61 protein-coding genes and 2 pseudogenes (1 of these 63 running past the window's edge) are annotated in these 55,645 nt (G+C 57.4%); 16 read left to right on the forward strand and 47 right to left on the reverse strand.

The window, feature by feature from the left end; all coding sequences use genetic code 11:
* Nucleotides 1-228 precede the first annotated feature (228 nt).
* From fleQ to G1E_RS12710, 21 genes are all read right to left on the reverse strand, one after another.
* A complete protein-coding gene (fleQ, locus tag G1E_RS12610; protein ID WP_009684227.1) occupies nt 229-1,704 on the reverse strand; it encodes a transcriptional regulator FleQ in 1,476 nt (491 codons plus the stop codon).
* Nucleotides 1,705-1,873: 169 nt separating this feature from the next.
* Nucleotides 1,874-2,215 carry a flagellar protein FliT gene (locus tag G1E_RS12615; RefSeq protein ID WP_047149861.1) on the reverse strand — a complete coding sequence of 114 codons (342 nt, stop codon included), beginning with the start codon at nt 2,213-2,215 and terminating at the stop codon, nt 1,874-1,876.
* A complete protein-coding gene (gene fliS, locus G1E_RS12620) occupies nt 2,184-2,585 on the reverse strand; it encodes a flagellar export chaperone FliS (RefSeq protein WP_009684229.1) in 402 nt (133 codons plus the stop codon). The genes G1E_RS12615 and fliS overlap by 32 nt, the downstream gene beginning before the upstream one ends.
* A gap of 125 nt (nt 2,586-2,710) precedes the next feature.
* Nucleotides 2,711-4,099 carry a flagellar filament capping protein FliD gene (gene fliD, locus G1E_RS12625; protein WP_009684230.1) on the reverse strand — a complete coding sequence of 463 codons (1,389 nt, stop codon included), beginning with the start codon at nt 4,097-4,099 and terminating at the stop codon, nt 2,711-2,713.
* Between the two features lie 83 nt (nt 4,100-4,182).
* Entirely contained in the window at nt 4,183-4,533 is a 351-nt protein-coding gene (locus tag G1E_RS12630; RefSeq protein WP_009684231.1) for a flagellar protein FlaG, read from the reverse strand.
* 76 nt (nt 4,534-4,609) lie between these two features.
* Nucleotides 4,610-6,034: a flagellin gene (locus G1E_RS12635; RefSeq protein ID WP_009684232.1), complete on the reverse strand. Its 1,425-nt coding sequence runs from the start codon at nt 6,032-6,034 to the stop codon at nt 4,610-4,612.
* Nucleotides 6,035-6,442: 408 nt separating this feature from the next.
* Nucleotides 6,443-7,372, reverse strand: coding sequence for a ketoacyl-ACP synthase III (locus tag G1E_RS12640; protein WP_009684233.1), 930 nt, complete (start codon nt 7,370-7,372; stop codon nt 6,443-6,445).
* 351 nt (nt 7,373-7,723) lie between these two features.
* Complete coding sequence (locus G1E_RS12645; protein WP_029887008.1) at nt 7,724-9,286, reverse strand: flagellar hook-associated protein 3; 1,563 nt, start codon at nt 9,284-9,286, stop codon at nt 7,724-7,726.
* Nucleotides 9,287-9,299: 13 nt separating this feature from the next.
* On the reverse strand, nt 9,300-11,342 hold the full coding sequence (gene flgK / locus G1E_RS12650; RefSeq protein WP_009684236.1) for a flagellar hook-associated protein FlgK: 2,043 nt from the start codon (nt 11,340-11,342) through the stop codon (nt 9,300-9,302).
* A 12-nt stretch (nt 11,343-11,354) separates the two neighbouring features.
* Nucleotides 11,355-12,509, reverse strand: a complete 1,155-nt coding sequence (gene flgJ / locus G1E_RS12655) for a flagellar assembly peptidoglycan hydrolase FlgJ (RefSeq protein ID WP_009684237.1) — start codon at nt 12,507-12,509, stop codon at nt 11,355-11,357.
* A gap of 11 nt (nt 12,510-12,520) precedes the next feature.
* Entirely contained in the window at nt 12,521-13,630 is a 1,110-nt protein-coding gene (locus G1E_RS12660) for a flagellar basal body P-ring protein FlgI (RefSeq protein WP_009684238.1), read from the reverse strand.
* Nucleotides 13,631-13,642: 12 nt separating this feature from the next.
* On the reverse strand, nt 13,643-14,338 hold the full coding sequence (gene flgH / locus G1E_RS12665; RefSeq protein WP_029887007.1) for a flagellar basal body L-ring protein FlgH: 696 nt from the start codon (nt 14,336-14,338) through the stop codon (nt 13,643-13,645).
* A 45-nt stretch (nt 14,339-14,383) separates the two neighbouring features.
* Nucleotides 14,384-15,169 carry a flagellar basal-body rod protein FlgG gene (gene flgG, locus G1E_RS12670; RefSeq protein WP_009684240.1) on the reverse strand — a complete coding sequence of 262 codons (786 nt, stop codon included), beginning with the start codon at nt 15,167-15,169 and terminating at the stop codon, nt 14,384-14,386.
* Between the two features lie 47 nt (nt 15,170-15,216).
* Nucleotides 15,217-15,957: a flagellar basal body rod protein FlgF gene (locus G1E_RS12675; RefSeq protein WP_009684241.1), complete on the reverse strand. Its 741-nt coding sequence runs from the start codon at nt 15,955-15,957 to the stop codon at nt 15,217-15,219.
* 160 nt (nt 15,958-16,117) lie between these two features.
* Nucleotides 16,118-16,300 (reverse strand): hypothetical protein, encoded by a 183-nt coding sequence (locus G1E_RS12680; RefSeq protein WP_029887006.1) that lies wholly within the window; start codon nt 16,298-16,300, stop codon nt 16,118-16,120.
* A gap of 131 nt (nt 16,301-16,431) precedes the next feature.
* Nucleotides 16,432-17,754, reverse strand: coding sequence for a flagellar hook protein FlgE (gene flgE, locus G1E_RS12685; RefSeq protein WP_009684243.1), 1,323 nt, complete (start codon nt 17,752-17,754; stop codon nt 16,432-16,434).
* Between the two features lie 28 nt (nt 17,755-17,782).
* Complete coding sequence (gene flgD / locus G1E_RS12690) at nt 17,783-18,484, reverse strand: flagellar hook assembly protein FlgD (RefSeq protein ID WP_009684244.1); 702 nt, start codon at nt 18,482-18,484, stop codon at nt 17,783-17,785.
* A gap of 12 nt (nt 18,485-18,496) precedes the next feature.
* Nucleotides 18,497-18,940 carry a flagellar basal body rod protein FlgC gene (gene flgC, locus G1E_RS12695; RefSeq protein WP_025340101.1) on the reverse strand — a complete coding sequence of 148 codons (444 nt, stop codon included), beginning with the start codon at nt 18,938-18,940 and terminating at the stop codon, nt 18,497-18,499.
* A gap of 2 nt (nt 18,941-18,942) precedes the next feature.
* Complete coding sequence (gene flgB, locus G1E_RS12700; RefSeq protein WP_009684247.1) at nt 18,943-19,353, reverse strand: flagellar basal body rod protein FlgB; 411 nt, start codon at nt 19,351-19,353, stop codon at nt 18,943-18,945.
* Nucleotides 19,354-19,677: 324 nt separating this feature from the next.
* The gene (cheR, locus tag G1E_RS12705; protein ID WP_009684248.1) at nt 19,678-20,505 is read right to left on the reverse strand and encodes a protein-glutamate O-methyltransferase CheR; all 828 of its coding nucleotides are present in this window, start codon (nt 20,503-20,505) and stop codon (nt 19,678-19,680) included.
* A 49-nt stretch (nt 20,506-20,554) separates the two neighbouring features.
* Nucleotides 20,555-21,484 (reverse strand): chemotaxis protein CheV, encoded by a 930-nt coding sequence (locus G1E_RS12710; RefSeq protein WP_009684249.1) that lies wholly within the window; start codon nt 21,482-21,484, stop codon nt 20,555-20,557.
* Nucleotides 21,485-21,561: 77 nt separating this feature from the next.
* Between G1E_RS12710 and flgA the strand changes: the two genes are divergently transcribed.
* From flgA to G1E_RS12730, 4 genes are all read left to right on the forward strand, one after another.
* Complete coding sequence (gene flgA / locus G1E_RS12715) at nt 21,562-22,314, forward strand: flagellar basal body P-ring formation chaperone FlgA (RefSeq protein WP_029887005.1); 753 nt, start codon at nt 21,562-21,564, stop codon at nt 22,312-22,314.
* Nucleotides 22,315-22,477: 163 nt separating this feature from the next.
* The gene (gene flgM, locus G1E_RS12720; RefSeq protein ID WP_009684251.1) at nt 22,478-22,792 is read left to right on the forward strand and encodes a flagellar biosynthesis anti-sigma factor FlgM; all 315 of its coding nucleotides are present in this window, start codon (nt 22,478-22,480) and stop codon (nt 22,790-22,792) included.
* Nucleotides 22,793-22,841: 49 nt separating this feature from the next.
* A complete protein-coding gene (locus tag G1E_RS12725) occupies nt 22,842-23,309 on the forward strand; it encodes a flagella synthesis protein FlgN (protein ID WP_009684252.1) in 468 nt (155 codons plus the stop codon).
* Nucleotides 23,310-23,388: 79 nt separating this feature from the next.
* A complete protein-coding gene (locus G1E_RS12730) occupies nt 23,389-24,132 on the forward strand; it encodes a flagellar brake protein (protein WP_009684253.1) in 744 nt (247 codons plus the stop codon).
* A gap of 171 nt (nt 24,133-24,303) precedes the next feature.
* Here the strand turns inward: G1E_RS12730 and G1E_RS12735 are convergent, their stop codons facing one another.
* Both G1E_RS12735 and bkdR read right to left on the reverse strand, forming a co-directional pair.
* On the reverse strand, nt 24,304-25,644 hold the full coding sequence (locus G1E_RS12735) for an MFS transporter (RefSeq protein WP_009684254.1): 1,341 nt from the start codon (nt 25,642-25,644) through the stop codon (nt 24,304-24,306).
* 230 nt (nt 25,645-25,874) lie between these two features.
* Nucleotides 25,875-26,360, reverse strand: a complete 486-nt coding sequence (gene bkdR / locus G1E_RS12740) for a Bkd operon transcriptional regulator BkdR (protein ID WP_003254485.1) — start codon at nt 26,358-26,360, stop codon at nt 25,875-25,877.
* 198 nt (nt 26,361-26,558) lie between these two features.
* Between bkdR and G1E_RS12745 the strand changes: the two genes are divergently transcribed.
* The 4 genes and pseudogenes from G1E_RS12745 (at nt 26,559) to lpdA (ending at nt 31,515) form a co-directional block, all read left to right on the forward strand.
* Nucleotides 26,559-27,791: a 3-methyl-2-oxobutanoate dehydrogenase (2-methylpropanoyl-transferring) subunit alpha gene (locus G1E_RS12745; RefSeq protein WP_029887003.1), complete on the forward strand. Its 1,233-nt coding sequence runs from the start codon at nt 26,559-26,561 to the stop codon at nt 27,789-27,791.
* A gap of 1 nt (nt 27,792) precedes the next feature.
* Nucleotides 27,793-28,851, forward strand: coding sequence for an alpha-ketoacid dehydrogenase subunit beta (locus tag G1E_RS12750; protein WP_009684256.1), 1,059 nt, complete (start codon nt 27,793-27,795; stop codon nt 28,849-28,851).
* Nucleotides 28,852-30,111: a dihydrolipoamide acetyltransferase family protein gene (locus tag G1E_RS12755; protein WP_009684257.1), complete on the forward strand. Its 1,260-nt coding sequence runs from the start codon at nt 28,852-28,854 to the stop codon at nt 30,109-30,111.
* A 2-nt stretch (nt 30,112-30,113) separates the two neighbouring features.
* A pseudogene (gene lpdA, locus G1E_RS12760) lies at nt 30,114-31,515 on the forward strand (dihydrolipoyl dehydrogenase).
* An 82-nt stretch (nt 31,516-31,597) separates the two neighbouring features.
* On the opposite strand, the gene G1E_RS12765 reads toward lpdA, so the two are convergent.
* The 4 genes from G1E_RS12765 to G1E_RS27560 all read right to left on the reverse strand — a co-directional run bounded on the left by G1E_RS12765 (nt 31,598) and on the right by G1E_RS27560 (nt 38,581).
* Entirely contained in the window at nt 31,598-32,596 is a 999-nt protein-coding gene (locus G1E_RS12765; RefSeq protein WP_047149862.1) for a sensor domain-containing diguanylate cyclase, read from the reverse strand.
* 767 nt (nt 32,597-33,363) lie between these two features.
* Nucleotides 33,364-34,020 carry a hypothetical protein gene (locus G1E_RS12770; protein ID WP_009681396.1) on the reverse strand — a complete coding sequence of 219 codons (657 nt, stop codon included), beginning with the start codon at nt 34,018-34,020 and terminating at the stop codon, nt 33,364-33,366.
* The gene (locus tag G1E_RS28310; RefSeq protein WP_143133045.1) at nt 34,017-37,259 is read right to left on the reverse strand and encodes a hypothetical protein; all 3,243 of its coding nucleotides are present in this window, start codon (nt 37,257-37,259) and stop codon (nt 34,017-34,019) included. The genes G1E_RS12770 and G1E_RS28310 overlap by 4 nt, the downstream gene beginning before the upstream one ends.
* Nucleotides 37,256-38,581 carry a site-specific integrase gene (locus tag G1E_RS27560; protein WP_084728203.1) on the reverse strand — a complete coding sequence of 442 codons (1,326 nt, stop codon included), beginning with the start codon at nt 38,579-38,581 and terminating at the stop codon, nt 37,256-37,258. Before G1E_RS27560 ends, G1E_RS28310 begins: the two co-directional genes overlap by 4 nt.
* Nucleotides 38,582-39,293: 712 nt before the next feature.
* Between G1E_RS27560 and G1E_RS27565 the strand changes: the two genes are divergently transcribed.
* A complete protein-coding gene (locus G1E_RS27565; protein ID WP_009681399.1) occupies nt 39,294-39,428 on the forward strand; it encodes a type II toxin-antitoxin system Phd/YefM family antitoxin in 135 nt (44 codons plus the stop codon).
* Between the two features lie 271 nt (nt 39,429-39,699).
* Here G1E_RS27565 and G1E_RS12785 read toward each other — a convergent pair whose 3' ends face one another.
* Genes G1E_RS12785 through G1E_RS12795 form a run of 3 tightly spaced genes read right to left on the reverse strand, consistent with a single transcriptional unit; the run spans nt 39,700 to nt 40,700 of the window.
* Complete coding sequence (locus G1E_RS12785) at nt 39,700-39,909, reverse strand: hypothetical protein (protein ID WP_009681400.1); 210 nt, start codon at nt 39,907-39,909, stop codon at nt 39,700-39,702.
* Complete coding sequence (locus tag G1E_RS12790) at nt 39,906-40,307, reverse strand: hypothetical protein (protein WP_033690036.1); 402 nt, start codon at nt 40,305-40,307, stop codon at nt 39,906-39,908. Before G1E_RS12790 ends, G1E_RS12785 begins: the two co-directional genes overlap by 4 nt.
* Nucleotides 40,308-40,334: 27 nt before the next feature.
* Nucleotides 40,335-40,700 carry a hypothetical protein gene (locus tag G1E_RS12795; RefSeq protein ID WP_009681402.1) on the reverse strand — a complete coding sequence of 122 codons (366 nt, stop codon included), beginning with the start codon at nt 40,698-40,700 and terminating at the stop codon, nt 40,335-40,337.
* Nucleotides 40,701-40,717: 17 nt separating this feature from the next.
* Between G1E_RS12795 and G1E_RS12800 the strand changes: the two genes are divergently transcribed.
* Nucleotides 40,718-41,167 carry a 3'-5' exoribonuclease gene (locus G1E_RS12800; RefSeq protein ID WP_033690042.1) on the forward strand — a complete coding sequence of 150 codons (450 nt, stop codon included), beginning with the start codon at nt 40,718-40,720 and terminating at the stop codon, nt 41,165-41,167.
* Here the strand turns inward: G1E_RS12800 and G1E_RS12805 are convergent.
* The 9 genes from G1E_RS12805 to G1E_RS12845 all read right to left on the reverse strand — a co-directional run bounded on the left by G1E_RS12805 (nt 41,157) and on the right by G1E_RS12845 (nt 47,259).
* Nucleotides 41,157-41,459, reverse strand: coding sequence for a nucleotidyltransferase family protein (locus G1E_RS12805; protein ID WP_009681404.1), 303 nt, complete (start codon nt 41,457-41,459; stop codon nt 41,157-41,159). The two genes, G1E_RS12800 and G1E_RS12805, sit on opposite strands and share 11 nt — an antisense overlap.
* 86 nt (nt 41,460-41,545) lie before the next feature.
* Nucleotides 41,546-41,755, reverse strand: coding sequence for a hypothetical protein (locus tag G1E_RS12810; RefSeq protein ID WP_009681405.1), 210 nt, complete (start codon nt 41,753-41,755; stop codon nt 41,546-41,548).
* A 62-nt stretch (nt 41,756-41,817) separates the two neighbouring features.
* A complete protein-coding gene (locus G1E_RS12815; RefSeq protein ID WP_009681406.1) occupies nt 41,818-42,048 on the reverse strand; it encodes a hypothetical protein in 231 nt (76 codons plus the stop codon).
* 218 nt (nt 42,049-42,266) lie between these two features.
* A complete protein-coding gene (locus G1E_RS12820; protein ID WP_009681407.1) occupies nt 42,267-42,635 on the reverse strand; it encodes a histone-like nucleoid-structuring protein, MvaT/MvaU family in 369 nt (122 codons plus the stop codon).
* A 142-nt stretch (nt 42,636-42,777) separates the two neighbouring features.
* Nucleotides 42,778-43,419, reverse strand: a complete 642-nt coding sequence (locus tag G1E_RS12825; RefSeq protein ID WP_009681408.1) for a hypothetical protein — start codon at nt 43,417-43,419, stop codon at nt 42,778-42,780.
* Nucleotides 43,409-44,392, reverse strand: a complete 984-nt coding sequence (locus G1E_RS12830; RefSeq protein WP_009681409.1) for a hypothetical protein — start codon at nt 44,390-44,392, stop codon at nt 43,409-43,411. The genes G1E_RS12825 and G1E_RS12830 overlap by 11 nt, the downstream gene beginning before the upstream one ends.
* Before the next feature lie 169 nt (nt 44,393-44,561).
* Nucleotides 44,562-45,842, reverse strand: coding sequence for a translesion error-prone DNA polymerase V subunit UmuC (gene umuC, locus G1E_RS12835; protein WP_009681410.1), 1,281 nt, complete (start codon nt 45,840-45,842; stop codon nt 44,562-44,564).
* Complete coding sequence (locus tag G1E_RS27570; protein WP_009681411.1) at nt 45,829-46,257, reverse strand: LexA family transcriptional regulator; 429 nt, start codon at nt 46,255-46,257, stop codon at nt 45,829-45,831. The genes umuC and G1E_RS27570 overlap by 14 nt, the downstream gene beginning before the upstream one ends.
* An 84-nt stretch (nt 46,258-46,341) precedes the next feature.
* Nucleotides 46,342-47,259 (reverse strand): bifunctional helix-turn-helix transcriptional regulator/GNAT family N-acetyltransferase, encoded by a 918-nt coding sequence (locus tag G1E_RS12845; protein WP_009681412.1) that lies wholly within the window; start codon nt 47,257-47,259, stop codon nt 46,342-46,344.
* Between the two features lie 191 nt (nt 47,260-47,450).
* On the opposite strand from G1E_RS12845, the gene G1E_RS12850 reads away from it, so the two are divergent.
* A complete protein-coding gene (locus tag G1E_RS12850) occupies nt 47,451-48,143 on the forward strand; it encodes a DUF421 domain-containing protein (RefSeq protein ID WP_033690043.1) in 693 nt (230 codons plus the stop codon).
* Nucleotides 48,144-48,468: 325 nt separating this feature from the next.
* The gene (locus G1E_RS12855; RefSeq protein ID WP_009681414.1) at nt 48,469-49,179 is read left to right on the forward strand and encodes an OBAP family protein; all 711 of its coding nucleotides are present in this window, start codon (nt 48,469-48,471) and stop codon (nt 49,177-49,179) included.
* 178 nt (nt 49,180-49,357) lie between these two features.
* Here G1E_RS12855 and G1E_RS12860 read toward each other — a convergent pair whose 3' ends face one another.
* Both G1E_RS12860 and G1E_RS12865 read right to left on the reverse strand, forming a co-directional pair.
* Entirely contained in the window at nt 49,358-49,549 is a 192-nt protein-coding gene (locus G1E_RS12860) for a hypothetical protein (RefSeq protein ID WP_009681415.1), read from the reverse strand.
* Nucleotides 49,550-49,647: 98 nt separating this feature from the next.
* Entirely contained in the window at nt 49,648-50,556 is a 909-nt protein-coding gene (locus tag G1E_RS12865; protein WP_009681416.1) for an alpha/beta fold hydrolase, read from the reverse strand.
* A gap of 340 nt (nt 50,557-50,896) precedes the next feature.
* Between G1E_RS12865 and G1E_RS12870 the strand changes: the two genes are divergently transcribed.
* Nucleotides 50,897-51,460 (forward strand): isochorismatase family protein, encoded by a 564-nt coding sequence (locus G1E_RS12870; RefSeq protein WP_009681417.1) that lies wholly within the window; start codon nt 50,897-50,899, stop codon nt 51,458-51,460.
* Between the two features lie 43 nt (nt 51,461-51,503).
* Here the strand turns inward: G1E_RS12870 and G1E_RS27575 are convergent, their stop codons facing one another.
* The 4 genes from G1E_RS27575 to G1E_RS12885 all read right to left on the reverse strand — a co-directional run bounded on the left by G1E_RS27575 (nt 51,504) and on the right by G1E_RS12885 (nt 53,531).
* The gene (locus G1E_RS27575) at nt 51,504-51,698 is read right to left on the reverse strand and encodes a LysR family transcriptional regulator (protein WP_080709236.1); all 195 of its coding nucleotides are present in this window, start codon (nt 51,696-51,698) and stop codon (nt 51,504-51,506) included.
* 183 nt (nt 51,699-51,881) lie between these two features.
* A complete protein-coding gene (locus tag G1E_RS12875) occupies nt 51,882-52,382 on the reverse strand; it encodes a ferritin-like domain-containing protein (RefSeq protein ID WP_009681418.1) in 501 nt (166 codons plus the stop codon).
* Between the two features lie 24 nt (nt 52,383-52,406).
* Nucleotides 52,407-52,637, reverse strand: coding sequence for a hypothetical protein (locus G1E_RS12880; RefSeq protein ID WP_029886730.1), 231 nt, complete (start codon nt 52,635-52,637; stop codon nt 52,407-52,409).
* 15 nt (nt 52,638-52,652) lie between these two features.
* On the reverse strand, nt 52,653-53,531 hold the full coding sequence (locus tag G1E_RS12885) for a manganese catalase family protein (RefSeq protein WP_009681419.1): 879 nt from the start codon (nt 53,529-53,531) through the stop codon (nt 52,653-52,655).
* Nucleotides 53,532-53,793: 262 nt separating this feature from the next.
* Here G1E_RS12885 and G1E_RS12890 point away from each other — a divergent pair, with 262 nt between their 5' ends.
* Nucleotides 53,794-54,303, forward strand: a complete 510-nt coding sequence (locus tag G1E_RS12890) for a ferritin-like domain-containing protein (RefSeq protein ID WP_009681420.1) — start codon at nt 53,794-53,796, stop codon at nt 54,301-54,303.
* A gap of 61 nt (nt 54,304-54,364) precedes the next feature.
* Nucleotides 54,365-54,586: a DUF2061 domain-containing protein gene (locus G1E_RS27580; protein ID WP_009681421.1), complete on the forward strand. Its 222-nt coding sequence runs from the start codon at nt 54,365-54,367 to the stop codon at nt 54,584-54,586.
* Here the strand turns inward: G1E_RS27580 and G1E_RS29490 are convergent.
* Both G1E_RS29490 and G1E_RS29495 read right to left on the reverse strand, forming a co-directional pair.
* Nucleotides 54,583-54,870, reverse strand: a complete 288-nt coding sequence (locus G1E_RS29490) for a hypothetical protein (RefSeq protein ID WP_029886733.1) — start codon at nt 54,868-54,870, stop codon at nt 54,583-54,585. The two genes, G1E_RS27580 and G1E_RS29490, sit on opposite strands and share 4 nt — an antisense overlap.
* 103 nt (nt 54,871-54,973) lie before the next feature.
* A pseudogene (locus tag G1E_RS29495) lies at nt 54,974-55,414 on the reverse strand (DNA polymerase ligase N-terminal domain-containing protein); the annotation flags it as partial.
* Between the two features lie 206 nt (nt 55,415-55,620).
* On the opposite strand from G1E_RS29495, the gene G1E_RS12900 reads away from it, so the two are divergent.
* Nucleotides 55,621-55,645: the 5' end (the start) of a zinc-dependent alcohol dehydrogenase gene (locus G1E_RS12900; RefSeq protein WP_009681423.1), read on the forward strand. Its footprint extends 1,178 nt past the window's final position; the window shows 25 of its 1,203 coding nt (coding positions 1-25); its start codon is at nt 55,621-55,623; the stop codon falls past the right edge of the window.

The following is a 55,645-nucleotide window of genomic DNA, read 5'->3' on the forward strand; positions in this document are numbered from 1 at the left end:
CGCTCCTACGTTTGTTTCGGGCCAGTTATGCCTGGGGGATTTGCGCGCGCCCCCTTGGGGCATGGCACGATATCGCGCCGTACGAACAAGGCGGTCGCGCGCGCCTGTCACAGGCCTCACTGGCCCGAAACAAACGTAGGAGCGAGCGCCAGCTCGCGATGCGCCGCGCGGGCGGCGCTCGATCTAACAGGCACTAGAAAGGTCGAGGTGAACACCCCGACGCCCCCATCAATCCTCCGCCTGCTCCTCGCCCCCCTGGCGGCTCATGCCGTACTTGCGCATCTTCTCCACCAATGTGGTGCGACGAATACGCAAACGCTCAGCCGCGCGCGCAACGATACCGTTGGCATCGTCCAGCGCCTGCTGGATCAGGCCCTGCTCCAGGCTACCCAGGTAGTCCTTCAGGTCCAGGCCTTCAGGCGGCAGCATCGCATGACTGCCGAAATTCGGCGTATTGCCATTGATCGCCACGCGCTCTTCCAGGTCGCTGCGCAGGCTGTCGACCATCTGCTCGTCTTCGTCATCGACGTAACGAAACTTCTTCGGCAGCTCGGACACGCCAATCACCCCGTACGGGTGCATGATCGCCATGCGCTCGACCAGGTTGGCCAGCTCACGCACGTTGCCCGGCCAGCCATGGCGGCACAACGACATGATCGAAGCGGAATTGAAACGGATGGAACCGCGTTTCTCGTGCTCCATGCGCGAGATCAGCTCGTTCATCAGCAGCGGAATGTCTTCCACCCGCTCGCGCAGCGGTGCCATCTCGATGGGGAACACGTTCAGCCGGTAGTACAGGTCTTCGCGGAAGGTGCCGTCCTCGATCATGTTCTCGAGGTTCTTGTGCGTAGCGGCAATGATGCGCACATCAATGCTCTGGGTCTTGTTGCTGCCCACGCGCTCGAAGGTGCGCTCCTGCAGCACGCGCAGCAGCTTGACCTGCATCGGCAACGGCATGTCGCCGATTTCGTCGAGGAACAGGGTACCGCCGTTGGCCAGTTCGAAACGCCCGGCACGGCTGGTGATCGCCCCGGTGAAGGCACCCTTCTCGTGGCCGAACAGCTCGCTTTCCAGCAACTCGGCAGGGATCGCGCCGCAGTTGACCGGCACGAACGGCGCGTCGCGGCGCTTGGAGTGGTAGTGCAGGTTGCGCGCGACCACCTCTTTGCCGGTGCCTGACTCACCCAGGATCAGCACACTGGCGTCGGTATCGGCCACCTGCTGCATCATCTGCCGCACGTGCTGGATGGCACGACTGGTGCCGACCAAGCTGCGGAACAGGTTGGGTTCGCGCTGGCGACCGCGCTCGCGTGCCTGGTCGTACATCTCGCGATAGACCTGGGCACGGTGCAGCGAATCGAGCAGCTCGCTGTAGCTTGGCGGCATTTCCAGGTTGGAAAGGACGCGGCGGCGAAGCTCCTCCGGCAGGTCTGCAGAAGAAATTTCACCTAAAAGTAGAACAGGAAGGAACTCATCCCATGCAGCCACTGTCTTAAGCAACCCAAGCACATTGCCAGGGGCGTTTACAGCGCCGATAAGCACGCACAGCACTTCACGGCTCGAGGCCAAAGGCTCCACCGCCTGCTGCCAGTCGTGGCTGGCGCACGCGAGGTTTTCTTCGCCGAGAAAGTTCAGCACCACCGCGAGGTCGCGGCGGCGCGCGCTGTCGTCATCGATCAGCAGGATCTTGGTTTCACGCCACATGCAATAGCAACTTCCCTAGTCATATCGGCACCCTGCAAGGGGCATGCTCGACATCATTCCGACTGAATGGTCAGTGTTCGGACGTCTGGAATTCGAAAACAGCCACTAGTTAAGTCAAAAAGGGCCATACAGTCAAATTTATGGCGCCTTTTCTAATGTTGTGCGCATCTTACCTGAAGAGATGATATACCTTTGAAGCATTTTTTGCTTGGTTGATCTGCATCATCTCTTCGGCAATTGCCTGGCGTTCACCGGTTGTCACATCGATGAGGTTGCGGTAGACCTCCAAAACCCCTTCCAGCTTTTCGCGCAGCAACCCCTGGTCCATCGTGTGGTTTTCCAGTACCTCGTCGATGCAGGTGCGACATGCCACATCCAACTTGGCAATAGCGTCCCAGTCACGTTCACCAAGAGCGCCGATCAGGGCATCGCAGGTGTCATCGAGGCGTTGCAGTGCGTTCACGTTAATCTCCTTGCCGTCAGCTGGCGGGCTGGGCGTCGGCAATGCCATCCCAACCGCTTTTCACGGTAATTAGCAGTTGCGCAACTTCGTCGATGATGCTGGCATCGTTGTCGACATTCGCCTGCATGAGCCGGTTGGTCATGTATACATAGAGGGCGTCGAGGTTTTCCACATACTCGGGGTTTTCGCTTTTCTCCGGCTGCAGGCCGTCACGCAGGCCGATGATGATGTCGATCGCCTTGCCCAGCATCAGCCCCTTCTCGGCGATGTCACCGCGCGCCATAGCACCCTTGGCCTGGGCCATCCGATCGAGACCTCCCTCCATCAGCATCTGCACCAGGCGATGCGGCGTGGCTTCGGAAATCTGAGCATGGGAATTGACCTTCTGGTACTGACGAAGGGCTCTCATGGGATTCATCTTGCGACCTCGTGACGGGCAGGCTTAGGGGAGATATTCCTTGTATCGGGCGGATCGAGAAAAACTTTACCGGCCGATGACATGAAGCTGGGCACTGTGCCCAGGCTTCATGCAATACTCATGGATCAATCGTCGCTGTTCGACTTGTTCAACGCGTTGAGCGTGCTGAGTACCGAGTTCTGCTGCTGACGCAACTGCGTGACCAAGGTATCCATGTTGTTGTACTTGTCCTGCAGGCTTTTTTGCAGTGCTTCCATGCGGGCGTCCAGGGTGTCCTGCTCGGCCTTGAGCTTGGTCAGGCTTTCACTGAGCACCTGGGAGCGTGCGGCAAGTGTACCGGTACTGGCCTTGGCGAACGGCTCGGTGACCTTTTGCAGGCGCGCCAGCAGGCCGTCCTTGCCATTGAAAATGCTGGTCAGATCTGCCGCATTGTTGGTTGCAGCCTTGTCCCACTTCTTGTCGTCCAGGCTTAGCGCACCGCCATCCTGGGCAGACGTTACACCAAATGCGGCCAACGACTTCAGCGTACCGTTGCCCGACACCGCATTGAGTTCTTCACGGATGGAAGTCATCAAGGTGCGCATGGTCGCATCACCGGTCAGCGCAGCGGCCGTCATGGTGCCATCGGCATTCTTGGTGACCTTTGTTTCAGCGTTCAGAACCGTAAGCAAGGCATTGTAGGTATCGATGAAACCCTTGAGGCCCGACTTCAAGGTGGTGGAACTGGTAGTCAGCGATAAAATGGTCGCTGTCTTTTCTCCACTGGTGGCGCTCGTCGGCGAAATACCCACCAACTTGATATTGAGCCCACTGACGGCATCATTGATATCGTTGGTCTTGGACTTCATTGCGATGCCATCGAGGGTGTACTCGGCGTCCGTCGGCTCATCGACTACGGAATAGCCAGTATCGATGCCCGAGTTGCCCGAAAGCGTAATATCGGAGCCTTCCCCCATCGTGGTCGAGGTGACAATCAAACGAGAGCCATTGGCATCAGTCAGTACGTTGGCACTCAGACCTGCCGTACCAAACTGACTATTGATGCTATCGCGCACCTGCTGCAACGTTGCACCAGGGGGAACGCTCAGATCAAAGTCCTTACCGCCCTGACTCATGGTCAAGGTAGTCGACGTGGTGCCGCTATTGACTACCGAGCCGGCGCCATTCGCATAGACCTTGGTCGAGACTTTCGACGCAGTCGCCAGCTTGTCGACGATCAGCTTGAACGAGCCATTTGCGGCCCCGGTGCCCATGGTCACGGTCGCGACCTTCTCATCCGAAGACTTCAGGCTGAGTCCACCGAAGCTGTTACTGTCGGTCATTGTGGTTAATGCGCCACGGAAGGCATCCAGAGCGGCCTGAATCTTGCCAATAGAGGACAACGTGGTGGTTGCCTTCAGTGTTTGGGTATTGATCTGGGCCTGTTTTGGCGCCTTTTGCGCGGCCACCAGGGACTCGACGATCGCCTGGGTGTCAATGCCCGAGCCAATACCACTGACTGTTGTACCTGCCATCATTGCTCTCCTTGTTCAGTAGCTGCCGGATCCTTGGCGGAAATATCCATCAAATTATCGACAACAACAAAAATCATGCCAGCCTACGCCTGATCATCGAACAGCAAGCTACTGGCTTCACTGAGGCTTTGCGCCAACTTAAGCGCAAGTTCCGACGGAAGCTGCCGGATCACCTCGCCGGACTGGGTAGCAATCACCTTGACTACAACCCGACCCGTGGAATCATCAATGAAAAAGTCCAGCTGACGCTGGCTCGACTGGACGAAATCACGAATTTCGCCAACTGCCTTTTCCAGGTCTTCGCGCGAGTGCGGCTGTTTCTCGGGGGCAGCAACTTCCTGCACTTTGGCAGGTGCCGCTGAGTCCCGATCAGCTACTGGCGCCTGGGGTAACACGGACGGATACACTTGGCTCAGCTGGACACTCATGTCCATGTTTCGAACTCCTCATGTCAAAAAAGGCAAAAGGGCACGTAAACGCGCCCTTTCACCCTTTACTCAGGCGCCTGAATTACTGGAGCAGTTTCAGGACCGAGGATGGCAGCTGGTTGGCCTGCGACAGGATCGCAGTCGAAGCCTGCTGCAGGGTCTGCTGCTTGGTCAGCTCGGCAGTTTCCGAAGCGAAGTCCACGTCCTGCACGGTGGAACGGGCAGCGGTGGAGTTCTTCTGGATGTTCTGCAGGTTGTCGACGGTGGTTTGCAGACGGTTCTGGGTAGCACCCAGGCCCGAACGGACGCTGTCGATGGAGCCGATGGCCTTGTCGATGACGGCCAAGGCGTTTTGTGCCTTGGTTGCGTCGGTTACATCAGTTTGGGCAATAGTTGTTTTTTCAGAAGTGCCTTTCGCGCCAAACAGCTCAGTAACTGCTGTACCAGCACTGGTCAAAGAATAGCCTTTCGCAGAATCCAGAGATACTGCACCAGTAGCGATCATTGTGTCAGCAATCGCAACAGCGGTGCTATAGAGGCCATCACCACCTTTGCTTGCAACTTTAATTGCAGCAACGGCACCAGCGTTGGTGTCAGAGAAAGCAACGTTTTCACCGGTGTCAGACTTGATGGAAAGTGAGCCATTGCTTTCATCATAGTTAACGCTAATGCCCAATTTCGCGGAGTTGGACTTCAGCTGATCAGCAAGCGAAGCCGTGTCCCTCACGCCCAGCAGTGTGACGTCTTGGTCACCCACAGTAATCGTGAAATCCGCTGGCGTGGTTGAAGCAGCTGCATCTACAGTGAAGCTAACTTCAGTACTAGCAGTGGCGGTAAGACCACCAATGATACCATTAAGACCTTTGGCGATTTCTTTTGCAGAGGCGCCAGCTTTAACCTTGAAGTCCTCACTCTGACCATTACCAGTTACAGTGAGATCACCGCCAGTCAGACCGGTTGCTTTCGGAGAGGCTGTAATACTCTTCACCTGCTGGGAACCGATCTGATTTGCCGCTACGTTCTCCAGCGACAGGTTGATCGTTTCGTTTGCATTTGCACCAACCTGAATGGCCTTGGTGCCATAAGAACCGTCCAGCAGCTTTTGACCGCCGAAGGTGGTGGTCTGCGAGATACGGGTCAGTTCTGCAGTCAGAGCTTGGTATTCGTCGTTGTTCGACTTACGGTCGTCGGCGCTCAGGGAGCCAGTAGCCGAGGACAGTGCCAGTGTACGCATTTTCTGCAGGATGTCGGTCGAAGCCTGCATCGCGCCTTCAGCGGTCTGGGCAATCGAGATACCGTCGTTGGCGTTTTTCACAGCCTGGCCCAGGCCGTTGATCTGGCTGGTCAGACGGTTGCTGATCTGCAGGCCGGCAGCGTCGTCTTTAGCGCTGTTGATGCGCAGACCCGAGGACAGACGCTGCATCGAAGTGGTCTGGGCGTTGCTCGCCTTGGTCAGGTTGCCCTGGGTAGTGATCGACGCAATGTTGGTATTAACGGTTAACGGCATGACGAAATCCTCGTTGGATGGGTACTGCGGCTTCCGGCCTTGGCAACCGCCGGATTGGCCTAGAGAACCTTCGTAATAGTTATCGTCGGGTGCGCGAGTTGCTTGAGGGTTTTTTCGAAAAAAAAATGCTGGCAGGAGGCCAGCCCTGAGAAATCAAGGGGTTAAGGGCGGTTTATTGGCGTCAAATTCCGCTGCTGAACAGGCTTGATGGCATTGCCAGCCCCCACCCTCCCCTGTGGGAGCGGGCGCGCCCGCGAACACCGGCAATGCCGGTGCCATCCACCGCGTTGATTTTTTCGCGGGCATGCCCGCTCCCACAGGGACTAGGTGAGGCCCGTGCCTGTTGGTCCAGGCATAAAAAAAGCGCCGGGCGGTGGCCGCCGGGCGCTTTTGGGAACGGGCTGAGGGTCAGTCGCGATAGAGAATGGCCGAGCCCCACGACAGCCCCACGCCAAAGCCGCTGATGGCCACGCGCTTCCAGCTGCCGTCGAGCATGTGCTTCTGCAGCAGCAGTGGCACGCTGGACGACACAGTGTTGCCGGTTTCGAGCATGTCCTTGACGAACTTCTCGGGGTGCTGCTCTTCGAAACGGCGCGCGACCGCGTCGACAATCGCCGCGCTACCCTGGTGGATGCAGAAGGCGTCGATATCCGATGACTGCAGGCCGCTGGCGTCCAGCAACTCATGCAGGTGCGCCGGCACCTTGATCAAGGCGAAGTTGAATACCTGGCGGCCGTTCATGAAGAACTTGCCATCGCTGACCTTGAGGTGTTCAGCGCCGGACCCGTCGGTGCCGAAACGCGCCTGGCCCAACTTCCAGACCGCGCCTTCACCCATCCAGGTAGCCGTGGCGGCGTCGCCAAACAGCATGGTGGTGTTACGGTCTTCCGGGTCGACGATCTTCGAGTACGGGTCGGCAGTGATCAGCAAGCCATTTTTCAGCCCTGCCGCTTCCATGAAGCCCTTGATCGCATACAAGCCATACACATAGCCCGAGCAGCCCAGCGACACATCGAACGCCGCTACCCGGGTGGAAAGGCCCAGCTTGCTCTGAACGATGGCAGCGGTGTGCGGCAGGCCTTCTTCGTCACCGTTCTGGGTGACCACGATCAACGCATCGATCGACTGCGGATCCAGGTCAGGGTTGCTGGCGAACAGGGCCTGGGCGGCTTCTACGCACAGGTCGGAGGTTTCCTGTTCTGCGGCCTTGCGCGGCAGGAAAGAGGCGCCGATCTTGCCGAACATGAACTCTTCGTCCTTGCCGAACTTCGCCCCCTGGACATAGTTGTCCAGGCCAGCGGTAGGCACGTAACTCGCGATGCTTTTGATGCCAATCATTCTGGCTTCCCAATGAAAACAGCCAAAGACCACCACTCGATGAATTGAGGGCGCCAAATACCGGCAGCGCTCGCCTGCGCGCCGGTAACAAAATGCTGCAACAGCTGCTGCATAGAATACAGGGAAGATGACCGTTTTGACTCATTGGTCACATTGAAATGCTACGAAAGCCTTGCAGAGGGTGCGGGGACTGGGTTTTCGCGAGCATAAAAGCTGGGGCCGCTTTGCGCCTCTTCGCGGGCTTGCCCGCTCCCACAGGTTTTGCGTGTGCTTGAAGGCCTGCGAATGCCCTGTGGGAGCGGGCAAGCCCGCGAAGGGCCGCAAAGCGGCCCCAGCGATCGAAAAGCCAGCTTAGAGTTTGTTGAACAGGCTCAACTGCGAGATGCGCGAGAAGGCCAGCTGCGAGGCCTCCAGCATGGCCTGCTGCAACGTCAGGGTAATGGCAGCCTGCGACATGTCGGTGTTGCCGATGGCGTTCTGGGTCGTCTTGTTGGCCAGGCCCAGGCTGGTGTTCTCCTGCCGCTGGATCTCCAGCGAGTTACCACGGGCACCAATCGAGCCACGGGTAATATCGACCTGCTCGCGGGCACTGGCCAGGTTGGCGATGGCCGAGGCAGCCGCGTCTTTCAGTGCGTTGGCTTCGCCCGTGCCGGTGACCGGGGTATCCAGGGCAGCACGCAACTGGCTGATGGTTTCCAGCACGTTCTGGTTCTGGTGGGTATTGGCGGTGATCGCGAATTGGTCACCGGCCTCTGGCGAGCCGGACATCTCGTAGGTCACCCCGGCCACCGTCAGCGAAGGCGCCGTGAAGGTGCCGCTGGCAATCGCCTTGCTATCGGCGGTCAATGGCTGGGCGTACAGCTCATAGGCGCCGGGGCCGGTGAACTTGATCACCGCACCATTGCTGGGGAAGGTACTGCGGTAGGCGGTTTCATCGGTGACGCTGCTGCCGGTGATCTGGGCGCTGGAGCTGTTGCTGCCGTTGCGGGTGGCATTGAACGAGTCCGGACGCGCTTGCAGCGAGAACTCACGCCCCGCCACGGCCGCATCGGCATCGGCGCCCTCTTCCAGGGTGACGGTGATTTCGAACTCAACGCCACGCAGGGCAATCTTGTTGGCACCCTCGGTGTTGCTGTCGAAGGTCCCGTTGGTGGCAGTTTCGGAGGTGATGTCCCTGCCGCTGGCGTCGGTGATGGTGTACTGGGTCGCGCTGGTGAAGGTCAGCTTGTAGGGCTGGCCCGCCGTGAAGCTGTTGTTGTAGGTGGTGCTCGATGTCAACAGCCCCGACGATACGCCGACCACGTTGTCGTCGGTGGCGGGCACCAGCAAGCTCGACTGGGTGCGACTTTTGTTGCTGGCCGAGTCGAAGATGCTGAAACCGGTGTCGTTGGTGGCCAGGTTCAGGGTATCGGAGACCTGCAGGCTCAGCTGGGTCTGGTCACCGTGATAGCTGTAGGTACCATCGGAATTACGGACGTAAGGCGGCGTGGTGCTTTTCGAGCCGCCGAACATGTAGTCGCCATTGGCATCGCGCGAGTTGAGCAGGCCGAAGATGTTGGCCTCGATCTCCTTCAACTCGGTACTGATGGCCACGCGATCGGAGTCGGTGACGCCGGCGCCACCGGCGCGGATCGCCAACTCGCTGGCGCGCTGCATCGCATCGTTGATGGTGGAGAGTACGCTCTCTTCCTGCAGCAGCGCATTGCTGACCGTATTGATGTTGCCGCTGTACTGGTCCAGCAACGACTGCTGCTGTTGCAGCAGCAACAGGCGCGCAGCACCGACCGGGTCATCAGCCGCTGTCTGGATGCGAATACCCGAAGTCACCTGATCGTTGGTCTTGTTCATGCTGGAGAAGTTCTTGGAGTAGCTACTGGCGCTGGCCTCATAGAACTGAGCAGTGGAAATACGCACGATAGTCTACTCCTTACAAAGCGTTGATCAGGGTGCTGAAGGTTTCTTGCGCCGCCTTGATGATCTGCGAAGACGCCGTGTAGTAATGCTGGAACTTGACCAGGCTGGCCGCTTCGTCATCCAGGTTGACCCCGGACACCGCGCTGCGGCTTTCGCTGGCGGACTTGAGCACCGCTTCGGTGGCGGTGGTGTCGATGGACGCCTGGTTGGCCTTGGCCCCCACGCGCTCGACCAGCGAGGCGTAGGCAGACGTGAAGCTGGTACCGCCACCCGAGCCGGTATTGACCGTCGACTTGGTCTGCAGCTCCAGGAGCGCCGTGGCATTGCGGTTATCCGCCTTGCCGTCGGCATTGAACGACAGGGTAAAGCTGTCGTTGGCGGCAGGGCTGCCGCCGATGGTGGTCTCGACACTGAAGGTACGCGGGTTGCCGCTGCCATCCAGAATCGGGTTGCCCGAACCATCCAGCATTGGCACCGCGATGGACAGCTTGTTGTCCTGCCCTGGCACCACACTGCCCGTGCCGATCTGGGTGCCCTTGGCATCGAACAGCTTGTAGCCCTGCGAACCGCCACTGGCGGCGTCGAACACCACGCGCACCGGCATCGAGTCGCGAATCGACTGCTGGATCAACGCGGTGTCGGCACCGCCGTAAATGTCCAGCGCTTCACCCAGCGTCGGCTGGGTGATGGTGCCGGTGCCGCTGTTGCCACTGCCCGCGTTGGCACTGATCGGCCCGGCGAAAGCCAGCTTGTTGGCGTCGGTCAGGGTGGTGGTGATGCTACCGGCAGCGGCACGGGTCGGGATGACCTTGAAGCTGTCGCCGGCCGCCAGGCCACCGCCTTTCAACGCCAGGCTGAACCCGTCGATCACCGGCGCCGGGTCGGCATTGAGGTCAAAGCTGCCCATGTCGGTACCGTCGGAGCGGCGCACGCTGTACTGGTTGGCGCTGGTGAACTTCACTTCGTAGTCGTAGGTGGTCAGTGCCCCGCTGTCGGCGATGGTGACATCCAGGTTGCCGGAGCCGGCACTGTTGTTCGACGACGCGAGGCTGCGCTGGGCAATGGCGGTGGCACTGTTGATGCTGGAAAACAGCGAGCTGCCGAACTGGCCATTGGCATCCAGGCCCTGCCCCAACTGGCTGTTGATGCTGTCGGCGACCACCAGGGCAACACGGCCGAGCTCGTTCATCGACGGCGTGAGCACATCCTGGCGATAGCGCAGCAAACCGCCGATGGCGCCACCAGAAATCACCGAGGTCACGTCCGAGCTGAACGAGTCATAGTTGATACGCAGGCCAACCTGGCTCTTGTCGGCCACCCCCGGCTCCACCGACAAGGTATTGGCCTTGGTGCCGGTAACCAGCGACTGGCCACTGCCCAGGTACACGTCGTAGTTGCCGTCGCGCTCCTGCACCGTCACCCCCACCAGCTCATTGAGCTGGCGTACCGCTTCACCGCGCGCATCCAGCAGGCTGTTGGGGGTGTTACCAGAGGCACTGGCCGCCGTGATCTGCTTGTTGTACTCGGCAATGCTGGCGGTGAGCTTGTTCACCTGCCCGGCCATGGTATCGAGCTGGGAGTTGATCGTGGCGTTCTGCTGGGACAACTGGGTGCTCACCGCGTTGAACCGGTTGCTCAGGGTTTGCGCCTGAGTCAGCAACAGCTGCCGCGAGGCGACATCACCTGGCTTGGCTGCGGCCGTCTGCATGGCCGCGAAAAATGCCGTGAGCACCGAGCTGATACCCGTGTCACGGTCGGCCAACAGTTTGTCGACACTGGTGATCTGGTCCTGAAAGGTGGCCGAGTCCGCCTGCAGCGAGGTGGCCGTCTGCAGTTGGTTGTCCAGGTAGGAGCTGTAGATGCGGCGCACATCGGCCAGCGTGGTGCCGGTCCCCAGGAACCCCGCGCCGATGTTGTGCGAGGGCCCCGCAGCCTGCAGCGTCTGCTGGCGCGAATAGCCACTGGTCGCGGCGTTGGCGATGTTGTTACTGGTTACCGACAATGCCGCCTGGCTGGCATTCAGGCCACTCAGGCCAATCGAAATCAGGCTCGACATGCTTTAGTCCTTTTATAAGTTCGTGGTTCTGCCAGCCATGGCGTATTGCGGGGTTGACTGCATTTGCTGGGCGATGCTGATGATCTTGCGCGCATAGCCCGGGTCGGTCGCATAACCTGCCTTTTGCAGCTCTCTTGCAAACTGCTCTGGGTTATCGGCCGAATCCAGTGCACCTTGATAGCGGGAATTACTCTGCAACAAGGTCACCAGGTCGTGGAAACTGTCCTGGTACGAGTCGTAGCTGCGAAACGCTGCGGTTTCCTTGACGAACTGGCCATCGCGGAACTCGCTGGTGATCGCGCGCGCCTGCTCGCCCTGCCAGTTGCCGGTGGCCTTGATGCCAAACAGGTTGTGGCTGCTGCTGCCGTCGCTATTGCGCATGACCGATTTGCCCCAACCGGTTTCCAGTGCAGCCTGGGCCACCAGGTAGCGCGGGTCGATGCCGATGCGCTTGGCTGCCTGCTCAGCCATCGGCAGCATGGTGGCGACGAATTCGTCGCTGTCGGCAAAGGCTTTTTTCGGTGCCAGTGGCGGCTGGGCCACGGCGCGACCGACAATGCGCAGCCCCGAGTCCGGCACGGCGAAAGCCTTGGCCACTTGCTGGCCTTCACGCGCCGGCACGGCAGCAGCGTTGGCCGTAGCCGCCGAGGGCACGATACCGGCCAGCAGGCGGTCGGTGAGCTTGCTGGGCAGGGCCAGGCGCCGCGAATTGAGCGCAGCCACGTCGTTGCGGGCGCTGGCCGGCGGGGTGGCATGTGCCGGCTCTGCCACCTTGTTGCCCCACAAGGCCGGGCCTGCGTTATCCACCCGCGGGAATGGGCTGGTGTTGATCGAAGCGCTGCGGCCCTTGGTCAGCTGGCGCACCAGCACGTCCTGCAAGCCGATGCCGCCCCCCTCGCGGGACATGCTTACGGCCAGTTGCTGGTCGTACATGTCTCGGTACTGCTTGACCGTTTCGGTGTTCATCGGGTTGTCGTCAGCCAGCACATCGCTGGCCTTGCGCGAGGCCTTGAGCATTTCGCTGATGAATAGCGACTCGAACTCCTGGGCCACCTTGCGCACATTGGCTTCGCTGTCGCGGTCACCCTGCTTGAGCGCGTTGAGGCGGTTGAGGTCGGTGTAGGCGCCGCTGTCGGCACTACCGGAAACCAGGCTTTTGCTGTTCATTGGCGGCGGCCTCAGATCACGATCAGGTCGGCTTGCAGGGCGCCGGCCTGTTTCAGGGCTTCGAGAATGGCCATGAGGTCACCGGGCGCTGCGCCCACCTGGTTCACCGCGCGGACGATTTCATCCAGCGTGGTGCCTGGGCCGAACTTGAACATCGGCTTGGCCTCCTGCTCCGCATTGACCCGCGAGCGTGGCACCACGGCAGTCTGGCCGTTGGAGAGCGGGCCCGGCTGGCTGACGATCGGGTCTTCGGTAATGGTCACGGTCAGGCTGCCGTGGGTCACCGCCGCTGGGGAAACCTTCACGTTCTGGCCAATGACGATGGTACCGGTACGCGAATTGATGATGACTTTGGCCACCGCCTGGCCGGGATCGATTTCCAGGTTTTCCAGGACCGACAGGTAGTCCACGCGCTGGCTTGGGTCCATCGGCGCACTGACCCGCACCGAGCCACCGTCCACCGCCTGGGCCACACCCGGGCCCAGCAGGTCGTTGACTTTGTCGACGATACGTTTGGCAGTGGTGAAATCGGGGCGGTTCAGGTTCAAGGTCAGGGTATTGCCCTGGTTGAAGCCGCTTGGCACGGCCCGCTCCACGCTGGCACCACCTGGAATCCTACCCGCCGACGGAACGTTGACGGTGATCTTCGAGCCGTCGCGGCCCTCGGCGTCGAAGCCGCCGACCACCAGGTTGCCCTGGGCGATGGCGTAGACGTTACCGTCAATCCCCTTGAGCGGGGTCATCAGCAGGCTGCCGCCGCGTAGGCTCTTCGAGTTACCGATCGAGGACACGGTAATGTCGACCACCTGGCCCGGCTTGGCGAACGGCGGCAAGTCGGCATGCACCGACACGGCAGCGACGTTTTTCAACTGCACGTTACCGGAGCCTGGCGGCACCTTGATGCCGAACTGCGACAGCATGTTGTTGAAGGTTTGCAGGGTAAACGGGGTCTGGGTGGTCTGGTCACCCGTACCGTTCAGGCCAACCACCAGGCCATAGCCAATCAACTGGTTGGAGCGCACGCCAGAAATACTGGCGATGTCCTTCAGGCGCTCGGCCTGGGCCACACAGGCACAGGACAGGAGCAGGGTTGCGGCAATCAGCTGCCTCACGTTGAACATGGTCATCCGTACTCAGAAAGGCCAAAGCGGGCTGAGGAAGAAGCGGTCCAACCAACCAGGCTGGCTGGCATCGGCGAACGAGCCGGTACCGGAGTAGGTAATGCGCGCGTCGGCCACACGGGTGGACGGTACGGTGTTATCGGTGGCGATGTCGTCGGCACGGACCATGCCGGCAATGCGCACCAACTCTTCGCCGGTGTTCAGGGTCAGCCACTTTTCACCGCGCACCGCGATGATGCCGTTGGGCAGTACTTCGGCCACCGTTACGGTGATCGAGCCGGTCAGGGTGTTGCCCTGGGTCGCCTTGCTATCGCCCTTGGTGGCGCGGTCACCGCTGTAGCCCGCCTCCAGCGACAGGTCGCCGCCGCCAAACGGGTTGTTGGTGTTCGGTGTGCCACCGAACAGCGACGTCAGGCCGATATTGGTCTTGCTGTTCTTGGCAATCTGCGACCCGGCGTTCTTGCTGGCCGAGGTTTTCTCGTTGAGGGTGATGGTGATGATGTCACCCACCCGGAACGCTTTGCGGTCGCTGTAAAGGTTCTGCTCGAAACCGGCCTGGTAGATCGAACCGTTGTTGGCCGCTGCCGGCAATGGGGTGCGCGGCAACACCGGCGCATAGTACGGGTCGTTGGGCTTGGGCGTCGGCGCGACGCAACCTGCCAGCAACACCGCCCCCCCCAGGGCGAAAACGGACAACAGACGATTCATGACGCTTACCTCACGGGCACGGGTGTAACGAAAGTACAAGGCGGCTTAGAGCTGCTGGGTAACGAACGACAGCATCTGGTCGGCGGTGGAGATGACCTTGGAGTTCATCTCGTAGGCGCGCTGGGTGGTGATCATGTTCACCAGCTCTTCCACGGTGCTGACGTTGGAGTTTTCCAAGGTCTGCTGCTGGGTTGTGCCGAAACCGTTCAGCCCCGGGGTGCCGACTTGCGGCGCGCCACTGGCGGCGGTTTCCAGGAACAGGTTGTCGCCAATTGCTTGCAGGCCGGCCGGGTTGATGAAGTCGGCGGTCTGGATGTTGCCGATCACCTGCGCAGCCGGGTTGCCGGCCGTGGTGATCGAGACAGTGCCGTCGGTGCCCACGGTGAAGGTCTGAGCATCGTTGGGCACAACAATCGCGGGTTCCAGGGCATAGCCGTTGGCGGTAACGATCTGGCCGTCGGAATTGAGGTGGAAGGTACCGTCACGGGTATAGGAAACGGTGCCATCCGGCTGCAGGATCTGGAAGAAGCCACGCCCGTTGACCGCCATGTCCAGCGGGTTTTCGGTAGTTTGCAGGCTGCCGGCGACGAAGCTTTTCTGGGTACCGACAATGCGCACACCTGTACCGACCTGCAGGCCCGAGGGTAGCTCGCTGTCCTGGGTCGACTGGGCGCCAGGCTGGCGTTTCACCTGGTAGAGCAGGTCGGCGAACTCGGCACGATCACGCTTGAAGCCGGTGGTCGAGACGTTGGCCAGGTTGTTGGAAATGACCGTCAGGTTGGTGTCCTGTGCGGACAGGCCGGTTTTAGCGACCCAAAGAGCCGGAAGCATGTAATTTCTCCTCGTGCGCCTGTTTTACGGCACGCGTTCAAAAGTGATTAGCCGATTTGCAAAACCCGAGCCATGGCTTCGTCGCCTTCCTTGGCCGTGTTCATCATCTTGACGTGCAGTTCGAACTGGCGTGACAACGCCAGCACCGAGGTCATTTCCTCGACCGCGTTGACGTTGCTGCCTTCCAGAAAGCCCGACACGACCCGTACATTCACGTCGGCATCGGCCGGCTGGCCGGACGTGGTGTGGATCAGGCCGTCCAGGCCCTTCTTCAGGCCCTTGATGTCGGGGTTGACCAGCTTGATGCGGTCAACCTCGGCAATCACCCGCGGGTCTTCGCCCATGGAGCGGATACTGAGGGTGCCATCAGCGCCGACCTCCACCTTCTGCTCGGGCGGTACGGCGATCGGGCCACCGTTGCCGATCACCGGCATGCCATTGCCGGCGCGCAGCACGCCAAGGGCATCGATGTTCAAGCTACCGGTGCGCACATAGGCTTCGCTGCCGTCGGGGGCCTGTACCGCGATGAAACCGTTGCCGGTCACCGCCACGTCCAGGTCACGGCCGGTTTCCACCAGGGGCCCCTGGGTAAAATCGGTCGCAGGCCGTTCGGTCATGGCGAATGCGCGCGCCGGGAAGCTGTCACCGAACACCGGCATCGAGCGGGCCTGTTCCAGGTCGCGCTGAAAACCATTGGTGGAAACGTTCGCCAGGTTGTTGGCGTGGGCCTTCTGCGCCAGCGCGTTCTGGCTGGCACCGGTCATGGCCACATAAAGCAACTTGTCCACAGTATCTCCTTCTGCGCGTCGCTGCCGCGCTGTCACTGGGCAGGTTCAAAGCAATAATCGAACCAAGTCTGAAACAGCCGGTTTACGGGGCTTGCAGCGTGCCACGGGGCAGTAACCGTCAGTTTGTCGGCGGATAATTGCCGCCTGCGGCAAGGTAGGCTCAATGGCTGCGGCAAGCTGCGTTGTTGTAGGGGCCGGCATGGCGTACCCAGCCCTTGCCCGGGTTGTGGGGCACACACAGGTAGCGGCCGGTGACCAGGCTTTGCCATAAGTAGAACGGGGCGGGAGCGGCCGAAAGCGGCAAAGTCATGGCCAGCAGGGCTATCAGCATTAGCCTTGTCATGAGCGTCAACCTTTCAGAATGTGGGACCGCCTTGCGGCCCATCGCGATAAAGGCTGCGCCTCCAGGGAATCGCGATCACCTGTAGGCGCAGCCTTGTGTCGCGCAGGGCTGCTGTGCAGCCCCAGGCATCATCAAGTCATCTGGATGATGGTCTGCATGATGGTGCTTTCGGTGGAAATGGTCTTGGCGTTGGCCTGGTAGTTGCTCTGCGCCTTGATCAGGTTGACCAGCTCGCCGGTCAGGTCGACGTTGGAATCTTCCAACGCGCCACCCGTAATCTGACCCAAAGTACCGGTATCAGGGGCGCCGATCACCGGCACGCCCGAGGCGTAGGATTCCTTCCAGTTGGTGCCGCCAATCGGCGTCAGGCCTTGCAGGTTGGCGAAATTGGCAATCGCCACCTGGCCGATCACCTTGTCCTTGCCGTTGGTGAAGCTGGCGAACAGGTAGCCGTTCTGGTCGATACTCAACCCGGACAGCTCGCCTGTGGCGAAGCCGTCCTGGGTCTTGGCGATTTCAGCGGATGAGGCGTTGTACTGGGTGGCGCCGAGCATGTCCAGCTTGACGCCATCGGCGTTGGCGACGGCGCCATTGGCCGACCACTCGCCAGCGGCATTTTTCTGCGCCGGAATCCAGTCGTTGAGCTGGAAGATCTTGTCTTCACCAATGCTCAGGCCGCCGACCACGTCACCCGCAGCCATGGCGTCCTTGTCCAGCGTGCCATCGGACTTGAACGGCACGGCGTTGACCAAGGGCGTGGTAGAAGCCGGGTTAGCCGGGTTGCGCCCATCGATGGTGGTGTGCATGGACCAGGTATTGGTAACGTCGTCCTTGATGAAGTACTGATTCATCTGGTGTTCGTTGCCCTGGCTGTCATACACCGGGGTATTGAAGGTGAAGTTGTAGGAACTGGCGTTGGTCGGATCGAACGGCGTGACCGACGGGGCGGTGGCACCCGAGTTGAGGTTGATCTTCTCGGTGATGAGGCTGGTCGGCTTTGGCGTCAGGTTGGACGTGTCAATTTGCAGGTCGGTCAGAACACCCTGGATGATCTTGCCGTCCTCACCGACCGCATAGCCCTGCAGGTTTGCCCCGCCGGCATTGACCACATAGCCTTCCTTGTCGCTGTAGAACGCGCCGGCACGGGTGTAGATCTTCGAACCGTTGTCATTCAGGGCGAAGAAACCGTTGCCATCGATGGCCATGTCCAGCGCCTGGCCGGTGGCATTGATGTTGCCCGGGGTGAACAGCTGGGAAACCGCGGCGGTCTTGACGCCGGTGCCGATCACGCTCTTGCCGGCACTGGTACCGCGAATGGAGTTGGAGTACTGGTCGGCGAACTCGGCACGCGACGATTTGAAACCGGTGGTGGCGACGTTGGCAATGTTGTTGCCGGTAACGTTAAGGGCCTTGTTCGCTGCATAGAGGCCGCTAAGGCCGATGTTGAAAGACATGTGTAACTCCTGTCGTTTTGCTCAGGCCCTAGATGCCGATGCTTTGAATTTTGGAAAGCGCAACACTGCCCAGCCCGGCCAGGTTGAGCATCATTTCCGAACCGTTGGTACCCATGGTCACGCTGGTCACCGACGCTGGCAGGTTGGTGGTCATGCTGGTGGCCTGGCCATCGATCGAGGCCGTGGCCTTGAAGGTATAGGTCCCGGCAGCCGCGACTTCACCGTCATCGTCCAGGCCGTCCCAGGTAAAGTCGATACTGCCGGCTTTCTGGGTACCCAGGTCGATGGTGCGCACCAGCTTGTCGTCCTTGTCGTAGATGCCCACCGAAGTCGAAGTACTGGACGAGGTCAGGTTGACCGAACCTCGCAGGTCCTTGCTGGTGTCGACAACGGCTTTGTCGGTCTGCACGACCACATTGCGCCCCACCAGGGAAGAAGCCTGCAGGGCTTGGGAAGACTGCAGCCCAGCGGCGATGTAGGTCACTGCATCATTGAGCGACTGCATGCTTTCCAGGCTGCTGAACTGCGCCAACTGGGCGACGAACTCGCCGTTTTCCTGCGGGTCGAGCGGGTTCTGGTTCTGCATCTGGGTTACCAGCAACTGCAGAAACGCATCCTTGCCCAGTGCACTGCCGGCAGCACCGGTTGAGCTGTCGGTTTTCGACGTCTGCTTCTGCAGCGAGGTGAGGTACGCGCTGCCAGCGTCTGTCGTGGAATTGGTGGTGGTCATGTCGGCTTCCTATCACTGCCCCAGGGTCAGCACTTTCTGCATCATGCTCTTGGCCGTGTTCATCAGCTCGGCGTTGGTCTGGAACGCGCGGCTGGCCGAGATCATGTCAGCCATCTCCTCGACCACGTTGACGTTCGGGTAGTAGACATAGCCGTCCTTGTTCGCCGCCGGGTGGTTCGGCTCGTAGCGGGCTTCAAGGTTGCTCTGGTCTTCGACGATGCCCTTTACCTGCACGCCCTGCCCGGCTTCACCCTGGTCCTCGAACAGCGACTGGCTGCCGCCAGCCTGTGCATCCTGGAAGGTCGTGGCGAACACCGGATGGCGAGCGCGGTAGGTCTGGTCGATGCTCGACGAGACTGTCTCGGCGTTGGCGATGTTGGAAGCGACGGTGTTCAGGCGCGTGTTCTGCGCGCTCATGCCGCTACCGGCAATATTGAAGACACTGGAAAGGGACATGGTCATTCTCCCCGCAGGGCTGAAACCAGCCCTTTGAATTTACTGTTGAGCAAGGTGAAGCTGGCCTGGAAGCCAATGGCGTTTTCGGTGTAGTTCGACTGCTCGATCTGCGCGTCGACGGTGTTCTGGTCGATCGAAGGCTGCAGCGGCGTGCGGTATTTGAGCGTGTCGTCAGCAGCGACGGCCAGGCCTTCGGCTTCGATGTGCCGGCTGTTGGTCCGCTCCATGGCAAAGCGGCCACTTTGCTGCTTGCTGGTTTCGGCGGCGAGCACCGAAGAGAAGTCCATGTCACGCGCCTTGTAGTTGGGCGTGTCGGCGTTGGCAATGTTGTTGGCCAACACTTCGGCGCGCTGGGCGCGGAAGCCCAGGGCCTTTTCGTGAATGCCAAGCGCCTTGTCGAAACTGATGCTCATATCGGGGAAACCTTCAGAGGTTGACCGGAGTTTTGTTGAGCAAGCTATAGCAAGGGCTGTGCCAACCCCCCCTGCCCCCCGAAAATATAGGGTATGCGCGCGGCATGCTGTCAGCGTGATGCCAGAAAAGCGGCAAAGGCCTTCCGCCTTTGGCAGTGAAAGCGGCAATTGCCGGTTGGCAAAAGCGGCAAAACAAAAATTTGACGTCAGGGTTTTCCTGAGCCGGCCTCTTCGCGGGCATGCCCGCTCCCACAGGGGCCATGCAAGCCTGAAGGCGGTACAGGCAAACAAAAAGGCCGGCAACTTTCGTCGCCGGCCTTCTGCTTACTTGGCCTGGTAGATAATCCCCGGGCTGCATTGCACCATCTGGTAATGGTCCGGCAACCCGTTCAACGCCTCCGAGGCGCCGAGGAACAAGTAGCCACCCGGCTTCAGCGTGCTGTGAATACGCAGCAGGATGTCGCGCTTCACCTGCGCCGAGAAGTAGATCAACACGTTGCGGCAGAACACGATGTCGAACTTGCCCAGGCTGGCATAGCTGTCGAGCAGGTTGAAGGCACGAAACTCGACGCGGCTGCGGATCGCCGGCTTGACCGCCCAGCGCCCAGGCCCCTTGGGGTCGAAATAACGCTGCAGGCGCTCCTGGGACAAACCGCGGGCAATCGCCAGGCTGTCGTACTCACCGGTCTTGCAGTTGGTCAGCATGGTACCGGAGAGGTCGGTAGCCACGATTTGCGCACCCATCTTCAGCTGGCCGAGGTTGCTGCGCTCGAACTCGTCAATGGCCATCGAGATGGAATACGGCTCCTGGCCCGACGAGCAGGCGGCGGACCACATGCGCAGCCGCTGCCCAGGGTTGTTGCGAATGAACTCGGGGATAACCTTGTTCTTCAGCACTTCGAACGGATAGGTGTCGCGAAACCACAAGGTCTCGTTGGTGGTCATGGCATCGACCACCTGCTCGCGCAGGCCGCCGCGCGGCTGGGTCTGGATGCGCTGCACCAGCTCACCCAGGCTCTTGATGCCCTGTTGCTCCATCAGCTTGTTGAGACGGCTGGAAACCAGGTACTGCTTATTTTCCCCCAGCAGGATGCCACAGGCTTTCTCCAGGAAGACCCGGAACTGTTCGAAATCCAAATTACCCGTAGACACTACTGCCGCCTCTTTTCAATCACTGGTGCCAGGGCTTGCCCCGGCTGCTTCAATGCGCTGCCTTGATCCGGTCGACCACCCGCTGGGCCAGGTCGTCCGGCTTGAACTTGGCCAGGAAGTCATCAGCGCCGACCTTCTTGACCATCGCCTGGTTGAACACCCCGGAAAGCGAAGTATGCAGGCAGATGTGCAGTTTTTGCATGCGCGGGTCACTGCGAATTTCCGCGGTAAGCGTATAGCCGTCCATTTCCGGCATTTCAATGTCGGAGATCATCATCAGGAACTCCTCTTCCGGCTTCTTGCCCTCCTCTACCAGCTGGCGCAGGTAGTTCAAGGCCTGACGGCCGTCATTGAGCGCCACCACTTCCACCCCGACGGTCTGCAGGCAGCGGCTGACCTGCTTGCGTGCCACCGACGAATCGTCGACGGTCAGCACCCGCAGCAGCACGGCCTTGTCCTGTACCTCGGCATCGACCACCCCGGCCGATACCGATTCGGAAGAAGGTGCCACCTCGGCCAGCACTTTCTCCACGTCGATGATCTCGACCATGCGGTTATCCACCCGGGTGACGGCGGTCAGGTAGTGGTCCCGGCCGGTACCCTTGGGTGGTGGGTGGATCTCTTCCCAGTTCATGTTGACGATGCGTTCGACCGAATGCACCAGAAAGCCCTGGGTCTTGGTGTTGTACTCGGTGATGATCACGAAACTCTTGCGCGTGTCTTCCTGCAGCGGTCGCAGCCCGGTCGCCATCGACAAGTCGAGGATCGGGATGGTCGCCCCACGAATGTTGGCCACCCCGCGCACCACCGGGTGCGCCTTGGGCAGCAGGGTCAGCGCAGGGCATTGCAGCACTTCCCTGACCTTGAATACGTTGATGCCGTAAAGCTGTTCGCCATTGAGGCGGAACAGCAGCAACTCCAGGCGATTCTGCCCCACCAGCTGCGTGCGCTGGTTGACCGAATCCATCACACCCGCCATGCCAGACTCCTTAACATTTCAGCCTTACGTTGCAACTCGAACAGTGAGTCGGCACGGGCTTTGCTTTTTTGAGCGTCATGTACACGAAAACGACATTTTTCCGACGATTGACGCGCCTGCTGACTGGCTCGCTGGCCACGCTGTGCCTGCTGATGCCCGGCGTTCGCACGCTAGCGGACGCGTTCACCTTGCCTGAACAGCTTATCGGTGTCACCCAAGGGTTTCTTGAATTTACCGTCGAAGATTATCTGACCAGTACCCAGACCGCCGGCCGCTATGAAATCGAGGTCAGCTCGCTGGACCCGCGCCTGCGCATGCCGTTGTGCAGCCAGCAACTGGACGCCTCGCTGGAAAGCCCCGCGCAGCCACTGGGCCGGGTGACCGTGCGGGTGCGCTGCAATGGCGCCGCGCCGTGGACGGTATTCGTTCCCGCCACGGTGCGGCTGTTCCGCGACGTGGTGGTGGTAACCCGCCCGCTCAAGCGTGACAACGTCGTTGGTGAAGGCGACGTGGCCCTGCGCGAACGGGATGTCGGCACCCTGGGCCAGGGCTTCCTCAGCGAACTGGACCAAGCCGTGGGCATGAAGATGCTGCGCCCCACGGTGATCGACCAGGTGCTCACCCCGCAGCACCTGGAGCAGGCCGAGGTGGTGCGCAAGGGTGATCAGGTGGTCATCGTGGCGCGCAGCGGTAGCCTGAGCGTGCGCATGCCAGGCGAAGCCCTGAGCAAGGGCGGCCTCAGCGAGCAGATAAGGGTACGCAACCTCAATTCGAAACGGGTGGTCAAGGCCAGGGTCACCGGCCCTGGCCAGGTCGAGGTCAGCATGTAGACCAATCGCCAGAAGGCGCTGGCGGTGCGGAACCGCATTTCCTAAACTGTGTCAGAAAACGGGTGGCGAGCTTGCTGACAGGCGGCAACGCATTTGTGCCTAAAGTTTCTATCGGGTTGGCCGAAAACAAGGCAAGCGTCCAAATACCCAGAGGTTTCTGATCATGGTCATCGACTTCAGTCGTTTGAATAACTCTCCGTCCGTCACGGGCGGCGTGCGCGGTAACAGCGCCACCGGCAGCGCCGAAAAACCGGCAGCCAGCCAGGAAGCGGTGAAAGACACCGGCGCCAGCGGAGAAGCGGTACACCTCAGCCAAGAGGCCCAGCAGTTGCAGAAGATCAGCGACAAGCTGCGCGACGAACCGGTGGTCAACAGCGCCCGTGTGGCTCAGTTGAAACAGGCTATCGCCGACGGCAGCTACCAGGTCGATGCCGGCCGGGTCGCCAGCAAACTGCTTGATTTCGAAGCCCAGCGCTGACCGAGCGGCGCGCTGACTTCACGGACGCTAGAAAAGCCAAGAGTTAGCCATGCACGACACCACTTTGCTGCAACTGATCGAAGATGACATTGCCCCGATGCAGGAACTGCTAGACCTTCTGCACAAGGAAGCGATCGCCCTGCACGGCCGCGACATGCCGCTGCTGGAGCAGATCCTGGCGCGCAAGCAGTCGCTGATCATCTTGCTCGAACAGCATGGCCAGCGCCGCAGCCAGTTGCTTGCCAGCCTGGGGCTGAGTGCCGACCGCAGCGGCGTGCAGGCCATGGCCGCGCAGTCGCCGCACGGTGATGTGCTGTTGCAGCGGCTGGATATGCTGGCGCAACTGATGGATGAGTGCCAACAGGTCAACCAGACCAATGGCCGTATCATCCAGGTGCAGCAGCACGTCACCAGCAACCAGATCCGCATCCTTCACGGCGGTGACTCGCCGTCGCTGTACGACAGCCGTGGCGGCACATCGCTGCTGAGCAAGCCACGCGCCCTCAGCCAAGTCTGATTTTTCTATCAAGGCACGGAACATACTGGCAAAATGCCGTTACTTGCGTGAGTCGCTTTTGCCTGGAGAACGATAAGCCGTGTTCAATGAATCAGATGCCCCGCAACCGCCAAAGGTGCTGAGCACCCCTTTGGAGATTGCGGCCAACTTGCGGCAACTGCAAGAAAGCCACGACCCGCTGATCATCACCTTCCATGACCGCAGCCACCGCTTCCAGAGCTACGTGACGCACGTGGACCGTGAAAGCAACACCCTGGCGCTGGATGAAATGATCCCCCGTGACGGCGAGAAGTTCATCGAGAGCGGTGAACACTTCCGTGTCGAAGGCTTCCACGACGGCGTGCGTATTGCCTGGGAATGCAACCACGCCCTGAAGATCAGCGAAGTCAACGGCCACCGCTGCTACAGCGGCCCCTTGCCAGTCGAGATGACCTACCACCAGCGCCGCAATGCCTTCCGCGCCGCGCTTAAGCTGTCGCAACTGGTCGACGTGATCCTTGACGGTACCCACCTCAAAGGCAACGGTGCCCTGCGGGGCAAGCTGCTGGACATCTCCGCCACCGGCTGCAAACTGCGCTTCGAGGGCGATGTCGAAAGCCGCCTGCAACTGGGCCAGGTGTATGAGCGCTTCAAGGCGGGTAACCCGCTGGGCCTGGTCGACACCATGGTCGAGCTGCGCCACCTGCATTACGAAGAGCGCATCAACACCACCTTTGCCGGCGTACGCTTCCACAACCTCAGCGGCCCGGCACAGCGCAAGGTCGAGAGTTTCGTGTACCAGCTGCAGCGTGAGGCGCGGCGGTTCGACAAAGACGACTATTGACCGTCGGCTGGTTAAAGCAGAAACGCCACCTTTCGAGGTGGCGTTTTCGTTTGTGTTTCTCCTGTGCTGGCCCCTTCGCGGGCTTGCCCGCTCCCACAGGTATTGCACTGCCCTCGAGGCTGGCAGTGACCCTGTGGGAGCGGGCGAGCCCGCGAAGAGGCCAGCACAGGCTTACACTGACTTGCTCGCGTCTTCAGCCTCGGGCGCCTGTTGCTCGGCCCCCTTCTCTTCCGCCTCGGTATCCTCTGCCGCCACCGGTGCCTGCATTACATCCTGCACGGTCTGCTCATCCACGCGCGGGTCCAGGGCCGCCGACAATGGCGAACCGGCCGCCGGCATCGCCACGTGACCAAGCGGTGCGTCCTGCACCTGGTGCAAGCCGGTAACCGCCTTCGGCCGGATGCGCCACACCAGCACCAGCGCAAAGAACACGAAGAAGGCATACAGCATCTGCGCGCCCAGCACCTTCATCAGCACGCCAGCCGCCAATGGCCCGATACAGGCGCCAACGCCGTAAGTCACCAGCAGCATCGCGGTCAACGACACCCGCCGCTCACTTTCCACGTGGTCGTTGGAAAACGCCACCGCCAGCGGATACAGGCAGAACTGCAACAGCGAAATCACGAAGCCGATGCCGAACAGCAACTCCAGCGGCACGCTGGGCAGTACCGCCAACGGCGCTGCCGACAGTGCCAGGCCCACCGCCACGCTGCGGATCAGTACCGCCCGGTCGTAACGGTCGGACAACCAGCCCAGCGGCCACTGCACCAGCAGGCCGGCAAAGATGCAGCTACCCATGAACAAACCGATCTGCTCCGTACTCATGCCCTGGCTGGAGGCATACAACGGCGCCAGGCCGTAGAACGAACCCACGATCAGCCCCGAGCCGAGCACGGTGCTGAGCGACTGCGGCACGCGCTTGATGAAGAATTTCGGCTCCATCGGGGCCGGGCGCAAGGGTGCCGGGTGAATACGCCGGGTCATGGCCACCGGCACCAGGCACAGCGCAAAGCACATAGCCACCAGCATCAGCAGTTCCGGGCCAAGCGCCGGGTGCACCACCAAAATCAGCTGGCCGAGCACCAGGCCCAGGTACGAGGCAATCATGTACCCGCTGAACACCGCGCCGCGGTGCTTCACATCCGCCTGCTCGTTGAGCCAACTCTCGATGACCATGTACTGGCACATCATGCCCAAGCCAACAATCATGCGCAGGCCGACCCACGCCGGCAGCCAGTCGGTCAGGCCATGGCCGAGCACCGCCGCGCCAACGATGCCGGCGCAGGTGGCGTAAGCGCGTATGTGCCCGACCCGACCGATCAGCCGGTGGCCGACCTTGCCGCCCACTGCCAGGCCAAAGTAGTTGGCCGCCATCAAGGCACCTACCCACAAGCTGTCGACGTGGTCGGCAGCCAGGCGCAGGGCGAGGTAGGTACTGAGCAGACCCGAGCCGATCAACATCATCAGCGCGGCGAAATACAACGACTGAAACGGCTTCCATACATTTCGCATAGGTACCGAGGAGCTCCCTGGTCAGGTGGCGGGCTGCTAGCAGCATAAGGGCAAAACCCGCTCGGCGCAGGCCCCCTTGAGCGATTTGCCGCCATGGCGGCGTGTCCGGTGCAGGTGGTGTCGCGATCAGGCTGGTACTGCCAGCACGCGCTGTTTGGCACGGCTGCTGGCGACCTAGCCTTCGATGAATTCGCAGTTCAACAGTTCCCACGCCAACGGCGCTGCATGGCTCACTCGCGCAAGGTCATGCCATTGGCTGGCAGCGGCAGGGCGGTTTTATAGCGCACCTGCTTCAGGGCAAAACTCGAGCGAATATTGGCCACCCCCGGCAACCGGGTCAGGTAATCGAGAAACCGCTCCAGCGCCTGGATGCTTGGCAGCAGTACCCGCAGCAGGTAGTCCGGGTCACCGGTCATCAGGTAGCACTCCATCACCTCGGGCCGCTCGGCGATTTCTTCCTCGAAGCGATGCAGCGACTGCTCCACCTGTTTCTCCAGGCTGACATGAATGAACACGTTCACATCCAGCCCCAGCACTTCGGGCGACAACAACGTCACCTGCTGCCGAATCACGCCAAGCTCTTCCATGGCCCGCACCCGGTTGAAACAGGGCGTGGGCGACAGGTTCACCGAGCGTGCCAGCTCGGCATTGGTGATGCGGGCGTTCTCCTGCAGGCTGTTGAGAATGCCGATATCGGTACGATCGAGTTTGCGCATGAGACAAAATCACCGGTTTTTTTTGGTTATACGGAATGTTTATCTGTCGCGCACAGCAAAGGCAATCAACTTGAGAGAAAAATTCTCCTGCCGGGCCACTAAGATGTAGGTGACGCTGACCTGCCAGTCACAAGCCGGCACTCAGCGGCGGCCGCTTCAAAGCTCACAAAAACAAATACCCGAGCGAGCGTAAAAAGCATGAACGAGTACGCCCCCCTGCGTTTGCATGTGCCCGAGCCCACCGGCCGGCCAGGCTGCCAGACCGATTTTTCCTACCTGCGCCTGAACGACGCAGGTCAAGCCCGCAAGCCTCCTGTGGATGTCGATGCTGCCGACACCGCCGACCTTTCCTACAGCCTGGTCCGCGTCCTTGACGAGCAAGGTAACGCTCAGGGCCCGTGGGCTGCAGACATCGACCCGCAGGTCCTGCGCCAGGGCATGCGCGCCATGCTCAAGACCCGCGTGTTCGACAGCCGCATGGTGGTTGCCCAGCGCCAGAAGAAGATGTCTTTCTACATGCAGAGCCTGGGCGAGGAAGCCATCGGCAGCGGCCAGGCACTGGCATTGAACCGCACCGACATGTGCTTCCCCACCTACCGCCAGCAAAGCATCCTGATGGCCCGCGACGTGTCACTGGTGGACATGATCTGCCAGTTGCTGTCCAACGAGCGCGATCCGCTCAAGGGCCGCCAGCTGCCGATCATGTACTCGGTACGCGAGGCCGGCTTCTTCACCATCAGCGGCAACCTGGCCACCCAGTTCGTGCAAGCCGTCGGCTGGGCGATGGCCTCGGCGATCAAGGGCGATACCAAGATCGCCTCGGCGTGGATCGGCGACGGCGCCACCGCCGAGTCGGACTTCCACACCGCCCTGACCTTCGCTCACGTGTACCGGGCGCCGGTCATTCTCAACGTGGTCAACAACCAGTGGGCCATCTCGACCTTCCAGGCCATTGCCGGTGGCGAATCGACCACCTTCGCCGGCCGTGGCGTGGGCTGCGGCATCGCCTCGCTGAGGGTCGACGGCAACGACTTCGTCGCGGTGTACGCCGCCTCGCGCTGGGCCGCCGAACGCGCGCGCCGTGGCATGGGCCCCAGCCTGATCGAGTGGGTCACCTACCGCGCCGGCCCGCACTCGACCTCTGACGACCCGTCCAAGTACCGCCCCGCCGATGACTGGAGCCACTTCCCGCTGGGTGACCCGATCGCCCGGCTTAAGCAGCACCTGATCAAGATCGGCCACTGGTCCGAAGAAGAACACCAGGCCACCACCGCCGAATTCGAAGCGGCGGTGATCGCCGCGCAGAAAGAGGCCGAGCAATACGGCACCCTGGCCAACGGTCACATCCCGAGCGCTGCCTCGATGTTCGAAGACGTGTACAAGGAAATGCCCGACCACCTGCGCCGCCAACGCCAGGAACTGGGGGTTTGACATGAACGACCACAACAACAGCATCAACCCGGAAACCGCCATGGCCACCACCACCATGACCATGATCCAGGCCCTGCGCTCGGCCATGGATGTCATGCTTGAACGCGACGACAATGTAGTGGTGTACGGCCAGGACGTCGGCTACTTTGGCGGCGTGTTCCGCTGCACCGAGGGCCTGCAGGCCAAGTACGGCAAGTCGCGCGTATTCGACGCGCCGATCTCCGAGAGTGGTATCGTCGGCACCGCGGTAGGCATGGGCGCCTACGGTTTGCGCCCGGTGGTGGAAATCCAGTTTGCCGACTACTTCTACCCTGCCTCTGACCAGATCGTTTCCGAAATGGCCCGCCTGCGTTACCGCTCGGCCGGTGAATTCATCGCCCCGCTGACCCTGCGCATGCCCTGCGGCGGCGGCATTTACGGTGGCCAGACCCACAGCCAGAGCCCGGAAGCCATGTTCACCCAGGTGTGCGGCCTGCGTACCGTCATGCCATCGAACCCATACGACGCCAAGGGCCTGCTGATCGCCTCGATCGAATGCGACGACCCGGTGATTTTCCTGGAGCCCAAGCGCCTGTACAACGGCCCGTTCGACGGCCACCACGACCGCCCCGTGACACCCTGGTCGAAACACCCGCACAGTGCCGTGCCCGACGGCTACTACAGCGTACCGCTGGACAAGGCCGCCATTGCCCGGCCAGGCAATGACGTGACCGTGTTGACGTACGGCACCACCGTGTACGTCGCCCAGGTGGCAGCTGAAGAGAGCGGCGTCGATGCCGAAGTGATCGACCTGCGCAGCCTCTGGCCGCTGGACCTCGAGGCCATTGTCACATCGGTGAAAAAAACCGGCCGCTGCGTGGTAGTGCACGAGGCCACCCGCACCTGTGGCTTTGGTGCCGAACTGGTGTCGCTGGTGCAGGAGCACTGCTTCCACCACCTGGAGGCGCCAATCGAGCGTGTCACCGGCTGGGACACCCCCTACCCTCACGCACAGGAATGGGCTTACTTCCCTGGGCCTTCGCGGGTAGGCGCGGCATTGAAAAAGGTCATGGAGGTCTGAATGGGCACGCACGTCATCAAGATGCCGGACATTGGCGAAGGCATTGCGCAGGTAGAGTTGGTGGAATGGTTCGTCAAGGTCGGCGACACCATCGCCGAAGACCAGGTGGTGGCCGATGTCATGACCGACAAGGCAACTGTGGAAATCCCTTCGCCGGTCAGTGGCAAAGTATTGGCCTTGGGCGGCCAACCCGGGGAAGTGATGGCGGTCGGCAGCGAGCTGATCCGCATCGAGGTGGAAGGCAGCGGTAACCATGTGGATGTGCCGCAGGCCGTACAGGTGGAAACTGCAGCTGCGCCGGCAGCGCCGCAGGAACCCGTGAAACCGGTCGCCTGCCAGGCACCGGCCAACCACGAAACCCCGCCCATCGTGCCGCGTCAGCCGGGCGACAAGCCGCTGGCTTCGCCCGCCGTGCGCAAGCGCGCCCTGGATGCGGGTATCGAACTGCGCTACGTGCATGGCAGCGGCCCGGCCGGGCGCATTCTGCACGAAGACCTCGACGCCTTCATGAGCAAGCCGCAAAGCAGCACTGGGCAGGCGCCGAATGGCTATGCCAAGCGCACCGACAGCCAGCAGGTGCCGGTGATCGGCCTGCGCCGCAAAATTGCCCAGCGCATGCAGGACGCCAAGCGCCGGGTCGCGCACTTCAGCTACGTGGAAGAAATCGACGTCACGGCCCTCGAAGCCCTGCGCCAGCAACTCAACAGCAAGCACGGCGACAGCCGCGGCAAACTCACCCTGCTGCCGTTCTTGGTGCGTGCGCTGGTGGTGGCGCTGCGTGATTTCCCGCAGATCAACGCGACCTACGACGACGAAGCGCAGGTCATCACCCGCCATGGTGCGGTGCATGTCGGCATCGCCACGCAAGGGGACAACGGGCTGATGGTGCCGGTGCTGCGCCACGCCGAAGCAGGCAGCCTGTGGGCCAACGCCAGCGAGATCACGCGCCTGGCCCATGCCGCGCGCAACAACAAGGCCAACCGCGAAGAACTGTCCGGTTCGACCATCACCCTGACCAGCCTCGGAGCGCTGGGCGGTATCGTCAGCACGCCCGTGGTGAACACGCCGGAGGTGGCGATCGTCGGCGTCAACCGCATGGTCGAGCGGCCGGTGGTGATCGACGGCCAGATCGTCGTGCGCAAGATGATGAACCTGTCCAGCTCGTTCGACCACCGGGTGGTCGATGGCATGGACGCCGCCCTGTTCATCCAGGCCGTGCGTGGCCTGCTCGAACAACCTGCCTGCCTGTTCGTGGAGTGATCATGCAACAAACCCTACAAACCACCTTGCTGATCATCGGCGGCGGCCCTGGCGGCTATGTCGCGGCCATCCGCGCCGGGCAACTGGGCATACCCACGGTGCTGGTCGAGGGCCAGGCGCTGGGCGGCACTTGCCTGAACATCGGCTGCATCCCGTCCAAGGCACTGATCCACGTGGCCGAGCAGTTCCACCAGGCAACCCGCTACACCGAAGCCTCACCGCTGGGCATCAGCGTGGCTTCGCCGCGCCTGGACATCGGCCAGAGCGTGGCCTGGAAGGACGGGATCGTCGACCGCCTGACAACCGGGGTCGCCGCCTTGCTGAAAAAACACGGAGTCAAGGTTGTGCATGGCTGGGCCAAGCTGCTCGACGGCAAGCAGGTCGAGGTCGATGGCCAACGTATCCAGTGCGAACACCTGCTACTGGCCACCGGCTCCAGCAGCGTTGAACTGCCGATGCTGCCGCTGGGTGGCGCGGTCATTTCCTCCACCGAAGCGCTGGCACCCAAAGCCCTGCCCCAACACCTGGTGGTGGTGGGCGGTGGTTACATCGGCCTGGAGCTGGGTATCGCCTATCGCAAACTGGGCGCGCGGGTCAGCGTGGTGGAAGCGCGCGAGCGCATTCTGCCGACTTACGACACTGAACTGACCGCACCGGTGGCCGAGTCGCTGAAAAAGCTGGGCATCGCCCTGCACCTGGGCCATACCGTCGAGGGTTACCGAGATGGCTGCCTGCTGGCCAATGATGGCCAGGGTGGGCAGTTGCGCCTGGAGGCTGACCAGGTACTGGTGGCGGTCGGCCGCCGACCACGCACCCGCGGCTTCAACCTGGAATGCCTGGACCTGGAGATGAACGGCGCCGGCATCGCCATCGACGAGCGCTGCCAGACCAGCATGCACAATGTCTGGGCCATCGGTGACGTGGCTGGCGGGCCGGTGCNNGGGGGGGGGGGAGCCGATGCTGGCGCACCGGGCCATGGCCCAAGGCGAGATGGTGGCCGAGATCATCGCCGGCAAAACCCGCCGTTTCGAGCCGGCAGCCATTGCCGCCGTGTGCTTCACCGACCCGGAAGTGGTGGTAGTCGGCAAGACCCCGGAGCAGGCCAGCCAGCAGGGCCTGGACTGCATCGTCGCGCAGTTCCCGTTTGCTGCCAATGGCCGGGCCATGAGCCTGGAGTCGAAAAGCGGTTTCGTGCGCGTGGTGGCGCGCCGTGACAACCATCTGATCGTGGGTTGGCAGGCGGTTGGCGTGGCCGTTTCCGAGCTGTCCACGGCGTTTGCCCAGTCGCTGGAGATGGGCGCATGCCTGGAGGATGTGGCCGGTACCATCCATGCCCACCCGACACTGGGTGAGGCGGTACAGGAAGCGGCACTGCGCGCCTTGGGGCACGCCCTGCATATATGACACTGAAGCGGCCAAGGCCGATTTGGCCCGCTGCGCCGTGAGGCGCCGCGGGTCTTTTTTTTACTCACGGGGCCGGCACAGGCTACTCGGCTATGACGTTCTTGCCATTGCCCTTGGCCCGGTACAGCGCCTGGTCCGCCCGCGCCAGCAGCTCGACCTGGTCTTCCCCGCCGCGCCGCTGTACCACGCCGTAGCTCATGGTCAGCTGGCAGTCGCCCACCGGCTCCAGCCGCTGTACGGCCTGGCGCAGGCGCGTTGCTACGTCCAACGCCTCGCTCAGGGCGGTCTGCGGCAGCACGATGATGAACTCGTCACCCCCCCAACGCGCCAACAGGTCAAAATCACGCAGGCAGCTGCGCAGGTTTTCCGCCACCTGCACCAATGCCCTGTCACCCTGCGCGTGGCCATAGCGGTCATTGATCGGCTTGAAATCATCCATGTCCATGGCAATCAGCGACAACGGCTGGCGAAAGCGCTGAGCGCGCTGACACTCCAGTTGCAGCTCCTTTCCCAGCCGGTAGCGACTGGCGACGCGGGTCAGGGCATCGCGTTCGGCCAGCTCGCGGTTTTCATCCAGCTGGCGCTGCAACTGCTGGTTGACCCAGGACAGTTCGCGGGTGCGTTCGGCAACCAGGCTCTCCAGTGATTGGTTCTTCTGTTGCAGCTGCGCAACCAGGCGCTTGCCAGCGTCAATGTTGCGGTGCGCACCGAGCATGCGTGCCACCGAGCCATCGGCGTTGCGGTCGATGATATAGCCAGTGTCCTCGATCCACAGGTAACTGCCATCCTGGCAGCGGCAACGGTACTCGATAAGGTAACGCTCGGTGCGGTGCTCGATGTAAGCCTCGAAATGCGCCATCACCCGGGGGTAGTCTTCGGGATGGATCACACTTTCCCAGGTGAATACCGAGTTGGCCTTGGAATGGTTGGCATAGCCCAGCATGGCGTACCAACCGGGGTTGCGATAAACGTAGCCGGTGTTGGCGTTCCAGTCCCAGATGCCATCGCTGACCAACTCGAACAAGGTGTGCAACTGCTGCTCGCTGAAGCCGGCGGGCGCCGGCCTGGTTTCCTGATTCATGCGCTCTCCCTGATGCCCAGCAACTGCGTGCCCATCAAGGGGCTGCCGACATTATGTGTTTGCCGCAGGCGGCAAGATCATGTCTGTCAGTGGCAAGCATAAGCCTGGCGCTGGGAGACCGGAAGAGATCCAACGGCGTATATTTTTACCGGCCATGACGGCCTGATCGGGGGCAAGCCTCAGGGCTTTGGAGAGGTAGGCAAACAGAGGGGGAAATGGCGTCCCAGGCAGGAATTGAACCATTATCGGGCCAAAAATCCATCGTCGTTGGCTGGAACCCCCGTAAAACCGAGTGGCTGCTTTGTGCAGCTACTGCATAAAGCTAGCGGAAAATGTTCACAAGTTCTGCCAATGCACGGGGAACCCCTCAATAGGCCTACATGGGGCTTCATCAGAGTGATGGAAAACGAGCCGTTCGCAGTGGTATCTCGCGAATCAGCAGCCTGGACTCCAGTGCTGGTGAGATGTAGTCATGTGAGTAGAATGAAGCGGCTTAGGTATCTCCTAGTGATTCCCGTAGTTAAAAGGAATAACTTACCCATGACACTACCTTTATTTAAATACAGTTAATCAATTCAAACATACGCAAGCATGACACCAGGAAGCAAAAACAAATACTTGAATATCAAAGACAACCCGCAAGACTTTAAACAAAAAACGACATAAAATACATCAAGCCAAACTATAGCAACCCACAAAAAGTCACGAAAGCACCCAGTTTTCACGTCATCCCTCACACTAAAAATCACAATATTACCGCACCGCATTTACTCAATAGACTTACCACTCAGCTTAAACCTCCAATTCAAGTAAGCTGCAATATCCCTAGCACAAACAACCACTTTCCTCGAGCGCCCCACTGCTAACAAGTCACCTGTAGACTCATCATACTTGACATAACCCGTACTCAGCAAAAGATCAAAAATAACAGTGCAAGCCTTCCCCATTTGCGCAACCTTAACCGCAGCCTCGCTGGCAAGTTGATCTCGACTATATTCATTATTAGGAGTTTGCCTAGATTTCAACCTGGAAACTTCTTCTTGGAGTCTACCTTGCAGCAACTTTGAGTTCTCCAACTGCAACTCAAGAGACGCAATGTAACGCTTTTCTACCGCATCACCGTATGAGCAACCACCCTTTACAGTTGCGCCGCCATACTCAAACATAAATGCGTCCAAATACCTCCTATATGGCCCCCGAGTTCTCAACAAGCTTGAGCTACAAATTTTCTCAGCGGCCGCCGATTCTCCAACAGCAGTAGACTCATTAAGCCTATCCGCGACAACCCTAGCTAGCTCCGTAACACGCCCGGGCTTATAACGATACTTCTTCATCTGAAGTAAAATATCGTTGATCCTTTTCTGTTTCTGGCTAACTTTAGCCTCTTGCCATATACCCAACGGCTTCTGCCTAAAATTAGTCACTCTTCATCCTCAACCAATACTGTGCCAATGGTATTAATATACCCTTGCGAGCATTGAAGCTTAGCTTCTAATTCTCGAGCCAACTCCGATACTTTCATGCCTTGAAAATCGAGCATTGACTTTATCTGCCCAACAAATTCCGAAGTCGAATCTACTGCACGATTAAAAATATCAAACACACCAGATTGATTCCCCATTAGAGCAACTTGCAGGGCCCGATATTTGGCCCTAACAACATCAGAAATCAAGTATGGAAACTGGCTATCAAGGTACAGCCGAGAAAGCACGTACTCGACAGAGCGTTCATCACAATTAAACTGACGCATACTCCTCTCTAAAATTTCAGGCCTAAATGAAAAGAACTTGTCATCGTAATCCTTCATATTCTTGGCTGTAACCACCAGATGATCTCGAGACCATATCCAGCCAAGCAATTCTGCAACTACAACCTCCAGGCGCTCATCTACCTTGGCCAACTCATATTGATTTTTCTCACACAGAGAATCAGCATAGTCATGAAGATCCCTGACCTCAACTGTCAAGCAATTAATTTTCACATCGATAGCGGGTAGATTATCAACACCTTTTACGGCATAAATACACATACCACACCTATCCTCGAGACCCTCTAGCTTCATCTCCTCAGTGCAAACACCATTTCTTGTACAGATATGTGTAGAGAAATGAGCTAATCCGGAATGGTGCTGTCGTGTTATCAAAGCAACACCATCGACTTCCTCACTCCCACTTACTGGCGCAGATGTTATACATCCGAAATCCACCATCGCTTTAGCAGGATTTAACTGTATTGACTTTCTAAAGTTTGACATAGGCGAGCTCGCATTAATCGACTCCCCGGCCCATACGTTGTCAATATCTCTATTCAACCTTTGTGACAACTCAACCCTGTCTTCTTCCAAGACTTTATCGTAATAATTAACTACTGCAACTGACTTATGCCCAGTTTTATATCTACCAACATCTTCAGCAGACATAAACCGCCTCCAAGCCCTTACCGTACTTGACCTGGTATGGTGCGGCGTCATATCAGTAACAGGCCTAATCGGGCAATACAACACACCGTAATGCGTAGAAACCCTAATATCTCCTTCTATTTTATCACCGTAGTGGTACCCGTCAGGCTTCAGCTCAAACAATTTACAGTCCGCGCCAAAATCATTCAAAAAAACCTGAAACTCAATCAGAAATTTTACATACGCCTCACCATATGAGACTTCGTTAAAAGGGTGACCAGTAGCAACATTCCTTGAAAAAAGCGGGATAAATTTTCCTTTTCTTGTTTCCTCGTTCCCCCTATAGTAGATCTCCTGCTTAAAAACAGGCAAATCAATCAAATCACGTAAATCCCTGTGAAACCTCAACGCCTCGATAGTTAGGGTACTAACATGGCTCTCAATTGGGCTCTGCGAAACTTTATCAGTAGACACGTAAATCTTATGGGCCGAATTATCAGCATAATCTTCGCCCAAATAACGGTCAAAATTAATGCACAGCCACCGGACACTTTGATGGCGCAAACCACTATCGACCGCAGTCAGAATATGCACCAAGTAGTGAGTAGAGATGACGGTCAAGACCGCTCCGTCTCCAGGAATTGTCCATCTCTCCAAAAAGACCCGGGGAATTCTGGATACCGTATATTCTCTCCCACCACAATAAAACTTAGGATTCCAGCCAAGGGCAAGTGCTACTTGCTCGAATGACTGAATATCCGACAACATCAAGTCCCCATCAAGAATAGCTTGATTTATCAGCTTGATAGCACAAAATATACAGCCAAGATAATTCAAAGCCATGGAATACTGCCAGCGAGTGAAGGGCCGAGCGTTGCTCTCACTAGACGGTGCGACTTTACGCTTATCAAGTGCTGTAATAGGGTTTCGAAACCCTGTATACCCTTCATGCTCTTGATACTTCCTTTCCACCCAATTGAAATAATAAGACAACTGTTGGAGGTGGACAGTATCTGCGCTGACCACAGGCTGTTTAAAAAGCCTATCTAAAAAAGTCAAAAATGATGGTGGAGCTCCATTTACCGCCTCAGCCGGGGCAATGAAGATGCTCGACAATTTTGCAGGTGACGAAGGATATGAATAACCGGCCTCGTATTCAAACGATGCATACCACCTTGGCAAAAACTCAAACATATACATGTTAAATGCACTTATTCCACCCACACTTCCGAATTCACGCTCATAATTTCTTCGCTCGATAAATCTTCTCTGACTTACCATCCAGTATTCGAAAGAGGCTGCTACACCCTCAACACCAAAATCATTCGGGGTAAAATTACCTAGCCTTGACGGTGCATAATCCCGCTTCACCAGTGCCTGCATTTCTGCATACAGTTCATCTAACGACGACAGCTCACCGCTTACATCTGAAAGCCCTTGAGAATTCTTCCTAGCCCCTAAAAGCTTACCATCAAGTTCTCTACAGAATTCTTCATAAGTAAATCCAACCCGACTTCCAAAACGATGACATACAAAGCCCATTATAGTACGAGTCGGAATCTCTGCAGCAAGCTTATCATTAGACCCAATATAATGAAGATGAACTTTGATTACATCATCCAGATTAATCTGCTCTGGCTTTGTAGCACCAAGAACCCAAAAAAGCCTTGTTCCATACTGTGCTACCCGCTCTCGAACTTTGGAGTCAACACCTGCCCAATACTCACTTTCACACAGCTTATAGCGGCCCGAAACTACGAAATTCATAAGCTCGGGATAGCACTCAAATGCAAAATCTGTTCGCTGAGCCCCGGGCAGGGATTCATCAATCACAGAAAGGGCTTTAAAACTTGCGGGCAAAGAAATACAACCCTTCCCATACAGCAGCACTAGGGTTAGCCAAATACCTTTCCGAACAGCAGTATAAGCTGAACGCCTGTAATGCTCTCGAGATACATCAAACAAGCCTGATAGATCAACAGATGACAAATCCTGCTTGGCCGCCACGACAAATTCGAAAGCATTAACGATCCAACTCTCGTCAAATTGACGATTATTACACCCAGGGGCATACTTAAAGAGCTTCAAAAAGAACAATTCCGTTGCATCGCCGCCGTGCGTGGAAGTTATACTTTCGAAAGTCAGCGTTCTCGATGGAGGATAGCGACGAACAAGGTACTCCGAAGCCTCACTTATCGCACAAGCAATCTCCACCGAGTAATTATAACTATCAAGCCATGCAGGAGCATTAGTCAAATTGATCATTCACTCAACATCTCCGGGTGATACCCGATATTCCTATAAGCCTCTTCAGCACGTCCGGTAAGTTCATCCTGATTAAAGTGATCATATACGGCTGTGCTTGCTGGATTTACATGCCCAACAATTTTCGACGTCTTTTCGACCCCTTCCCCTTTACCCTGTGGAGTTTCAAGTTCATTCGCAACAAATGATACGTAGCAGTGTCTAAGATCGTGTGGGGCCACGCACTCTACCCCTACCTTCTCGAATAGCCTTTTGAAGGACTTCCTGATGAGCCCCTCATCACCGAAACAGAGCGGCAGCCCTTTCGTTCGCCCCTTTTGCAAACAGAATACAAACTCATGAGCAATCCACAAACCATTGGCATCAAATATCGGGTAGTCTTTAGAAACGAGATATTCTGCATAGTAGCGCCAAAACATGGTTGCAAATGGTTCAACCATAAACACTTCCGGTCTTGACCTACCCTTCCATCTCAAAGAGTTTACCTGTGTAACTGAGAGACCCATTTCGTAGTAGACAGCCAGGCGATCGCGTGGATCCCGTAAGAAAACTTTGAGTTTTTTTGTATCAATATCACGTTGAAGCAGCTGCAAGCATTCTGAAATTCTCATACCACCTGCAGCCAGCAAAGTTATGACACAACGATCTCTAATATTTTTAATCAATGGGATCGCTCTTAGTATGTCTTCTCGATTTAGCCTGAGTTCCCCAACAAAGTGTTTAGCACTCCCTCGATAATACTTAGGAAGCTGATTTACCAACCTGCTTGAGACACTTCCACGTATGCAACCTGCTAGAAAAGACTCACTTTCAAGCCTACTGATTTCGTAGCCCTTAAGCTTCACCCGCCTTGTAAACTTAAAAGGCTCGAACCCAGAATCCAGCCCAAACAGGGATACTTCAGCATCCTCATACTTATCAGCCACCTGAAACACCATAAGCAGCGCTGACCTATAGACATTTATAGTTCTACGCTTCACTGGCCTTTTATTTAACCGGCGGCATGTCTCCGCCAAAACCTGATCCTCCGAATATCCTCCAACACTCAAAGACTCGAAGAATTTATCCAAAATATACTCAAAATCAACACCAGCACTACTACTGCCAAAAAGCAAAAGACATGAAATGTACTCAACTACAAAATCCAAATACTTAGCAAGCGCCGAGATATATGTCTTTACCGTTAACTCAGCCAGCCCACCAGAGATCATAGTGCGATTTGTTTGCTCTACGCCATTTACTTTAACTCGACCAACCTTTGTCTCAATAGCAAAGCAATTGACACCCGCAACAACACATCGTGCTAGTAAAAAATTCTTCATAACGCCCCTTTTTTTGACAAGCTACTACGAAAAAAAGTCGCTTGTCAAAGCTTGCGATGCACCGAAAAACGATCATATTGTCAATAAGTCAAATATCTTTTCCCACTATATTGCCAGACTTCAAAATCTTGATATTTCATTACCAAAAAAACATCAACATCTCATCAGCTCACCAACAGCACTAAAGAATTCGAACCATTTACTAAGAAGGGATGACTTAGAGCATCTTCAAAATTTGAATAATTTTCCATGGTGAGCGCCTAGTCTTTTCTCAAAAATTCGACCTTCCTGGTTATCATTGGGGAGGCCCTGCTGCTGATCTGGACAGAGGGGTTTGATGCATGGCTGTATGAGGCACCAGATTTGGCAAAACCCCGGTACGAGACGCCGAATTCTGATTGGCTGTAGCGCTACTACCTTCACCGGGACAGGGATCTTATCGAGGCCTACTGATGTGGCTACAATTTCGAGGTGAAAGTAGACTCGCTTGCGGTGTACCTGCAACAGCACATGCCCAAGGTGTATCGGTGCCACACCCAAGCGATGTCATTCCTCCCTGAATGGTTGTCGCTTCAACATATCAGCGGCCATTATCGGAGCGGTCACGTGCGATACACGCGTAACGGGCCGGTGAATGTGAGATCGCACTACGTGAGCGACCATTCGAGAACAAGACGTCGCTGAACTGGCGCATGAACAGGAAGAGGTCGAGATGCAGGTGATCAGCGTAACGCAGGCGAGAAGGCGCTTCAGGCGACTCATGAGGCTCCTGCAGGAAGGCCATTCATTCGTGATCACTAGGCATGGAAAGCCGGTCTGCAAGCTTGAGCCGCCTGAAGCGCCGTGACGCGTGCGCGGTTGGTGGCCTAATGAAATCCGCAAAGAAATCCGAAGAAAATGGGAGGCTTAGGCGCTGTAAGTCAGGCGTGGCGAAGGCTCCAGGGATTTCCTGAATCCGCAAATTTGCTGGCTCGCCCCTCCGAGGACAGCTGTCGTGCACCAAACCCCGGCTCCGCCCGGTTTTTGCCCAACGGGCTTCATCCTTGGGCCTCTGGCCCTTCGGGCCGGCGCGCTCCGCTTGCAAATTTGCCAACAAACGCAAAGACCATTGCGATCCATCAATGGACTGACTGCCCAAGCGTGCCGGCCTTGTGCAACTGATAGTCGATGACGGTTTGATACAGGTGATCAGCCTCGAGACGTAGCCTTTCGATCTCCTCTGCTGGTCGCCCTTCATCCACCGCCTGCTGATGGGCCCGGATGGCTTGAAGAGCCTGCTGCAAGAGCGGCTCGCCGGCTTCTGTCATACCCAGGATCGTTCTTTTCACTGCGACCTCGTGCTGGATCTGTGGGCCCGATGGGCTTTCAAGTGCTCAAGCTCCTGGTGCCACACGGCCACGAACTTCTCAAAATCGCGCAGATAGGGCCCCTCTGCCAGGCGGGTAGAGCCAACACTTGCCGCTTGGAAGCGCTGCAGCCACGGCTCTGGGATACTCTCCTCGACAACCAGTTGAACGCCGTTGTGGAGCTTCGTGGTGATGAGATCGACGAGCTTCTGGGCGGAGAGCTGATCACCACTCTCGATGTCCGGCAGGCCCTGGTCAACCTCGTCGAGTTCAGCCAGCACCTTTTCAGCGCGAGCGTCTCCAGGCTGTAGATTGGCAAGTGCCCACAGCGCTCTGCGCCTCGCGATCTCCAGGCTCCGCAGTCGATGATCAATCGTCACATCACTTCTCCCTGCCGCAGGTGGACGTCACAGGCCAACTTCGACTTCTAACTGCGATCCCCACAAGGTACGGGTGAGCTCGCCTCTCGGCAGTTTTGCCAGGATCTCATCGGCGAGGTCACTGGCATGCCGTGCGTACAACGTGACAACACTTGGTACAGGCACGCGACCTGGAACGAGGGCCCCGACTCGCACCTGGGCAATTTTCAGTATATTCACGACATCTGTAGGTAGCGTGTCGGTCGACAGGTGCTCGACGGTCGGCCTTGTGGGAGGGCTCGCACCCTCCCACAGATCTACAATCGTTTCCAACAGCTTTTCAGGGCCGAAATACGCCAAGGCGATTTCCCACACGCGGCCTTCCTGGGACAACTTCAGGCGGGCCTTAGTCATTGCAGAGGTTCCAACAGATGAGGCTCTTTCTCGATTGTGAGTTCACTCAGCTCACCGCGCAGGCAAAGCTGATCTCCCTGGCGTTGGTCGCCGAGGATCGCCGGGAATTCTACGTGGAAGTGGTCGACGCGTGGCGAGAAGAAGACTGCAGTGAGTTCGTGAAGGAGATCGTACTGCCGCAGTTGTGGGGTGGTGAGTACGCCATGCCGATTATCGACGCCAGGGCGGCGCTCCTGCGGTTCCTGGCGACCTACGGCGAAGAGCTCGAGATTGTCACTGACGCACCTGCCTACGACTGGGAGCTGTTCTGCGAGCTCGCCTATGACGATGGGAAATGGCCCCAGAACGTCAGGAATTTTCCCACCGATGCCACGACCCTAACTACGACGAACGATGGGGAGGAATTGCCTCACCATGCCCTGCTGGACGCCAAGATCATCGCAAGCATGTTCACAGCTAGAGCGTAACCATCTCTCGCTCGATGGATTGCCTGAGGTGCTCAGGCATGTTGTTGTGGGCGTGGAAGTCGACTGGCACCCCCACCATGGCCTGGAGCTCATCCTCGAGCTCGGCGATGTCGAACAAGGAAATCTTGCCGGCCATTGCTGGAGGGATGATGGCGAGCAGATCGAGGTCACTCCCTTCGTGATCATCGCCTCGAGCAGCAGAGCCGAAGAGTTTGGGCTCAATGAAGCCATAGGCCTCGATGAGGCGCCGGATGTCCGCTTCCTTTCCTCGTATCGCGTCAGTGGGCCTCATGCCTTTCTCCAAGTTGCCGCTGAGCCGCGAGCAAAAGGCAAATTCTGCACTTTGCTGCAGGAGATCAGTCTCAGGTAGGCCATCTGTTAATGATCTTTTTCAGCGGGCCCGCCAAGAGCTTGCAACTGGTAGTCGGTGACAGCCTGAAAACGATGCTCAGCCATCAACCGCAGACGCTCGAGCTCAATCCCCACGACTCCATCAGCCTGGGCCTGATGGTAAACCTTCAGCGCTTCCACAGCCTCGGTGTACAGCGGATGGTCGGGCATGAGCACCTTGCTCAGATCTTTTTTCATGATCCCTCCCTTTCGCCATAGCGATCCCACACGACGCGATGCCATGAAGGCTTGTGTTTAGCCTACCACTGCTGATCACCCTGGACGGAGTGGGCGTACATCAATGCTTCGTCGGCGAGCTCCAGCATGTCAGCCAAGGTTCCTGAGTCTACGGCATGCGTATCACGTAGCGCATATGCGTGATGCAGAAGCTCCCTGTGATGTTTCTTAGGTGCGAGAAGCAGGGCCTCGGTGTCGTTGAGTAGCTGCCGCCACTCTTGGATCGACATTACGGGCAGATTGGTGCCTGTCATGGCGGCATTCCCTATTACTGTATGCGCATACAGTATTCGGAAAATGCCTGGCTGCATAGGTACTGCGGACGAAATGCGCCTGCGATGAGACCAGATCAGTTGCTGGAACGAGGCAGGCCTTCGCTGGGGGTGATGAGTCGCTCAGGTGTATCAGCTGACAGCATCACAATAGAAAAAGCCCCCGTGAGGGGGCTTTAGCAAACCATCGGTGGAGCGTGTTACTGGGCGAGCCAGCCTTCCACCACATCAGAGCCGTACTCGGCTTTCCATTCCTTGAGCAGCTTGTGATTGCCACCCTTGGTCTCGATGATTTCTCCGTTGTGCGGGTTCTTATACTGCTTCACCTGGCGGGCGCGACGCGGGGCCTTTTCAGCTGCTGCAGGGGCGGCGGCACGACGGTTGGCTTGAGGATCCAGGATGTTGATGATGTCGCGCAGGCTGTAGCCGTACTCAGCCAGCAAGTCACGCAGTTTGGTCTCAAATTGAATTTCGGCTTGCAGTTCGGAACTACCCTTGAGTGCCTCAAGCTCAGCAAGCTGTGCTGCTAGTTGCTGTTCGAGTTGACGGAATTCGGCTAGACGGGACATGTAGTTTCTCGGCATGATGGAAAAGGACGTTCCATCTTAAGGCATTCATAATAATTTTTCTCTTAATTTTGAACCTCTAGCAGCGACAAGCAATTTACCACCAAAAGCCTGACTGCCTGTAAGTTTCCGCCGCGGAATCTGATCAACCCTCCCCTCCTTTATCTGCCTTATCTGCCTTATCCCACTTCCATTTAAGTGAGGTCATCACTGCATGATGCATATTGAACACAAAAGACTTCAACTGCATCAGTATAAAATAAAATCCTGTGATGAGTAACACCTGTGCAGCAGAGGCGACCCACTCCCTAATAACCGCAGCATCATCGAACAGCATAATTAAATAGCTAACAACGCCCGACTTAGAGCCAAAAACAATCACCAACAAACACCAAACTATAAAAACTATAAAATAAATAAACACCCTGATAAACAAAAAGAAGTTATGCTTCAACCAAGAAATCTTGGAATCCGGATGCAATCTTTGACCCATCTTAATGAATAACTCAGGATCACTAAGAGTAGCAAATATTGTAAACCCTGCGACCAAAAAACCCATTGTGGTTAGAGCCGCATTGAAACCAAAATCAGCATACTTCCTAACAAATTCAACCTTAGCTTCCACCGTTTGAGGTGACAGTACCGCCTGTAATACAGCAGCAACAAAAAAAATAACGGTCGTTATCAAATTGAAGCGTGAAGATCGCACCTTCCTGGCAGCCACATATATTGAGAAGAGATTCTTCTCACTCAAAAGCGCATCTGAGTCAAGCGTTTCATTCTTCATAAGAATCCTTTACCTGCTGCAGCTTTTCCCTCGATCTTTTCGGTACAACTGGCAACTTAATCAACTTATTCGACACCCAATCCATGAAACCATGAACTAGGTAATCGGCTATTACCTCAACACGACGCCCTGGCACTTCGATTTTCTTTTTTATCTGGAAATCAGCGTTATCGCCGTTCAGTTTATCACCGGCCTTATCCAAACCCGTAAGCTTTACGACCTGATTACCTTGAGCAGTTGCAGCGGCCACTTCTTCAGTTACACTCGATTTATCAAGACCTTCCTTGTTAGTGTGCGTTATCGTAAGCGTTTTACTCCCAACAACCGCCTGCTGTTCCTGAGCACTATCAAAGAAAAAACCAGCATTGTCTGCTTCGTCATTTCGCGGCGTAAACGTATACTGAACCCGCTGAAGCTTGGCAAATCTCTTAATGAAGGAGTTAATATCCCCCTCTGATGATAATGGTACAACTTGAAGTTCAGGATAAGGATGTTCTTTCAACAACCCCACCTTCGTAATCTTCCTCCCTTCCTCATCAGCTTCATTATAAAGTCTCTCTATATACTCCTTGTGTGCATCTTTCAAAAATCTAATAGCTGTCCCCTCAAAATTCTGGAGTGTCGGAGGGTGCTTGGTTTCCTTGCCAAATATAACTCGATGAGTATCAAGCATCAGTACAAACACAGCAGACGGAGATGACTGCATCTTACGCTCATCTTGTACTATTTCACCCTTTATAAATCGCTGCTCAGAATGTAGCATTACATCCTTCACAAAGCGCCCTACCAAACATACCACCCCTTGAATCTCGGTTAAAGTGACATTAGTAAAGAAATACCTAGTATCAGCGTAACGCCTTACACGCTCGCCAAGAAATGCCGGAAGGACAATTTCTTCCAAATAATCCAGCAAGTTCGCGCCCCCAAACTTCAGGGTAAAATTCGCTGCTTCCATTGCAATGTCTTTCTTCATAATCCACACCCTGTACAAGTTAAATCGAACGTTACCACACCTCCTCGAAAAAAACCGTAGCAAGCTGGCTCATGGCCACCAACCAGTTTTTCCGTCCTAACCCAACAGCGTCGCTCGAATTTCGATTCATCGATAAGTCACCCATTCGGTTATGTTGCAATGTAACGGCTCACTTACAGTAGACCGTCCAAAGTTCATCAACGCGCGTGGTAAAGCTCTGGCTCATCATCTCCCGGCGCATGCCCCAGCTAGGGTCGACCGGCACACTCGCCAAACGCATCGTCCCTCTGCCCCACCTTCCATTCACCGCATCAAGCACGCCCATCAGCTTTTCACTCGCCACCGGCTGTGCCGCCGCGAACAGGTCACCGGTGATCTCATTTGGCTGGCTGAGGTCGAGCAACAGCACTTCAGCCTTGCTATAGCGGAAACCATCCCGGAACACTCGCTCCACGCCCTCCTGCGCAGCTTTTGTCAGCAAACGCGTATCGTCCGTTGGATATGGCAGCTCGACCAGGATGCCGTTGGCGTACTTGGCTTCATCGGGGTTGAACATGCCCGTGCGGATGCTTACGCGAAGGCGCTTACAGAGCGACTGCTGGGCGCGGAGCTTCTCGGCAGCCCTGGACGTGTAGGTTGCAACCGCCTCCTTGATAGGAGCAAGCTCGGTCAGTCGGTTACCAAACATCCGACTGCAGCAGATCTCTTTCTTTGGCGGGTCGGGCTCGTCCAGCTCGAGGCAGGTGATACCGCCAAGCTCGCGCACTGTTTTCTCCAGTACCACGCTGAACTGTTTCCGAAGTGACCAGGCGTCGGCATGGGCAAGCTCCCATGCGGTTCGGATATCCATTGCAGCCAGGTGAGCGGACAGGCGACGGCCAATGCCCCAGACGTCACCCGCATCACATTTCTTGAGCACCCAGTTGCGCTTCACGTCATCGCGCAGGTCGACGACACCACCGGTATGGCTCTGCCATTTCTTTGCGGCATGATTTGCCAGCTTGGCCAGGGTTTTGGTTGAGGCAATACCCACGCCGACCGGGATACCTGTCCGCCGATAGACCTCGGAGCGGATCTGTCGACCCAGGCGCTCAAGGTCGCCTGGCATACCCGTGAGTTCAGCGAAGGCTTCATCGATACTGTAGACCTCCGCTGCCGGCACCATAGACTCAATGACGGTCATTACCCGCTCACTCATGTCGCCGTAAAGCTCGTAATTCGAGGAGCATGCGACGATGCCGTGCTTTCGGAGCTTGTCCTTAATCTGGAAGTACGGCTCGCCCATCTTGATCCAGGGCTTGGCATCCGCTGATCGAGCGATCACGCAACCATCGTTGTTGCTGAGAACGACGACAGGCTTGCTGCGAAGGTCGAGGCGGAACACGCGCTCACAGCTCGCATAGAAGCTGTTGCAGTCGATAAGTGCGAAGACTCGCTCAGGCTTTGTCATGGCTTCGCACGCTGTAGGTAACCACACCCCAGACCTGCAGCTCTTCACCCTCCAGCAGATACCTGGATGGATAGCGCGGATTCTCGGACTTAAGGACTACCTGACTGCCGTCCCGGGCCAGGCGCTTGCAAAGGGGTTCGCAGTTCACGGCAGCGATAACGATGTGGCCTGGCTCAGCCTCGATGGAGCGATCCACAATCACGAGGTCGCCAGGGTAGATGCCGGCACCGATCATCGAGTCGCCCTCTACACGCACCAGATAAATGTGCGGAGCCCGGACGTCGAGCAACTCATCAAGAGAAATCCGCTTTTCCAGGTGATCCGCTGCAGGCGAAGGAAAACCTGCCGGGACATGGAAGGAAAACAGCGGGAGTTTCGCACCGCTTGATTCGAGGGGGCCGAGGATCGTGACCATGACGAAAACGCCTATACTGTATATACGTACATGTAAGCGTTTTCTCGTCAGTTGGTCAATGCAGCCCAGACCAACTGAAGATAGCTAAAGATCGCGAGCCCAAGTCTGGCTAACCAAATCTTTGCCGAAGCTGTTGACCTCCTCCTCCTCAATCAGCTCAAAACCGGCACCCTGATAGAGCTTACGGGCGGTCGTGAGATTGCTGGTCGTCCAGAGGATCATCCTTTTGTAACCAACCTGGCGAGCGAAGCGTAGTGTCTCATCAACCAGGCGCTTACCAATACCCAGGCCTCTCGCACGAGCGTCGACGTACAACATCCTCAGCTTGGCAGTGTTCTCGTCGTGCCGAACGACGAAAATTGATCCCACCACTTGGCCGCTCTGCTCTGCGATCCAGCAACGCTCGCGGGTGGGGTCGAATTCACGGAGGTACTTCGCCACGATCTCAGCCACCAAGGCCTCGAACTCAGAATTCCAACCGTACTCACCTGAGTAGAGTGCGGCCTGCTGCTGAACGACCAGCCCCATGTCGCCAGGCTGGGGATCACGTAGTAGGTAGGAGCGATCTGCTTTACCAAGAAGCCCTTCAATTTGCTTCATTGCCTCAGTCAGTTGCCGCTGCTGGGGCTCGGACAGAGGCTCAATTAGGGCCATCACCGCGTCTCGAGATACCTCCTCAAGCGATGCCAGGGTTCTCTGTCCCTCATGGGTCAGGTGGATCTCGTAAGCTCGAGCATCTTGGTCAGAGCGTACCTTCTCAATCAGGCCACGTTTCTCCAGGCCTGTTATTACCCTGCTCATATACCCAGCATCTAGGCTGAGGTGACTCCGAAGATCAACGCTGGTGAGTGGGCGACCTGCGCCAAGCTCAAATAGGATCCTAGCTTCAGTTAGGGAAAACTCTGATCGAAGCAGATGTTCGTCGAGCAACCCCATCTGGTGCGTATAAAAACGATTGAATGAGCGAATGACGTCTGCGCGCTCCCGCAAGGTGTTATGCATGACCAGCCTCAATGCTTGCTTTTAGCAATCATATCATTGCCAAAGGCAAGCATGTCAATTCAAGTCTTCAGCCTCCCTGGCTTCCTAGCAACAACCAAGATTAGATGTCTCGCTGACACCACCCCCTGAACCAAGAACGAGAAATGCGGGTCAACCCGTCACAGGAGATTGCGAAGGATGGGTTACGGCAAATGGTTTCATTTGACCTGCAGCGGATGCTCATTGGCGAGTACCCAGTGACCTTTCTATTAGAGGTCGCTCTCCGCGTTTCAGCGGCGTTTCTAGCCGTGTTCTTCTTTCTCAAATTCAGTGGTCGACGCGGAATCAGGCAGCTTTCCCGATTCGAGCTCGTGGTGATCCTCACCTTGGGTTCAGCCGCAGGCGATGTGACCTTTTACGAAGATGTCCCCCTCCTCCCGGTCGCATTGGTTTTCCTCACGCTGTTGCTGCTCTATCGCGGAACCGTCTACATGATGAGGCGCAGCAGAACCTGCGAGGCCTGGATCGATGGGTTGCCCATCACGGTCGTAAAGGACGGGATGTACGAGATCCATTCGCTGCGGAATTTGAACATCTCGTCCAACGAGCTCTTCATGGAACTGCGCCAACAAGGCGTGGAGCATCTTGGCCAGGTTCGACTCGGCCTATTGGAAACCGATGGGGATATCAGCCTGTATTTCTATGGGCCAGATGACACCCGGCCAGGGCTGTCAGTGCTGCCAGTAGAACATCGTCCAGAGTACCTAGCACCGCCGAACGCTGGCCTACACTGTTGCGTCAGCTGCGGCTTCACGACCTTCCTTGAACCTCAGGACTCGGCCGTGTGTGAACGCTGCGGACATAACGTCTGGTCACCTGCATTGGATACCGTGCGCAACCGCTAGACCAAACCCACTAAAGAGTGCGGGGGTTGGACACGCACCGTCTTCACTGACGGGTTTATTCACGTCCTTTTCACATCCGGTGTGAGAACTTTAGCTATCCCTACGTGTGATAGAAGCTCCCTTGCCCGCCTAGCAGTGGGCTTTCTTTTGCCCGCAATTCTACTCGGGCCATTCGTCCGTTGGGCTGTCCGCTTCAACGGCCAAGGCTGTCCTCTAAGGACACCAGCCAGAGCCTTCCTCATGCGACAGCTATTCCAAACGTTAACCCTTCCCTCTCGCCTGCACTCTGCTGTGGGCCTGCTCCGCTCCCGAAACGAAGTCTCCTGTGGAGTCACCAGGCAGGCCCGAGTCTGCTAAAACCCAACTACTGGAAGCCGGCGCCGCGACGCTGCAGTCGAAGCCGCCGATTGAGGCCATCAACACTTACTTGGATGGCTTCCATTTTTACAACGGGCATCCGGACGTGCAGATGGAAGCGCACCACTACTGCTCCATACTGAATGAGGATGTCATCCAGTGTGTGATATTCGACGGCAATACCAAAGGTGCGAAAATCATGGGCGTCGAGTACATCATCGACGAGAAGCTCTTTGCTTCGTTGCCGGCCAAGGAGAAGGCGATGTGGCACAGCCATGGCTATGAGGTCTCCTCTGGGCAGTTGATCGCTCCAGGCATTCCTGCTCCTGCTGAGCACGCCCTGATGGAGCGACTGGCGCATACCTATGGGAAGACTTGGCACACCTGGCACACCGATCAAGACAAGGCGCTACCTGTGGGTGTCCCGCAATTGATGATGGGCTTTACCGCAGATGGCCAGGCTGACCCGGCGATGGTCGAACAGCGCAATCGGCGCCTGGGTGTGGATGCTGCAAAAAACAAAGCTGAGCGGGCTGACATTCGTATTCCTGATGCTGATCCTCAGGCGGATGGCTGGCAGCACGGTAATGTCATTCAAATCACCGATCCAACCGGTGCCCATGTACATCACCCTTCAACAGCTACACCACCCACTACAAATAGCCGATCCAGCCAATAGCCGCCTGCATCAGCTCTGCGTGGATGGGGCCTCGGGCGTGTCCCCCTTGCGGGGGAACGGCTGTCGTGTACCGCGCCCTGGCGCAGCCAGGGTCACGGCCCTACCGGGCTTCCATCCTCACGCCTACGCCCCTCCATGGGCTTCGCGCTCCGCTTGCGGGGTCAAGTCGGAACAATTTTCATCGTGCGATATCCTGCTTGTAGCGTTCCGCGTATACCTGCATGACCATGAAAACGACGTTCGGGATCATCATGATGGTGATCATCCCCCAAAATCCGACTATCCCCCAGCCATGTAAGGCAGCGCCCAAAGCGATACCCAGCATTGAGAGCAGTACCTGCAACCACACGACCTTCCTTTGCCCCTTCATTCGAGTTCCTTGAGTTGACTCGTACATCATTTTTTTTGGTTACAGCCTACATATCGACCCAAGCGCAACAGCTAATCGCGGGTTAGGCCAAATGGGATTCACTTGCTGAGAAATGTCAGAGCGGTGCGGGCAAACTTCTCCGGCTGGTCAAGCATTACGAAGTGAAAACTGCCGTCAATGCGCTTTAACCGGATGTCGCGTGCTGAGGTATAGGCCTGATGGAACATCGCATCCACGCTGGATGAAGGCACGCCATACATTGGGTCATATGCGTACACGACCTCCACCGGCACGGTGATGCGGCTGAGTTCAGGTCGCAAATCGGTGACCATCAATTCATAGACAGCATCGGCCACCGTTCTGCGATCCGAGCGGATACTGTCAGCGACCAAACCTGGCCTAAACGCTTCATTTTTAACAAGCCGAGCGATGGATGCAGTTTGCATGGCTTCGTTTTGCTCAGCAGATGCAGCCATTAGCGAATCACGCATCACAGCAGCAGGCGCTGTAGCAGTTTCGGTGGTGGCCGAAGGGTCGACTAACAAGCTGTAAAAGGGAAGCGCATCAACGATCAGCAATCGGCCCACCTGATCGGGATGGCGAGCTCCAAGCATCAAAGCTGCCTCTCCTCCCAGAGAGTGACCGATGATCACCGGTGCCTTGATCCGCTGAGAGTGGATGTAGTCAGCGATCTCTTCGACCGCAGGAGCAATGACTTTCCCCTTGGTTTCGGATACGGCAGGCGACCCGGCGAAACCTGCCAGCTCAACCAGGTGAAGGCGATAGCTTTGCCTTAATTTGGGGACTAGGTCATCCCATACCTTTCGAGACGATGCCAGGCCTGGGATCAATATGACGTCCTTGCCGGAACCTTCAACCTGCACAGAAATTCGCTGCAGGCTGGAATGCTCTGCTGGCTGGGACGATAGGCCTGCTGATGCCATTACCGGCCCTGTCATCAACGAAAGCGTGGTTCCAACCATCGCCATGATTCTTCCAACGCGCATCAGACCCGCCCTTCTACGCAAAGCACTGCAATTTTTGCAGAACAATCACCTTTGAAAATAGTCGGCGTCATAGTCTCTCCTTGACCGTTGGCAAACGGACAGTATAAGGGCTTCAAAGCGCGGTGAAACCAGTAATCCGAGGTTCAGCTTGAGCCAAGGGGTGAAAAAAGTAGGCGTCCGCCCAACGCACCTTGCGTGAGCTGGGTCGGAATCCACTGACAGGTAGCAGCCCGTCCTTAGTGGCCTCGTTGCAGCACCGGCACCCTAGCGCGCCTGCGCTGCTTGTTGACGGGAATACGTTGCAGCACACTAAGCCTCCATCGTAAGGAGACGACCTCGCATGAAGGATACGCCTAGCATCCCCCTGATTATCCTCGATGTTCAGGATGCTATCGATCAACCTGTTTGGAATGGTAAAAGCCACCCTGGCTATTTGTCAGTTATCCAACGCCTTCTTTGGCACTGGCGATCCACTGGCTGGCCTGTCCTTCATGTGAAGCATGATGAAGAAAATCCCACCTCCAGCTATTACGTTCATGGCCCTTGGAATGGGATCAAGAAAGAAGTGGCACCGGTAGAGGGCGAGATTGTCATTATCAAGCATGAGAACTGCGCATTCATAGGAACCCAATTGGATGCCATTCTCAAAAATATGCAAGTAAAACGCATTGTTTTGACGGGCGTTGTGGTTCACAACAGCATGGATGCCACTATCCGGGCCGGGAAAGCGCTTGGGTACGAAATTATTCTTCCTGCGGATGCCACGACTGCTGTACCCGTAACCGGGCCGCAAGGAACGTGTTGGGACGCCTTAACCGTTTATGAGCTGGCCTTGGCCATACTGGGCACTGAATATGCCCAAGTCATGTCATCAGAGGATGTGCTCGCTCAGCTCCGCCTATGAAGCAGCGGCAGGCCTCCACTGATGCGGTAGCAAGCGCCCGACTTCACTGGCCCGCTGCGTCGGCAGCCGCATCAGAACGTCCTTTGAACAAGTTGTCCCCCAGACGGGACTCCAGTTGACGCACTGAGTAACTAACCGCTGACTGTGTAACACGAAGCTTGGCCGCCGCACGGGTAAAATGTCTTTCCTGCGCCACTGCTAGAAATACGACGAGGTCGCTGAATTTGTCGCGGGCCATTGAAGCCGGCTAATGCAGATCCCAAAATTGTGGACTCTCTGCGATGTTCGTCAACTTCAAGGCACCGTCGTCGCTAGACTGCACAGAAGCGTAGCGCCTGACACAGTGTTGTCGAGAATGCACCAATTGGGTGGATGGATAGCGCTGTACAAGCCCGGCGCATCCTGCACCGGGCATCAGCCATCATTTTTCGAGTGTTGCCGCCTGGTTGCCACCTTCTTCAGCAATTGCAGAAAGCTTATCGTCCGCTGCTTTTTCCTCGGCCAAGGTATCGCCCAGCAACGACACTGCTTCCTTCATTCCCAGGTGCTTGGCCATGGCGATCAGCGTTCCGTAGCTGGCGATCTCGTAGTGCTCCACCTTCTGGCAAGCCCCGATCAACGCTGCATCGAGCACCGCGCCTTTTTCGATTTCATCGAGTAGCTCCTTGCTCTCCTCGACCAGCCCCTCCATCGCAACGCACTTCATCCGCTTGAGCTTCAAGCCTGCCGACTCCACCAGTTGGTCGATGCGCTCGATCTGACCCTGGGTTTCGGCCAGGTGGGACGTGAAGGCGTCGGCCAACAATGGATTGGTGGCGGCCCTGGCCAACCGAGGCAGCGCCTTGGTGATCTGCTTTTCTGCGCTATACACGTCAGACAGTTCGTGGATAAACAGGTCTTCAACAGTTTTCCGTGCAGCCATTGGTTATCTCCTAGACGGTAGTGATCAGTGCAGGGTGTTACTCAGAAAAGTTTCTGGCCGCTCGACTTCCGGCGCATCGCCGGGAAGGTCGTTCGGTAGAAGCGAGCCGACTCCGAAGGTCATTACGGCCATGCGTACACGGAGAGCTCGACAGGCCAAGCGGGACTCAGCTTCAAATTCGGCCAACGCTTGACTCATGAGGTGCTCAACGCCAACCAGGCGATGTGGCGAGGCTTTCTTGCGCAGAGTGTTCATGTAGCCTCCGGCAGCTCAGTCTTTGCCATTGATCAAGCCGGAGCCAAGATCCGCTCCGGTGACCGGGTTGGTGGTTGGATCGGACATCGTCCGAAGCTTCATCGCCTCGACCGTTTCAGCCTCGGCAGGAGTCAGCGTCACCGCAGCGGTGCCATCTCCCCCATCAACAGCTGCGGATGGATTTTCCACGTACTCCCACTCGCTGCCCTCGTTCCAAGGGCCGCGCACATTGGGCTCACCGGACATGTTGAAATACTTGTTGGTGAACTCCGGCATGCCGGGGAGCTTGCCTTGGGGGAAGTTCGGCTGAATGGCGTGAAGCGCCTTCTCAAAGGAAAGCTGATGGGCGATCTCTCGCGTCATGAGGAAGCCCAGCGCCTCTTTCACGCCTGGGTCATCAGTCACGTTCATCAGACGCTCGTAGACGATCTTGGCCCGCGCTTCAGCGGCGATGTTCGAACGAAAATCTGCTGTTGGCTCGCCTATGGTATCGACATAGGCAGCGCTCCAAGGGACGCCAGCCGAATTGGTGAGCGGAGCGCCGGCACCGTACAAGATGCTGGTGATATGGGAGTCGTTGCCCGCACCATTGATCGCTCGATACAACTCACCCTCCTCTTCTACGCCCTCTGCAAGGCGACCTTTGGCCCCTTTGTTGAGCATGACGATGATGGAGCCGACGATCTCCAGGTGACTGAGCTCCTCGGTCGCGATGTCCATGAGCAGGTCTTTACGCCCCGGATCGTCTTCCGCCAACGCTTGAGTGAAATAACGGCTAGCAGCCGCCAGTTCACCTTGAGCACCACCGAATTGTTCGAGCAACAGGTTCGCCAGACCTGGATTGGGCTGCGCTACTCGCACGGTATATTGCAAGCGCTTGTTATGGATAAACATGGCTATCTCCTCGCGGCTAGTCGAACGCCCATAATTATTTGTGAACGTCGTCTATGGCTGGGAGTGAGCTCCGTCTTACATCGTGCTAACCAACGCTCAACATTCAGGACGGGCGGCCACGCAGAAATAGTTCAAAGTGATTTTCCATGCAAATAAAAATAAATAGACTCCAATAGTTAGTGCGCAACACCATTCATCGTCTGAAACGAACAGTTCCTAAAGGACGGTTTCCCAATAATTCCCTCACAAAGGATATTTGACCATGGCGACTCCAACCGAGAACTTACTGGATTGGCTGCGTGATGCTCACGCAATGGAACAGCAAGCTGAGACAATGCTGAAGGGGCAAGCAGAGCGACTTGAGCACTATCCCAAACTTCGCGAGCGAATTGTTCAGCACATTGCAGAAACCGAAGGACAGCAGCGTCGGCTAGTGGAGTGCATCGAGCGCCTTGGCGGAAGCACATCGAAACTGAAAGACATGGCCGGCAAACTCATGGCGTTTGGCCAAGCTGTTGGCGGCATGGCGATGAGCGACGAAGTGGTCAAGGGCGCCATGGCTGGCTACGTGTTCGAGAACGTAGAGATCGCTTCCTACACGGTGCTCGTAGAAGCGGCTACATTCGCGGGCGACGAGCTGACGGCAAATGCGTGCCGTTCGATCCTCAAAGAAGAGATCGCCATGGCGAAATGGCTGGGTGAGCATTTGCCAGAAATCACACAAGCCTTCCTTTCTCGTTCTGCAACTCCGGATGTTGAAGCGAAACGCTGATTTCGAAAAGGCCGTATCGCGTTGATACGGCTCATTACTTTCCGTTGGGCCTCCAATCGATATGAAAGACTTTTCCGATATCAACTGCTGCCATTCCCGCCTTAAAGGGCCGCTATGGAAGACGTTGAGCTTTAGCGTCTTACACTTCTCGATAGCCTTTACCGTCGCCTACCTACTCACCGGCTCTGCATTGACAGGCGGACTGATTGCGATCATTGAGCCGGCTTGTAATACCGTTGCCTTTTATTTCCACGAAAAGGTGTGGCAACGTCTTCAGAGCTAATAATTAACAACTTTACTGCGCGGATCACTGGCAATCCTTCTGGCCCGTCCTACACCCCAGGCCAGTGCACGGGTCATCGATTCTCCTGGCCTAGCATCAAATGCTTCTTCGTGGAGTGGCATCCCAGTGGCCGCATAGACGCCGATAAAAACCTGGGTAGCCCCGGTTCGCGACAATCTCGTCTGTACGTCAATAACCGTTCCGTTGTCCAGTGTCTCATCATGGCTACGATGGGGAAGCACAGGGTCAGCCCACTTCCAGAAAACATCACCACGTATTCGCATGTCAGCCATCCTATGACTTTAGTATCATTTAGACATCACCTGACCTTAGCGGAGCAGCCCATCAACGCGAGCGCCAATTTCCGACAACGACGCTTTTCGGACAGCCGGTAACGGTCGCCCAACTCTTCAACGTGCCATCGAGCTCCGAGCGGAAGTCGTAATGCAGCCGTGTGGCGTCATGCTTCTGGACGCAGAATTGTAAGGCCTGAATATTCCTGCTCGACTGCTTACGATTTCCAGACGGCTCCGGTGACGCGTCGAAATCTCGCATCCGGTTGTATTTCTCAAGGCTGGAGACATGGTTAGTGGATGGCGCATCGGGCTCGATGACGGCCTTGCCCAAAATCACCTCAACGAGCGTGGCCAGGGTTTTACGCTGAGCCTTGGCTTCAGCACTGAGGATCTGTACGGCCATGGTTTCACGCAGATCTGGGAGTGCTTCGCCAGCCTCCAATGCCTCCGCTTCTGTAAGCACTTGTACCTGCGAAAGCGCCTCAGGATGTGAGGCAGCGAACACCATGTATGCCAACATCGTGTCGTCCATCGCCACGCCCCTCGTTTAATCGGCCTGGCTCTTGTGGCACGGGCTCAGATCGTTCTGATACCGGTGTGGTCAGGAATGTTCAGCTTGAAATGTGGGCGTCGCGAATGAGTTTTAAGTACCACCGGACTTGTTCGGCTGAACTTTGCCATCTGTCATGGCTTCCCCTGCATACCTATCACGGAAAAACGCCTGCAGGAGCTGACCTTATGAGAGCACTGACCTACCACGGAG

It is taken from the genome of Pseudomonas sp. TJI-51 (assembly GCF_000190455.2).
Lineage (GTDB): Bacteria > Pseudomonadota > Gammaproteobacteria > Pseudomonadales > Pseudomonadaceae > Aquipseudomonas > Aquipseudomonas juntendi.

Bases quoted from the DNA above. Each gene is read 5' to 3' on its own strand.
- G1E_RS12755 (WP_009684257.1), top strand. From the start codon at position 28,852: ATGGGCACGCACGTCATCAAGATGCCGGACATTGGCGAAGGCATTGCG.
- G1E_RS27580 (WP_009681421.1), top strand. From the start codon at position 54,365: ATGAAAGACTTTTCCGATATCAACTGCTGCCATTCCCGCCTTAAAGGG.
- flgD (WP_009684244.1), bottom strand. From the start codon at position 18,484: ATGACCACCACCAATTCCACGACAGACGCTGGCAGCGCGTACCTCACC.
- G1E_RS12845 (WP_009681412.1), bottom strand. From the start codon at position 47,259: ATGCATAACACCTTGCGGGAGCGCGCAGACGTCATTCGCTCATTCAAT.
- G1E_RS12860 (WP_009681415.1), bottom strand. From the start codon at position 49,549: ATGAAGGGGCAAAGGAAGGTCGTGTGGTTGCAGGTACTGCTCTCAATG.
- G1E_RS12870 (WP_009681417.1), top strand. From the start codon at position 50,897: ATGAAGGATACGCCTAGCATCCCCCTGATTATCCTCGATGTTCAGGAT.
- G1E_RS12880 (WP_029886730.1), bottom strand. From the start codon at position 52,637: ATGAACACTCTGCGCAAGAAAGCCTCGCCACATCGCCTGGTTGGCGTT.
- G1E_RS27560 (WP_084728203.1), bottom strand. From the start codon at position 38,581: ATGAAGAATTTTTTACTAGCACGATGTGTTGTTGCGGGTGTCAATTGC.
- G1E_RS12735 (WP_009684254.1), bottom strand. From the start codon at position 25,644: ATGCGAAATGTATGGAAGCCGTTTCAGTCGTTGTATTTCGCCGCGCTG.
- G1E_RS12640 (WP_009684233.1), bottom strand. From the start codon at position 7,372: ATGATTGGCATCAAAAGCATCGCGAGTTACGTGCCTACCGCTGGCCTG.
- G1E_RS12710 (WP_009684249.1), bottom strand. From the start codon at position 21,484: ATGGCGGGTGTGATGGATTCGGTCAACCAGCGCACGCAGCTGGTGGGG.
- G1E_RS12615 (WP_047149861.1), bottom strand. From the start codon at position 2,215: ATGGCATTGCCGACGCCCAGCCCGCCAGCTGACGGCAAGGAGATTAAC.
- G1E_RS12825 (WP_009681408.1), bottom strand. From the start codon at position 43,419: ATGAAGAATGAAACGCTTGACTCAGATGCGCTTTTGAGTGAGAAGAAT.
- G1E_RS27565 (WP_009681399.1), top strand. From the start codon at position 39,294: ATGCAGGTGATCAGCGTAACGCAGGCGAGAAGGCGCTTCAGGCGACTC.
- G1E_RS12750 (WP_009684256.1), top strand. From the start codon at position 27,793: ATGAACGACCACAACAACAGCATCAACCCGGAAACCGCCATGGCCACC.
- G1E_RS12875 (WP_009681418.1), bottom strand. From the start codon at position 52,382: ATGGCTGCACGGAAAACTGTTGAAGACCTGTTTATCCACGAACTGTCT.
- flgJ (WP_009684237.1), bottom strand. From the start codon at position 12,509: ATGAACAGCAAAAGCCTGGTTTCCGGTAGTGCCGACAGCGGCGCCTAC.
- flgA (WP_029887005.1), top strand. From the start codon at position 21,562: ATGTACACGAAAACGACATTTTTCCGACGATTGACGCGCCTGCTGACT.
- fliS (WP_009684229.1), bottom strand. From the start codon at position 2,585: ATGAATCCCATGAGAGCCCTTCGTCAGTACCAGAAGGTCAATTCCCAT.
- G1E_RS12765 (WP_047149862.1), bottom strand. From the start codon at position 32,596: ATGAATCAGGAAACCAGGCCGGCGCCCGCCGGCTTCAGCGAGCAGCAG.
- G1E_RS12865 (WP_009681416.1), bottom strand. From the start codon at position 50,556: ATGCGCGTTGGAAGAATCATGGCGATGGTTGGAACCACGCTTTCGTTG.
- flgM (WP_009684251.1), top strand. From the start codon at position 22,478: ATGGTCATCGACTTCAGTCGTTTGAATAACTCTCCGTCCGTCACGGGC.
- G1E_RS29490 (WP_029886733.1), bottom strand. From the start codon at position 54,870: ATGCGAATACGTGGTGATGTTTTCTGGAAGTGGGCTGACCCTGTGCTT.
- flgG (WP_009684240.1), bottom strand. From the start codon at position 15,169: ATGCTTCCGGCTCTTTGGGTCGCTAAAACCGGCCTGTCCGCACAGGAC.
- G1E_RS27575 (WP_080709236.1), bottom strand. From the start codon at position 51,698: ATGGCCCGCGACAAATTCAGCGACCTCGTCGTATTTCTAGCAGTGGCG.
- fleQ (WP_009684227.1), bottom strand. From the start codon at position 1,704: ATGTGGCGTGAAACCAAGATCCTGCTGATCGATGACGACAGCGCGCGC.
- G1E_RS12805 (WP_009681404.1), bottom strand. From the start codon at position 41,459: ATGAGGCCCACTGACGCGATACGAGGAAAGGAAGCGGACATCCGGCGC.
- flgK (WP_009684236.1), bottom strand. From the start codon at position 11,342: ATGTCGAGCCTGATTTCGATTGGCCTGAGTGGCCTGAATGCCAGCCAG.
- G1E_RS12890 (WP_009681420.1), top strand. From the start codon at position 53,794: ATGGCGACTCCAACCGAGAACTTACTGGATTGGCTGCGTGATGCTCAC.
- flgH (WP_029887007.1), bottom strand. From the start codon at position 14,338: ATGAATCGTCTGTTGTCCGTTTTCGCCCTGGGGGGGGCGGTGTTGCTG.
- G1E_RS27570 (WP_009681411.1), bottom strand. From the start codon at position 46,257: ATGGTCACGATCCTCGGCCCCCTCGAATCAAGCGGTGCGAAACTCCCG.
- G1E_RS12635 (WP_009684232.1), bottom strand. From the start codon at position 6,034: ATGCCGTTAACCGTTAATACCAACATTGCGTCGATCACTACCCAGGGC.
- flgB (WP_009684247.1), bottom strand. From the start codon at position 19,353: ATGAGCATCAGTTTCGACAAGGCGCTTGGCATTCACGAAAAGGCCCTG.
- G1E_RS12795 (WP_009681402.1), bottom strand. From the start codon at position 40,700: ATGACTAAGGCCCGCCTGAAGTTGTCCCAGGAAGGCCGCGTGTGGGAA.
- G1E_RS12745 (WP_029887003.1), top strand. From the start codon at position 26,559: ATGAACGAGTACGCCCCCCTGCGTTTGCATGTGCCCGAGCCCACCGGC.
- umuC (WP_009681410.1), bottom strand. From the start codon at position 45,842: ATGACAAAGCCTGAGCGAGTCTTCGCACTTATCGACTGCAACAGCTTC.
- G1E_RS12850 (WP_033690043.1), top strand. From the start codon at position 47,451: ATGGTTTCATTTGACCTGCAGCGGATGCTCATTGGCGAGTACCCAGTG.
- G1E_RS12815 (WP_009681406.1), bottom strand. From the start codon at position 42,048: ATGACAGGCACCAATCTGCCCGTAATGTCGATCCAAGAGTGGCGGCAG.
- G1E_RS12830 (WP_009681409.1), bottom strand. From the start codon at position 44,392: ATGAAGAAAGACATTGCAATGGAAGCAGCGAATTTTACCCTGAAGTTT.
- G1E_RS28310 (WP_143133045.1), bottom strand. From the start codon at position 37,259: ATGATCAATTTGACTAATGCTCCTGCATGGCTTGATAGTTATAATTAC.
- bkdR (WP_003254485.1), bottom strand. From the start codon at position 26,360: ATGCGCAAACTCGATCGTACCGATATCGGCATTCTCAACAGCCTGCAG.
- G1E_RS12660 (WP_009684238.1), bottom strand. From the start codon at position 13,630: ATGTTCAACGTGAGGCAGCTGATTGCCGCAACCCTGCTCCTGTCCTGT.
- G1E_RS12885 (WP_009681419.1), bottom strand. From the start codon at position 53,531: ATGTTTATCCATAACAAGCGCTTGCAATATACCGTGCGAGTAGCGCAG.
- flgE (WP_009684243.1), bottom strand. From the start codon at position 17,754: ATGTCTTTCAACATCGGCCTTAGCGGCCTCTATGCAGCGAACAAGGCC.
- flgC (WP_025340101.1), bottom strand. From the start codon at position 18,940: ATGTCCCTTTCCAGTGTCTTCAATATTGCCGGTAGCGGCATGAGCGCG.
- fliD (WP_009684230.1), bottom strand. From the start codon at position 4,099: ATGGCAGGTACAACAGTCAGTGGTATTGGCTCGGGCATTGACACCCAG.
- G1E_RS12820 (WP_009681407.1), bottom strand. From the start codon at position 42,635: ATGTCCCGTCTAGCCGAATTCCGTCAACTCGAACAGCAACTAGCAGCA.
- G1E_RS12680 (WP_029887006.1), bottom strand. From the start codon at position 16,300: ATGACAAGGCTAATGCTGATAGCCCTGCTGGCCATGACTTTGCCGCTT.
- G1E_RS12725 (WP_009684252.1), top strand. From the start codon at position 22,842: ATGCACGACACCACTTTGCTGCAACTGATCGAAGATGACATTGCCCCG.
- G1E_RS12800 (WP_033690042.1), top strand. From the start codon at position 40,718: ATGAGGCTCTTTCTCGATTGTGAGTTCACTCAGCTCACCGCGCAGGCA.
- G1E_RS12630 (WP_009684231.1), bottom strand. From the start codon at position 4,533: ATGGACATGAGTGTCCAGCTGAGCCAAGTGTATCCGTCCGTGTTACCC.
- G1E_RS12810 (WP_009681405.1), bottom strand. From the start codon at position 41,755: ATGAAAAAAGATCTGAGCAAGGTGCTCATGCCCGACCATCCGCTGTAC.